The following is a 57,671-nucleotide window of genomic DNA, read 5'->3' on the forward strand; positions in this document are numbered from 1 at the left end:
TCTTTTTACATAACCAATCTTTACGGGTGTTTTCATTACACTAAAATTTTAGTGTATCGCTATTTCAGGACGGGACAAGATTTAAAAGAAAAACGCCAAGTGATATGCTTGACGTTTTTTATTAATAAATTGTCCCGTACTGAAATAGCAATACCCTACCTAGTATAATGGAACCATGTGTAAAACATAATATACCAAGTGTACTAAAAAAGACTATATACTTTTTTTAGGTTCAATATTGGTTAATATATTTAACTCTGAAAATTGTTTGTATATAATTTGCTTTTCTTCAATAGTAAATTTTTTATCCTGAAACCAATCTATAGCTTTTATTTTTTCATTTTCAATTTGAGCTTCTCGTATAGCTTTTAAAGAAACTACATGCCAATGTGTAGCATAATCTCTATAAACAGAAAAGCCAATATCTTCCATTATATAAGACATTTTTGGATCATTTTTTAAACGTATTCCATTTTTTAAAATAGCAAGGGTTTTCGTTGTCTTTTCAACTACGGAAAAAGTATATCTTGCCAGGTCTTCAAAACCATCTCTTTTAACATTATATACTTTATCTCCTATTTTAAGTTTTTCCATAATCTATTTAATAAACAGCATTCAAAAATAAAATGTACTACTCATTCTAGCCATTATTTTCATTTAATTTTATAAACAAAATAGTATGCACATAATTAATTTATAAACTACAAAATATCAATCAATTATATTTATTTTATTATAATTTCAATTATTTTATTAAAATAAATGCACTTTTGCATTCTAATAAAATTAGGAATGTCTTTAGAGAGAGAAATAAATAAAAGGTCTGGCAGCAACTGTGAATTATGTAGTTCATCTGAAAATTTACAAGTTTATGCAATTACACCTCAAAAATTAGGGAATATTAATGATAATATTCATGCTTGTTCTACATGTATAACACAAATAGAAGATTCTGCAGTTACAGATGCAAATCACTGGAGGTGTTTAAATGACAGTATGTGGAGTGAAGTTTCTGGAGTAAAAATTATTGCATGGAGAATGCTCTCAAGATTAAAAAAAGAAGGCTGGCCGCAAGACTTATTAGATATGATGTATTTAGAGGAAGAAGAGCTTAATTGGGCACAAGCAACAGGTGAAGGAGAAGATCCAGAAGACAAAGTTATTCACAGAGATAGTAATGGTGTTGTTATTAACGCAGGGGATAGTGTTGTTCTTATTAAAGATTTACCTGTAAAAGGATCTAGTATGGTTGCTAAAAGAGGCACTGCAGTTCGTAGAGTTTCTTTAGATCATGAAAATGCTGAATTTATTGAAGGAAAAGTAAATGGCATACAAATTGTTATAATTACAAAATATGTAAAAAAGATATAAGTTGTAATATCTTTTTATTGTAATCGTTTAATAATATACTAACTAAGATCAATTTATATGTTTAGTTTTTTTGAAAAGAAAAAATATTTAATAGACCATTTAAATGGCTTTACAGACATACATAATCATATTTTACCAGGGATTGACGATGGAGCAAAAACAGTAAAAGATTCTATAGAACTTATTAAAGGGTTTTCTGAATTTGGTGTTACTGATTTTATTGCAACACCGCATATAATGTATAATTATTATCCAAACAATCGTGAAAGTATTTCTAAATCTCACGCAGAATTAAAGAATGGACTTATCTATAATAATATTAAAGATGTTTCTATTTCTATTTCTGCTGAACATATGATAGATTCTAATTTTGAAACTATTTTATTAAATAATGATATAATGCCTATAGAAAAAAACTATCTTTTAGTAGAAATGTCTTATTTGCAACCATCTATAAATTTTGAAAATGCTATTCAAAAAATTAAAGAAAAATCTTTATTTCCAATACTTGCACACCCGGAACGTTATGTGTACTTACACTCTAAATTTAACACTTATAACAAGTATAAAAACCAAGGAATTAAGTTTCAACTTAATTTACTTTCTTTAAGCAATTACTATGGTAAAGAAGTGCAACAAGCAGCATACAAACTTTTAAACGAAGATTTATTTGATTATGCTGGATCAGACATTCACAACATGCGACAATTAAAAAAATTAAAAGAAATAAAAATTTCAAATAAACAATTATATAAAATACTACCTATTATAAATAAAACAACACAAAGTTTTTATTAAATAAAAAGTCCTCTAAATAAGTTTTTATTTAGAGGACTTTTTTTATTGATTTTTTAGATTAGAATTTCCACCATTTTTTCACACTCTTCCCATAACCATATCCGTATTTTCCGCCATAGCCTAGGTTTGCTTCTTTTACATCATTAACTATAAAAGATAACCCATCTAATTTACCTTCTTCTTTTAGTTTTAAAGGAAATTCTAAAACTTTAGTTTCTGTAACACCAGCTCTTGTAACATATAATATATGATCTGCATAATCTGTAAGCAATAGAGTGTCTGTAACAACCATTAAAGGAGCAGTATCTACAATTACATAATCATATTTTAAAGAAACTTCTTCTAATAGGTTTTTCATTTTATCTTTCATTAATAACTCCGCAGGATTTGGAGGTATTTTTCCAGAATAAATTACATCAATAGTACTTGTGTGTACTAACATTGGATTAATTATATCTTTAGAGGATAAAGAATCGTCATAAAGAAATTCTGTTAAACCAGCGTCTTTATTTCTACTAGGCTTTCCTAATTTATCTACATCTTTAGTATTACTAAAAAATGTATATAATTTTGGATTTCTAATATCTGCACCAATTAATAACACTTTTTTATTGGTACTTGCCAAAATCATTGTAAGATTAGAGGAAAGAAAAGTTTTTCCTTCTCCTGGCACACTAGAAGTTACAAAAATCACATTGTTTTTTTCAGATTTCTTTGAATTTATAAGATAGTCTAAATTAGTACGCAATATTCGTAAAGATTCACTTAAAACTGACCTGTCTTCTTTTTTAACTAAAAACTCATCTTTTTTAGAAAGTTTAGGCAGCTCTGCTAAAACTGGCACACCTTTTACTAATTTCTCTAAACCTGTTTTACTATGAATTTTGTTATCTAATAATTCTTGCACATAAATTATAGAAAATGGTATTAAGATTCCTAAAACTAAGCCTGCAAAATAAATTAATGGTATTTTAGGACTAACAGGTAAGGTTCCTGCTTGATAACCATAATCTATAACTTTAGACTTGGGAGAACTTGACGCTGCTGTAATTTGAGATTCTTCTCTTTTTTGTAATAGATATAAATAAAGAGATTCTGTAGTTTGTTGTTGTCTTGTAATATCCCTTAACTGTCTTTCATTTTTAGGTGCTGAGTAAATTTTAGAATTAATTCTAGACATTTGACCAGACAAACTATTAACCTGTAAACCTAGATTACGTTCCATTCCAGATAAACTAGATTTCATACTTTCTTTTAATCCATTTAACTGCTGGTCTAAATTTACAATAATCGGATTTTGTTCGTTAGAACTCTTTAACAATCTATTTCTTTCTAAAATAAGTTCATTATATTTTGCAGTAGTATTTGCAATAGTAGGATCTGAAAGACCAACATTAGAAGGTAAAACCTCATAACCACTCTCTCCAGATACATAATCTTTCATAGAAGACGCTATATTTAATTGGGTACGTGCATTCTCTAATTCTTGTCTGTTAGCAGCACCTACATTTAGTGCTATACTAGCTTCATTCGCAATATCTGTTACCCCTTTACTTGTTTTAAAATCTTGTGCAGATTGATCCACTGATGTTAAGTTTGTAGATATTTTTGTAATACGATCATTAATAAACTTAGCTGTTTTGTCTGCTATTAATTGTTTATCTGCAAGAGCATTTTTATTGTAATTATTAATTAATGAGTTTAAAATATCTACCCCTCTAGAGCTTATAGGATCCGATAACGAAATATTTATAATATTGGATAATTCTGTAGCTGGTTCAATAATTATTTTTGCTTGATACCCTTCTGCCACTGCAAAAACTGGACTTACATTTACTCTTATCTTATTTCCTTTATGTTTTTCAAAATAAGGTAAGTTAGGTGTTATAACTATGTCTCCAATTTCTGTAGATATATTTTTTCCAAAAGAATATGTTTTTACAGGACTATCCTCTTCAATAGTATACCCAAAAGTGGTATTCGATGATAGCTCAATAAAAAATTCGAAACCAGAAGAATATATAACAGAGTCAGACTCAATAAAATTTATATTAAAAGGTCTATTATTATATAGCTCAGTACTTTTTACATTTCCTAAATGAGTAACATTTACATTTAATTTTAATTCTTTAACAACATCAATAAAATTGGATCTAGAATTTAAAATTTCAATTTCATCTTCAATTTTATTTTTACCTCCAACACCTAGCATACTTAAATCACTAAATGCGGATAATTCTGAAGATGCGCCTTTTTCTTCTATAACCTGAATCTTTGCTTTTGCTTCATATTCTGGTGTTGCATATCTAATCTTTAAAAAAGCTAGTGTTAAACAAATAATAGCAGAAAGTAAAAACCACTTCCACTTTTTAGTATATGTTCCAATTAATTCTTTTAAATCTAATGTTTCTGATGAAAACTCTTGAGAACTCATTCTTATTATTAAGGTTTATAATATTTGACAATTAACTAGAATTATCTTGTAAGAATTAAAACTGTAGAAGTTATTAATAAAGAAGCTATAGAAACCGCAATAGAAGCCCTATTATCCAAAGCAGAAGAAGTAACCGCAGATTTATTAGGCTCTACATAAACAACATCATTTTGTGTAAGGTAATACACTGGAGAGTTTAAAGCTTCCTTTTTAGTTAAATCAACTCTTGTATAAACTTTAGTTCCGTTAAAATCTCTTATTACCAAAACATTATCCCTCATACCTTTTATTGTTAAGTCATTTGCTAAACCTAATGCTTCAAGTATAGTTATTTGTTCTCCTGCTACCGGATAAGTTCCTGGTCTATTAACCTCTCCTAATACAGTAACTGAAAAGTTTTGCAACCTTATATTAACTATTGGATTTTTTAAGTATAAACTTAATTTGTCTTTAATTAATTCTTTTGTTTCCTCTGGAGATAAACCAACTATTTTTATAGATCCTAATACTGGAAAATCTATTTCTCCATTTTTATCAATTATATAGTCTAATTGTTGCGGTAGCCCTCCTCCACTTTCTTCTCTACCTTTAAATAAATTAAAAGGAAGACTTGCTTCTGGGTTTAAGGTAGATACGTTTATACTAACAACATCATCAATTTTAAATTTATTGGTATGTGAATTATCACTAACAATAGTTTCGTAGTCACTAGCATTTTGAAAATATACTACATCTTTTTTGGATCCACATGATCCAAAAAACAATACTACTGCAACTAATAAAATAGGAGCTAAAAAATTCTTAATTGTCATAATTAAAGTGTTTATTTATAATTTTACAAGGTTAATCAAAATTTATGATTGTACAATTTTTAATGTGGACTTATCTGATTTTTCGTTTTTATTCTTTTCATCTAATTCACATAATTCTGAGTTATTAGAAACATATTCAGGAACTATTTTTTTCATTAATTTAACAGTATTACCATTAAAAAACATATTTGTAATACATAGTTCATCAATACGAGAACGAACATCTACATAGTTTAAGTCTCTAACTTTACTAATTTTTATTTTTTTATGATAGGTTGGCAAAGTATTTTCCCCATTAGCTAATAACTCTTCATATAATTTTTCTCCAGGTCTAAGCCCTGTAATTTTTATATCAATATCATCTGGGTAGTTTAACCCAGATAGTTTTATCATGTTTTTAGCTAAGTCAAAAATCTTAACAGATTCTCCCATATCAAAAATAAATATCTCTCCTCCTTCTCCCATTGCACCTGCTTCTAATACAAGTTGAGAAGCTTCCGGAATGGTCATAAAAAATCTGGTAACATCTTTATGCGTTAAAGTTAAAGGCCCTCCTTTTTCAATTTGTTTTCTAAATAAAGGAATTACAGAACCATTAGAGCCTAAAACATTTCCAAACCTAGTAGTTATAAATTTAGTTTTCTTTTGTTGCTGCATACAACTTATATACATTTCTGCAATACGCTTACTTGCTCCCATTACATTAGTTGGGTTTACGGCTTTATCTGTTGATACAAACACAAATTTTTCTACATTATGAGCAATAGATAAATCTGCTACCGTTTTTGTTCCTGCAATATTAATTTTTATTGCCTCATAAGAATTATACTCCATTAAAGGAACATGTTTATAGGCCGCAGCATGAAAAACCATATTAGGTTTATGTTCGTCAAAAATATTGTTTAGTCTATTTTTATCTCTAACATCACTAACAATTGGCACAAAATTATGAAATCCGTTTTGTTTTAATTCTTGTTGCAAGTCGTACAAAGCAGATTCTGCTTGATCTATAATTATCAAAGATTTGTAATCGTAAGTACATATTTGTCTTACAATTTCACTTCCTATAGAGCCTGCGCCTCCTGTAACTAAAACGGTTTTACCTTTTAGTTCATTTTCAATTTTACTGTTTTTAATCGAAATAGGTGCTCTATCTAATAAATCCTCTATCTGTACTTGTTTAATTTGAGAAACTTTTAGTTCTCCATTTATCCAATCATCAACTGGAGGTACAATTTTTACTTGCACAGGAAAATCTACTAAACCTTCTACTAGTTTTCGTAATTTTTTTGATTTAATATTTTGCATAGAAAAAATTACCTCATTGATATTTTTTTCTAGTATAAAATTCTCTGTTAACTCTTTTTCATTATAAACTTTAACCCCATTTATATGCTTACCAGATTTTTTGTCATCTTTATCTACATAACCAACAACCCTTATAATTCCTTTAGAACTACTTGTTAATGCATTATGAGTTAATATACCTGATTCGCCTGCTCCATAAATTATAACATTTTTTGTTACTTTTAAATTCCTAATCATTAAATTGGTATACAAGGATTTAAAAATAAATCTTGACGCTGTTAAACCAATAAAGCTTAGTAAACTGTGTATAATAATAATAGAAAGTGGAATAGTAAAGTTATTTAAAATTGAAACTTCTCTATTTAGTAATACCATTGATATCATTAATATACTAGCCAAGCATATAGCATTAAAAATATTATATATATCGCGTACACCTGTATGCCTTACTACACCTTTATAAGACCCTATAAAAAGAAAAGAAATAAGCGCTATAATTGTAACAATTGGTAATTGCACTAATAGTTTATTAATCTCAAAATCAAAAGAAAGATTAAAACGTATACAATATGCTAAAACAAATGCTATACTAACAGTTAGTACATCTATAACTAAAACTACCCATTTAGATGCAAATTTTGTAACACTATTACTTAAAATATTTTGTATCATTTTATTTGTTTTTTGATTACACTAACCACTCTAGCTAAATCTTTTTTAGTTAAATTAGACCCACTTGGTAAACAAAGTCCCCTTTCAAATAGGGTATTAGATGTACCATTGGTATAGCTTGGGTTATTAATAAAAATTGGTTGTAAATGCATTGGTTTCCACAATGGCCTAGATTCTATATTTACTTTTAAAAGTGCTAATCTAATTTTCTCTCTTATTTCAAATGATGGAGTTAAAATGCAACTTAACCATCTATTTGAAAAATAGTTTTCTGGCTCATCTAAGAATTCTATTTCGCTAAATTTTTGTAAGTTTTCATAATAAAATTGATAATTAGCTCTTCTGGAAGCTACGCGACTATCTAGCACTTGCATTTGTCCTCGTCCTATTCCTGCTAGTATATTACTCATCCTATAATTAAATCCAATACTGGAATGCTCATAATGTGGCTCATTATCTCTTGCTTGTGTTGCTAAGAAAACAGCTTTTTCTTTAATATTACTTTTCTTTGTAATTAATGCTCCTCCTCCAGATGTTGTAATAATTTTGTTCCCGTTAAAAGAAAATATTCCAATATCTCCAAAACTACCACACTTTACACCATAAAAAGAACTTCCTAAAGCTTCAGCACTATCTTCTACAATTGGGATATTAAATTCTTTAGCAACTTCATTTATTTCTCTCACCTTATATGGCATGCCGTACAAATGAACAGCGACAATTGCTTTTGGCTTTTTTCCTTTTAATATTCTATCTTCTATTGCTTCTCTTAATAATATTGGAGATATATTCCAAGTATCCTCTTCGCTATCAATAAAAACAGGAGTAGCTCCTAAATAAATAATAGGGTTTGCCGATGCAGAAAAAGTAAAACTTTGACATAAAACTTCGTCTCCCAAAGAAACCCCTAAAATTTGTAACGCTAAGTGTATTGCTGCTGTTCCTGAACTTAATGCAGCAACATGTACATTGTTATTTATATATTGTTGTATTGAATTTTCAAACTCGTTTACATTAGGCCCTAACGGAGCCACCCAATTTGTATCGAATGCTTCTTTTACATAATACTGCTCTGTATCTCCTATGTGTGGAGATGAAAGCCAAATTTTCTCTTCTTTTAAACTCATTATTATAGAAGTAATGTTTTTAGTTTAAGTCTAACTCAAAAATTAAACAATTATTATAAAAAACAAAATTACCATGATTTTAAATAACAAAAGACTAGAACCACCATAAATCGTTAAATATTCTTAAAAAATCGGTTAAGGGTATTGTAAGAAAAAGTTAACCTATTTTTAAACCCTTTAACTATCTTATAATTAACAAAGCTGTATTAAATTAATGATTTTATTAATTATATCATAAAAAGCTTATAGTTAATATGCTAAAAGCTTTATTTTCTACTAAAGAACACTATATTTTAGTTGGAAATAAAGATTAATAAGTAACAAATTTTAAATTTTCTATTTAAACAAAATTCAGAAGTACATAGTAACCCTACAAGGCTAAATTTTAACCCTTTAACGGAAAAACCTTACAACATAAATAATATTAATAGATAAAATTAAAACTTTACTTTCATATTTATAATTTTACAAAAATTAAAAGCTAATTATACTATAATATTTTGTCTAATTTGGAATTTACAAATAATGTAATATTTAATAAATTTTAAACTAATTCTAATAAACAATAATACTACATTAAGCTCGTTAATCTTTTTAATTAGAGAATATAAATTAAACAAACTATAAACAAAAGCTCTTAGAAGAGAAAATTTGGGAAAATACTCCTAAAATTAAAACAACAAATAATGAATTTAACAGTAATTGGAACTGGCTATGTTGGCCTTGTAAGTGGAACGTGTTTTGCAGAAATGGGTAACACTGTAACTTGTATAGATGTTGACAAAAAGAAAATAGAAAATTTAGAAAAAGGAATTATTCCCATTTACGAACCAGGTTTAGAATCTATGGTTGTTCGTAATTACGAAAATAAAACATTACGTTTTAGCACTAAATTATCTGAAAATTTAGAAAAATGTGATGTTGCTTTTATTGCTGTTGGAACCCCCATGGGTGATGATGGGTCTGCCGATTTACAATATGTTTTACAAGTGGCTAAAGAAATTGGCCAAAACATGAGCCACAGCTTAATTGTTGTAGATAAATCTACAGTACCAGTTGGAACTGCAGATAAGGTTAGAGAAACTATTAAAACAGAATTAGATAAGAGAAATTTAGATTTATCTTTTGATGTGGTTTCTAATCCTGAATTCCTAAAAGAAGGAGACGCTATCAATGACTTTATGAGACCAGACAGAGTTGTTATTGGCTCTGATAATGAAGAAGCTACTGAAAAAATGAAAGTTTTATACTCTGCATTCTTTAGAAGTAGTGCTGACCGTGTAATTACAATGGATGTTCGTTCTGCTGAAATGACAAAGTATGTTGCCAATGCAATGTTAGCAACAAAAATTTCATTTATGAATGAGATTTCAAATATTTGTGAATTAGTTGGAGCAGATGTTAATAAAGTACGTATCGGCATAGGTTCTGATAGCAGAATTGGATATAGTTTTATATACCCTGGTAGCGGCTATGGTGGTTCTTGTTTCCCTAAAGATGTTAAGGCATTAAAGAAAACTGCAGAGGAACATGGTTACACTGCTAAATTAATTACTTCTGTAGAAGATGTTAATGACAAGCAAAAATTAGTTATTGCTAAAAAAGTAATTTCAAGATTTGGAGAAGATTTAACTGGAAAAACATTCTCTGTTTGGGGATTATCATTCAAACCAGAAACAGATGACATGAGAGAAGCTCCTGCTATCTATATCATTAAAGAACTTGTTAAAAGAGGTGCAAAAATAAACGCGTACGATCCAAAAGCAATGGATGAAGCACAACACTTCTATTTAAAAGATGTATCTGGAATTACGTATATGAACTCTAAATACGAAACTTTAAAAAACGCAGATGCAATGATTCTTTTAACAGAATGGAAAGAATTTAGATCTCCAGATTTTGATGAATTATTGGTACAATTAAATAATCCTATTATATTTGACGGAAGAAACCAGTATAACGATATTCGTATGAAAAAACTTGGTTTTGAATATTTCCAAATAGGTAAAAAATAAAAATCTGAAAAATATAAAAATTGGTATTATTGGCCTTGGTTATGTAGGATTACCTTTAGCTAGGTTGTTTGCCGAAAAATATCCTGTAGTTGGTTTTGATACCAATGAAAAAAGAATAAAAGAATTACAGGACGGCACCGACAAAACCTTAGAAGTAGCAGATAGTGTATTACAAGCTGTACTTCAAAAAAATCCAAAAATGGAGAAAGGTCTTTATTGTTCCAGTACTAGTAAACATTTAGAAGATTGCAATTATTATATTGTTACTGTACCTACACCAGTAGACCGTAACAATAGACCTATATTAACACCACTTCATAAATCCAGCGAAACCGTTGGCAAAGTATTAAAAAAAGGAAACACGGTGATTTACGAATCTACCGTGTATCCTGGTGTTACAGAAGATGAATGTGTTCCTGTATTAGAAAAAATTAGTGGCTTAAAATACAATCAAGATTTTTATGTAGGTTACTCTCCGGAACGTATAAACCCGGGAGATAAACAGCATACAGTAGAAAAAATACTAAAAGTTACTTCTGGCTCTACTCCTGAAGTAGCGCAACAAATTGACACATTATATAAATCGGTAATTACGGCCGGAACTTTCTTAGCAACATCAATAAAGGTAGCTGAAGCCTCAAAAGTCATAGAAAATTCGCAAAGAGATATTAATATCGCTTTTGTAAATGAACTTGCTAAAATATTCAATCTAATGGATATTGATACACAAGATGTTTTAGAAGCAGCTGGCACTAAATGGAATTTCTTACCTTTTAAACCCGGATTAGTTGGTGGCCATTGTATTGGCGTAGACCCTTATTATTTAGCACAAAAAGCCCAAGAGTATGGATATCATCCTGGAATAATTTTGGAAGGTAGACGTATGAATGATGGTATGGGTAGTTATGTAGCATCTGAAATAATAAAGTTAATGGTACAAAATAATTTAAAAGTAAATGGAAGTAATATTTTAATTCTTGGGATTACTTTTAAAGAAAATTGCCCAGATGTAAGAAATACCCAGTCTGTTATTGTTATTAAAAACTTAAAGAGTTATAATGCAAACATATTTGTTTATGACCCATGGCCTTCTATTGAAGAAGTAGAAAAAGAGCATCAAATTACGATTACAAACAAATTACCTAAAGAAAAATATGATGCCGTAATATTAACTGTTGCTCATAATGAATTTCTTTCCCTAGACATAAGGTCTATGTTAAATGAAAATGGGGTTATCTATGACGTAAAAGGAATTCTTCCAATAAAAGTAGACGGAAGATTATAACTTTAAACCCTATTATAGTATAACTTTAGATATATTACTTAAATTGTTCAGCAAGCTTATTTGTAAACACAATTGCACCTTTTTTAGATAAATGGTGCATATCTGCCCAATACAGTCTATTCTTCAAAAAAGTATACGATTCCAAAACATATATCTTTTTTGCATCTGAATGTAGTGGAATAAAAAATGGATTTTCGCTTTTCTCTATAGAAACAACGTCAGATACTACTGGCATATATAATTGCGAAAAAGGCACGTTATTTTCTTCACAAATTTCCTTTGCCTTATTTACAAAGTTCTCTTGAGACTTCCAATTACTAACCCAGTTATTTCTTTGGTAATATTCTCTTGTAACTTTTCTTTTAAAAGTCTTTATTGTATTTAAAAAAATATTTCCAGTTTTCTCTTTCTTATACAAGTAATTTGTTTTGTGTAAATTATATCCCTCATCTTCGAAACGTAATTTTTTAACTATATTTTTCTCATTAAAAATAGTTTCTTTAAAAGGTTCGTTTTCATATTCAATACCATAAACACTACTATATAAATTTAATTCTTGATTATTTTCTGTAATAAAAAATATATACTCTAAAGCTAATTTAGTACGTTTAAATAAATAATTAACAAAACTAATATTTATTGCCTGGCCATCACCTACTAAAGTAGAAGGTTTATACAGAAGTGGAGCTAATTTATGTAAATTCTTAAATCCTGTTTTACCCTTTAAAAAGAACACTTCTTTAGGCTGTAATGGTACAATTTTTTTTAGAAAAAACAGGCTTAAATCGTTACCATTGTGCCGTACAGCAAAATTAAAAGATTTAATTTTTTTTGTATTCAAAACAGAGTCCGAAAGGCCATTTAAAACGTATGATGAACCAAAAAATATGTTACTACCCTTTATTTCTTCTTTATAATTTTTAATTTTACTTAAATTCCAACCAACTTTATCATAAGCAGTATCTTTAGTTCTGTTAATTAAAAAATCATCAGAAAATTCTATTTCGCTCAGTAATAAACAAATACTAAATAAAAAAAGAGTAAAAGCTAATATTTTTAAAAGAAAACTCTTCATATCTATTAAAATTGAAAATATATAAAATCTTGTTCATTGCTAACATTACCAATAATGCAAAGCAGCAAAATCATATAAAAAGACCATTTAAGCCATATATTATTTTTAGCAAAAGTCTCTTGTATAGCATATTGGTTACTTTTTCCTTGCCATTCTAGTATTAGAAAAAAGATTAGGTATATAAAAGTTATTATTGGAAAAATCTGTGGTTTTTCAAACAATGTTTCATTAAAAATTCCTTTAATATAACTAAGAGCATGTGTTAAATTATTTGCTCTAAAAAATATCCAAGACAACATTGTTAAAAGAAAAGTTAGGAACATTCCTCTAAATTCTAAAAAAGAAGGTATTAATTTATCTCCTGCAATAATTCCCATATTACTTCTATTTTTTTTCAAAAGTAGTAGCGGTAAAAAATACAAAGCATTTAGAGCTCCCCATACTATAAATGTCCAGTTTGCACCATGCCAAAAACCACTCACTAAAAATATTATAAATGTATTTCTTACTTTCATACCTGTACCACCTTTGCTACCTCCTAGTGGTATATATAAATAATCTCTAAACCAAGTAGAAAGAGAAATATGCCATCTTCGCCAAAACTCTGCTATATCTCTTGAAAAATAAGGAAATGCAAAGTTTTGCATTAAATTAAAACCAAAGAGCCTAGAAACTCCAATGGCTATATCTGAATAACCGCTAAAGTCTCCATAAATTTGAAATGTAAAAAATAAAGCTCCTAACACAAGAGTAACTCCATTATAAGACTCCGAATTATTGAAAATTAAGTTTGCATATTCTGCACACTGATCCGCTATTACAATTTTTTTAAATAGCCCCCATAAAATTTGTCGCATTCCATCTAAAGCCTGTCCTTTATTGAAAACTCTATTCTTATAAAATTGAGGTAATAAATTAGAAGCTCTTTCTATAGGCCCAGCAACTAATTGCGGAAAAAAGCTAACAAAAGTAGCAAACGATATAAAATCTTTAGCAGGTTCTAAGTTTTTTTTATATACATCAATTGTATAACTTAAAGTCTGAAAAGTATAAAAACTGATACCCACTGGTAAAATAATATGCAATGGTTCTGCTGTAAAATTACCTCCAAAAAAAGTAAATGCCGCTATAAAATTATCTAGAAAAAAATTATAATATTTAAAAAAGCCTAAAAATCCTAAATTAACCCCTAAACTTGTAAATAATAAAACTTTTCTTTTTAGTAAGCTATTTTCTTTAGCCAATAAAACACCTATAGAGTAATCTAATATTGTACTAAATAAAATTAATGACAAAAAACGCCAGTCCCACCAGCCGTAAAATACATAACTAGCTATTAACATTAATATATTTTGGCTTTTTAGTTTTTTAAAAACAAACCAATATAAAATAAATACCAATGGTAAAAATATGGCAAAATCAATTGAGTTAAATAACATTAAAAATCACTTATTTAGAATATTTATTTAAATAATTACAATTTAAAAACATGCATTTTTTTTTACAAACTTACTTTTTAAATAGCAACACGACTACTATAAACGTACTTTTTAGCATTTATGATATATCTATTAAACTATTTTAAAAATAATTGTTACCAAGATATTACATACTACAAGACCTACTTACTTTTTATTTAATAATAAAATTATATTTAAAAGCAAGCACTCGTTATATTTTCATTTAACTTAACGACACTAAACTTCTATTTAGCGAAATAATTTGCCTATATATATACAATTCTTGAATTTTGCTCGTTTGAACATGTAAATAATATATAAAACCTTAACTAAATGAAAAAAGCTCTAATTACAGGAGTTACTGGCCAAGATGGTGCTTACTTAAGTGAATTTCTATTAAAAAAAGGATATGAAGTTCATGGATTAAAACGAAGATCTTCTATCTTTAATACCGATAGAATTGATCATTTATATCAAGATCCTCATATTGAAAATAGAAACTTTATTTTACACTATGGCGATATGACGGATAGTACTAACCTTATTAGGCTAATACAAGAAATTAAGCCAGATGAAATTTACAACTTGGCAGCAATGAGTCATGTACATGTATCTTTTGAAGTACCAGAATATACAGGTAATGCAGATGGTTTAGGTACTCTTAGAATTTTAGACGCTGTTCGTTTATTAGGTTTAACAGAAAAAACACGTATTTACCAAGCATCCACTTCAGAGTTGTATGGTAAAGTACAAGAAGTTCCACAAAGCGAAACTACACCATTTTATCCCCGTAGTCCATATGCAGTTGCAAAAATGTATGCTTACTGGATTACTGTAAACTATAGAGAAGCTTATGGTATGTATGCTTGTAATGGTATCTTATTTAATCATGAATCCCCTATTAGAGGAGAAACTTTTGTAACTCGTAAAATTACAAGAGCTACTTCTAGAATTGCATTAGGGTTACAAGATAAAATATACCTAGGAAATTTAGATGCACAAAGAGATTGGGGACATGCTAAAGATTATGTTCGTATGATGTGGATGATTTTACAAGCTGATGAAGCTGAAGATTGGGTAATTGCTACTGGAAAAACTACGCCTGTTAGAGATTTTGTACGTATGTCTTTTGCAGAAGTAGGTATAGAATTAGAATTTAAAGGAGAAGGGGTTAATGAAAAAGGATACATTAAAGCTTGTAACAACCCTGAATATCAATTAGAAATAGGCAAAGAAGTTTTAGCTGTAGACCCTAAATACTTTAGACCAACTGAGGTTGACTTATTAATTGGTGATGCTTCTAAAGCAAACAACAAATTAGGATGGACTCCTGAATTTGAACTTAAAGATCTTGTAAAAGATATGATGCAAAGTGATGTAACTCTAATGAAAAAAGATCAGTATTTACAATCTGGTGGTTACAAAACTTTAAACTATTTTGAATAGAAAGAATGAATAAAAATTCTAAAATTTATGTCGCTGGTCACCGTGGTTTGGTGGGCAGCGCCATTGTTAATAACCTATATCAAAAAGGTTACAATAATATCTTAACCAAAACGCATAAAGAGCTAGACCTTACAAACAGTACTGCAGTACAAGAGTTTTTTGCTAAAGAAAAACCTGAATATGTTTTTTTAGCAGCTGCTAAAGTTGGCGGAATAGTAGCGAATAACATCTATAGAGCAGATTTTATTTATGCTAACTTAATGATTCAGAATAACGTAATTCATGAAAGTTATGTACATGGGGTAAAAAAATTATTATTTCTTGGAAGTACTTGTATTTACCCCAAAAACTGCCCGCAACCAATGAGAGAAGAGTATCTATTAACAGATACTCTAGAATATACTAATGAGCCCTATGCTATTGCTAAAATAGCTGGCATTAAAACATGCGAAAGTTATAATTTACAATATAACACCAATTTTATATCTGTAATGCCAACCAACTTGTATGGTCCTAACGATAATTTTAATTTAGAAAAATCTCATGTATTACCGGCTTTAATACGTAAAATTCATTTAGGTAAAGCTTTAGAAAACAACGATTGGGATACTATAAAAAAAGATTTAAATAAATTACCTATTGAGGAGGTTAGCGGAAATAGCTCTGAAGAAAATATTATTAAGATTCTTGAAAAGTATGGTATTTTTAAGCTTAACACTAAAGTTCATGTAGAAATTTGGGGAAGCGGAAAACCAATGCGAGAGTTTTTATGGTCTGAAGACATGGCTGATGCCTGCGTATTTATTACTGAAAATAGAGACTTTAAAGATACTTTCACAAACACAAAAGATATAAGAAACACGCATATTAATATTGGAACTGGAATAGATATTTCTATAGCAGATTTAGCCAACCTAATTAAAAAAGAAATTAATTTTCAAGGAAGTTTTAAATTTAATACTGATAAACCAGATGGTACTTTGAGAAAACTTACCGATGTAACTAAACTAAATGAATTAGGTTGGAAACATAAAATCAATTTAAATGACGGTATAAAAAAAATGTACCAATGGTATCTCTCTTAAAAGATTATTCAACATTAACATTTGAAACATTTAATGTATGAAACTAGGAGATAAAATATTTTCTGGAGCTATTTGGAGTTTAGTTGAAAGACTTTCTACTCAAATAGTTCAATTTGTATTAGGGATTTTTCTTGCCAGATTATTATCTCCTAAAGATTTTGGGCTTATTGGGCTACTTATAGTTTTTATTACTATTTCACAAGTATTTGTAGATAGTGGTTTTACTAAAGCTTTAATTCAAAAAAAAGACAGAAATAAAAATGATATCTCTACTGTTTTTATTTTTAATCTAATAATTAGTATTGTATGTTATATTATTTTATGGTTTATTGCTCCATTTATTGCTGATTTTTACGAAACCCCAATACTAATTTCTTTATTAAGAGTTTTATCAATTTCATTAGTAATTAATGCTATTTTTACAGTACCAGCCACTCTTGTTACTATAGACTTAAATTTTAAATTATTTGCTAAAGCAAATTTAATTGCTGTAATAATATCAGGACTTACAGCAATTTATTTAGCATATAACGATTTTGGAGTTTGGTCTTTAGTATATCAAACATTAATTAAAGCTACAATAATTGGAATTTTATTATTGTTTTGGACAAAGTGGAAACCTTTGTTATTTTTTTCTAAAACTTCATTTAAAAAACTTTTTTCTTACGGTTCAAAATTATTATTAGGTTCGCTAATGAACACTACAGTTAGTAATGTAGCTTCATTATTCATAGCAAAAATTATTAGCACTAAAGAACTTGGGTATTATGCGCAAGGCACACAATTTACTGATTTAATTTTCAAAACAGTTAATGCAGTAGTAGACAAAGTTTTACTTCCATCTTTATCACAAATTCAAGATCAAAAAGAGGTTTTAATAAAATATTCAAAAAATATTATAAAAATGGTATCCATTTTTATTACACCTATTTTCTTTATTTTGATTATAATTGCTGAGCCTCTTATAAAAGTATTACTAACTGAAAAATGGTTGCCTGTTGTTCCAATAATGCAACTTTTTGCTTTAGCAAGGCTTATTACTATAATATGCGGCATTAATGTTAATTTATTATATGTGCTAGGAAGAACAGATTTAGCTTTAAAACAACAATTTTACAAAATTCCTATAAGACTGGCACTTTTGGCAGCATCCATAAAATTTGGTATTATTTACGTTGCATTAGCAGAATTAATTGCAACAACTATCCATTATTTTTACGACTCTTATTATCCTGGAAAAATAATGCAATATGGAGCAAAAAGTCAGATAAAAGATTTATCAAAGATTTTTTTTATAAATATTTTAATTGGCATTATTTCGTTTATAATTATGTCATACATTCCTAGTAGTATTTTAAAAATGTTAGTTACCCCTATTATTTATGTTACATTATATTTTACGGCAAACTTATATTTAAAAATCCCAGAATTTTTAGACCCTTTCAATAAGTTGAAAAAAATAATACTAAAGAAATAAAACAATCAACAAAAATGACTGTAACATTTTTTTCAAATTTTTTTAATCATCATCAAAAACCTTTTAGTGATGAGATGTTTAAACTATTAGGAAATAACTACACCTTTGTAGCAACAGAGACTATGCCCAATAGTTTTAGTAAGTCAGGTTATAAAAAATACGATGAAGCCTATTTACTATCTTCTTATACAAATAAAGAAAATTACGAAAAAGCTATTACATTAGGTATAAAGTCTGATGTAGTAATAATAGGTGCTGCTTCCTTAATTTATATTAAGGATAGAGTAAAAGAAAATAAAATAACTTTTAGATATGCAGAACGTCTTTTTAAAAAAAGTAAGCTGCAAAAATTTAATCCTAGAGCTATACTTCATCAATACAAAAACCATACGTCATTTAGAAATAAAAAAGTATACATGTTATGTGCGAGTGCATATACTGCTAATGATTTAAATTGGCTAAGAGCATATCCCAACAAAATGTATAAATGGGGTTATTTTACAAAAACTCCTGAATTAGATATTAAACAAATCTTAAAGAAGAAAAGAGATAAAAAATTTTCTATTATATGTGTTTCTAGATTAATCGATTGGAAACATATAGAAATGGCTGTTGAAATAGGAAAATTTCTAAAAGAAAAGAATTATAATTTTGAAATAAATATAGTTGGATCTGGAGAAATGAAAAGTGCGTTAGATGAAATGATATCTAATTATAAACTTAATAATCATATACATTTATTAGGCAACATAGCAAATGATGATGTTCTTACATTGATGCAAAAATCTCATGCCTTTTTCTTCCCAAGTGATAGAAATGAAGGTTGGGGAGCAGTAGCAAATGAAGCCATGGCAAATGGATGCACATTAGTTGCTAGTCATGAAATTGGTGCTATACCCTATCTAATAGAACCAAATAAAAACGGGTTAATATTTAAATCTCAAAATAATGAAGATGCTTTTAAACAAATGGAAAAGCTTTTGAATAACCCTGACTTAGGAGAGAATTTAGCTTTAAATGCATATGAAACTATAACTAGAATATGGTCTCCTAAAAAAGCTGCTGAAAACTTTATAGAATTATACAATTCTATTTCTAAAAACAAAAATAACCCAATTAAAATTGGACCATGTAGCTCTGCTATATCTACAGAGAATAACTGGTATTTAAAATAATAATATGAAAGTACTTTGGATTACAAACTCAATTCTACCCGAATTGGCTAAAGCTTTAAAAATTAAACATGCTCCTTTTGAAGGTTGGTTAATATTTTTATCTAACCAGCTTGCTATAAATGGAATAGATTTAACCATTGCTACAACCAAAAAAAATGTAGAACCTTTTTTCTTTAAAGGAAAGAACATTAAATATTACCTTTTAAATAGTAAAAAAAAGAAAGGGGTTTACGATAAATCATTAGAGCCGCAATGGAAAGATATTATTAATCAAGTTAAACCAGATATAATACATTTACAAGGATCTGAAAATTCTCATGCTCTAGCTTTAATTAATACACACCCAAATGAAAAATATTTATTATCTATTCAAGGTTTAATTTCTGTGTATGCTAGGTATTATAAAGCTGGATTATCCAATAAGGATATTTTAAAAAACCTAACTCTACGTTTTTTATTAAGAGGAGATTCTATTTTTTCTGAGCAAAAAGAATTTTACAAAAGAGGAGAACTAATTGAAAAAAAATACTTTAGGAAGATAAATAATTTTTTAGGAAGAACAGCTTGGGACAAAGCACACACTAAATATTTAAACAGAAATTCTAATTATTTTCATTGTGGAGAAATACTACGCCCCTCTTTTTATACAGAAGAAGCCTGGAGTTTTAATAACTGTGAAGAATATTCTATATTCTTAAGTCAAGGAAATTACCCTTTAAAAGGGTTTCATCAGGTATTAAAAGCAGTTGCTTTAATAAAAAATGATTTCCCTAAAATAAAAATTTACTTTGCAGGAAGAGACACTCTACTACTCAACAAAACATTCAAAAAAAGAATAAGACAAAAAAATTATAGTAAATATTTAAGCAAATTAATTAAAGATTTACAATTGTCTGACAATGTAAAATATCTTGGAATGTTAAATGAGTCTGAAATGATAAGTGCTTATAAAAAAGCAAATGTCTTTATATGTCCATCAAGTATTGAAAATAGTCCAAATTCACTTGCTGAAGCACAAATTTTAGGTGTACCATGTATTTCTTCTAATGTAGGAGGTGTATCAGATATGATTGAAGATAAAGAAACTGGTTTATTATATAGATTTGAAGAATTTGAAGAACTTGCTGAACATATTTCATATATATTTACCAATTCTAGCAAAGCATTATCTATAGCAAAAAAAGGAAGAGAAGCAGCTTTAAAAAGACATGACAAAACAACTATAACTAATGATTTATTAAAAATTTACAAAAGCATTTAAAAAACTCTTTTTATTAGAAAATCAAAAAAGTACCCAGTTAATAACTTTAATAATGAATAACAATCCCAATTATATAAAAAAAATAGGAGTTCATATTTTTCTCTTAATGCTTTATTTAATAAACCCATTTGACAAAGGTTTTCTTGCTGGATATTTAATTATTCTTTTAATATATATTAATCCAAAGTTTATCTTAAAAAATATAGATTCAACTTTCTTTTCTCTTATATTATTTTCTCTAGTTTATGCTGGATTCTATCTTTTCGACATGAAACAAGGTGTACAATGGTTATTAATATACGCTCTATTTCCTAGTAGTATTTATTTATTAGGTAAAAAAGTAACCCCCTATATAAAAAAACCTATGCATTTATTTTATATAATATTTACATTAGGTTTCTTATACTCATTAACAGGTCTAATTTCTGTAGGCTTTAATTTACTAGAAGGTGGGTTTGTACAATTAGGTCGTTCAATACCAGATTTTTGGACAGGTAAAGAGAAATTAGCTACGGCAATGGGAGCCTTTTTTATTTTTAATATGGCCATACCTGGTTTATTAATTGTAGGCAAAAAAAAATTACCTCTATTTTTTAAACTAGTTACATTTGGAATCTTTATTGCATCTTTATTGTGTGTGTTCCGTTTAGGAAGTAGAACTCAAATAAGTTTAGTAGTATTATCTATACTAATTGCTATTGTATATTTATTAAAAAGTCAGAATACGATTAGTAATATAAAATTATTGTTGGGAATAGTGACAATTACACTTTTAGCATATAATTATTTAAGTATTGATCTTGATGCCGATTATTTATCTTCGTTAGGTGAACGTTTACAAAGTAGTGACAACGCAAGCAGTGCCGGAGGTAGAACCCAAAGATGGGAGAAATCAATAATTAACTTATACAAAAAACCTCTGGGATGGGATGTTAGAGAATTTGGATATTCTCATAATATGTGGTTTGATGCAGCTAGAAATGGTTCTATTATTTCGTTTATTTTACTATTAATCTTTAGTATACAATCTTTTAAAAATATTAAACAAGCAATAAACTTAAACAAACAAAATACACTTTTTAATGCTACTATTTTAATATACAACATTGTTATATTCTCACAATTATTTGTAGAACCTGCCTTAGAATCTTTATTTATACTCTTTGCATTTTTCTGTTTTATACAAGGAGTTATTAACGCATATATAACATTAGAAGAAAAGAAAAAATTAACTAGTAATATTAATATTTAAAAAATATTAATAGCCTAATAAATATCTAGATTTTTTTCCAAGTATTTTTTTCGCAATAAAACAAAGTAAAACATTTACAAATATTAATAGCAATACATACACAATAGAAAGTGGTATTTTCAATAATTCCACAGTATAAGTATCTGCAATAAAATATATTTTTTTCAAATGTCTATCTACAAAGGCATGTGTAAAATACAAAGCAAAACTACAATTAGCAATTAGATTTAAAAACGGAACTTTATTGGAACTTATATTTTTAAATATATTTAAAAATATAAAAGTAATACTCATTTTTTGTATGTAAACTAAAGATTCTCGGGGACTAAATAAATTATAATAGTTTAGATCATGATTTACATATAATAATATAATAGAAGAAACTATTGCTGTAGCATAAATATAATTCTTGTATTGTTTAATAAGGCCTATAAAATAGTCATAATTTATGCTTGAATACATACCAATTAAATACGCAGGTAAAAAGTATACAAATTGCCAGAATGTAATTGATATACTTGTTCTTGTTCCTAAAATTGGAAGTAAAAAAAGTATAGGGATATATTTTATAAAAGATTCTTTTTTTATTTTAAGAAAAAAAGGAGAAATTAAAAAAACTAAAATAATAAAAGGTATATACCAAAATTGAAAAGAAGCAGTCCCTTTTATTAATTTATCCACTAGACGTAAAAGATATTCATTAAAAGATAAAGAAGTTTTTACACCAATAAAATCTTCCATAAGAATAAAGCAAATACTTATAAATAAATAAGGAAGCACCACATTTTTAAACTTACCTAAATAGTAAGTATAGGTGCTAAACTTTTTGCTTAAGTAATGAAATAAAAAACCAGAAATAAATAAAAAATATATAGTACTACCATGAAAAAGCATGTCTCTTGTAGTATCCACAAAATTAGAACCCAATTCATATGAACTATTTGGAGGAAAACGCCATGTATGTATTAAAATAATATTTAATATTGCAAAAGCTCTAAAATAATGAAAAGACCAAAGAAATTTTTTTTTCGTCAAACTATTTTTATTAATATTAATTAGAATTTCAAAATATAGTTCTAACTTCTATAGATTATTTAATCTTCATAAAACAAAGTGCTCTTTTCTTTGTATGTACAGAGTCAAAACAAACCACATCTCCTTTATTATTCATTCTAGGATGCAAATCACAAGCCCAGTGTTTATATAGTTTAGATTGGTATTTTTTAAACGAATTTAAACTAGCTAAAAAAGTAGTTTCATTAGTTGCAACATCTACCTTATATAAATTTGCCATACGGTATTTATCTGGGTAAGTATCTGTCACAAAAGAAGCTTCATTTATAAAACTCTGGTGTCCATCTGAATTTAATTTTGGATAAGCTACTTTTTGATACTCTTGTAAGGTAGGTTCTTTAAATAATACATGACAATCTACTTCCCCTACTCTACAGTATGCAATTATTTGGTTTTTAGAATTCCAGACATAATGCGAAACCATATCATTAGTTGGCGAAATATGACACGTTTTAAGTTCTAAATCATATGTAAATAATCTTGAGTGCCTATTTGAAGTATCATCTTTATCTACCCAACGGTGTAAACATGAAATATACCTGCCATCTGGAGAAAATAAAGAATGCGTTACATAATGGTGACAATTCTCGTATTCCGACGTCATTTCTCCTGTTTCAGAAAGTTCCTTTAAACTAATTAAAAGCTCTTTAGTTCCATTTTCTAAATCTCCTAAGAAAAGTCCTGTTTGTTCAGGCATTTTCTCTTCATTAAAATGGTCTACCTCAGAATAAGGAGCATAACCGTATCCGGGCATATATTTTTCTAAACGTCCGTAATTAAATGTAGATGCGTATTTACCATCTTTTGAGGTAGAATCTATTGGATAAGAAATTGTTTTTGTCTCTTTAGTATTTAAATCAAATATTCTAGACACTAAAACATCTCCATCAGAGTCATTATACATTACTTTATTTTGCCCTAACCATTGCAGTCTACAACCTTTATGATAATTCCATGCATAAGAAGTACCTATAGTTACAAAATTTGTAGCTTTTCCTTCTGCAAATTTAAAATAACCTACCTCTAAACCATCTTCCTTGTTTGGCATTCTAAAAGGAATTAATAATTTATGCGCCAAAACTAAATTATCTTCAGAATTAAAAGGGGTCAGGTCATGAAAACCATAAAAAAAGCCTTCTTTAACATCTATTGGATAAATAGAATAGTCTTTCTTATTTGGTAATAAATCAAAAAAGGACTGGTAAGTATTTCTTATAGTTGCTTTTAAACGTGCATTACTCTTTACTGCATCGTATACTATTTTTTCTAATTTATTCATTATTGGTATAAATACGCTTATAAATTTCTATTATTTTTCTCCATCTAAATTGCTCTGCAACTTCTTGGTATTGGTTATAATGTTCTTTTTCTTCTATAATTTTAATTATTCCTTCGCTAATAGAAGTTGTACTTTGAGGATTTACACCTACACCTATTTTATAGTTTTTTAAAAAACCGTCGATTCCTTCTCCTATAGAATATAGCACCGGAACCCCTTGAGAAATAGCTTCTATATATACAAGGCCAAATAACTCATGTACAGAAGGCATCACAAAAACATCGGATTTTTTATAAAGTTCTATTAGTTTATTTTTATCATAAATTTTCCCTTTATAATCTAACCATTCAATTTGTTTTATTTGCTCTTCAAATTTGGTAAAATAATCGGGTTCTAATGCGTTTGCACCTCCTACAATAGTTAATTTGTATTTTGGTTGCTCTTGTTTTTTGTTAAGTAGGCTAACGGCATCAATAAGGTTAAAAATATTTTTTCTATTCATAATTTGCCCCACATAAAACAAATTATAAACTTCTTTGGTATTAGTAATGCTTAATGGTGTTTCTACTTTAGAATCTAACCAAATATCATCTATACCATTTGGAATAATAGTGGTTTTATCTGTTATTGACGAAATAAAAGAAGAAGACATCATACTAAAAAATTTATCTCTATAAGTCTCCGAAATAAAAATTATTTTTTCTGCATTTAATAGTACTTTCTTTGCTAAACTTCGCCTATTATACATGTATTTATATTGTAATCCAATATCTGTAGACCTTATGGCTACAATATATTTAATACCGTATTTTTTGTGTAGTTTATATGCAATGGCTCCATCTGTAAATAGATTATGCGCGTGTATAAAATTACAGTTCTCATGTAATTTATCCGCAATTAAATCTTTTGTAAGAGTTTTTATTTTAGAAAAATAATTGAACTTATGGTTTGGAGTAATAAGTTTTTTAAATGTTAATTCTGTATTCTTAAAAGGTATTACATTTTCAGGATTCCTATCCGTTTTTATTGGAATGTATACTTTTTGCGTATACTCTTCATCTAAATAAGAATAAATCTGAGAATATAAATGATTATCTATATAATAAGAATTAATATGTAAGAGATTCATTAAATGGATATTAAAAATATATAAAAGTTATAACGCAACAATTAAATATTTATTTAATTCCAAATGATTTTTTTAACACTTAAAATAGAATAAAAAAGTTTGTTTTTTAAACTTAATAAAACCTATTTTATAACAAAAAATATTAATTCTTAACTATATAATTTATAGAGCTAGGAACTTCGCTATTATAAAAAGTACATTTTTCGAATGTAGTATTAGCATTAAGTTGGTAACCATTATCATTCTTATAACTATGGTCAACTATATTTAATATATTGTTTAAACTACAATTTTTAAAACTAAAACCACTATTAGACCTAGAAATAACGAATAAACTTGGGGCACCTGTAAAGTTACAATTCTCAAAAAAGTTATTTTGAGACAAATCATCTTTATCATTCCACCAACCTAACTCAATAGCCGCATGGCTCTTATTGTAAATACTTACGTTTTTAAAACTATTTTGCTGCCCAGCATGTTCAGGGTAAGGATTTTTACCACTATCTAAAAAACCTACACCTACAGCTCCATTTTCAGATTTTACATTTTCAATTAAATTATTTTCTGCTCCATCCATAACAATAATAGCTCCTCCTTTAAACAAACCGTAAGAGTTATCTCCCGTTACAGTAATATCATGAGCATAACATTCCGTAGCTCCATCAAAATGAATATCTGTACCATAAACTATACTTTTTTCCATTATATTTTTATTAGACAACTGGTTAAAGCATATTCCATGCCCACTATGGTTACTACTTATTAATCTTTTAGCTCTTACATTGGTAAACAAATTATTTTTTCCTGTAGTATGAAAATAATAATCTTGTGGATTACCATTATCAATATCACTTGTAGACTCGTTATTAGCAACCAAAGTATTTTGAGATACATTTATTGTAAACCCTCTAAAAGTCATATTGTAAGCAGCACAATTTTTTATCACATTATTTTGAGGCATTGCATTACCATAATCATCTCCCCATATAAGAAAAGCAGTACCTTGTAAATCACTATTACTTCCTCCTTGCCCTTCAATATCTGAAAACCAACCTAAATTTGCTACAGTAATATTTTCAAAAACAGAAGAGTCAACATTCCTCATTGAAAAGCCTCTTCTATAATATTGTATTTGCATATTTCTAAAAACGAAACCTTCTTCACCTCCATCATTATAGAATAAGGACTCATTGTCAATATATTTTGGAGCTTTACTAGTGTCCCCAGAAAAAGTAGGCATCAACGAAGCGTCTAATTGGTGAGTACCATCCGCAGCCTGAGGTCTTTTTTTATAATCCTCCCAAGATACAGTTGAAAACTCAGAAGCATTAATATCGCCAGGAGTATCTTTATAACCTATCCAATAACAAGGGCGAGATGGGTTACAATCAAGATTAGACAAATCATAATGTGCACCGCCCTTAGCGCTTGAAAAACCACCATACTCTCCTGACTTTATGTAAAAAACATCTCCTGATTGAACAAAATCTTTTCTAAACGCGGTATTAATATCTATAGGGCTAGATTCTTTTAAACCTGTATTACTAGATTTACCATCCACAGAAACATAAAACACTCTGTTTGGATTACTTGGTATTAAAGGAATATTATTACCTACACTAATTTTAAAAGGAGCTAAATTATCATTAGACTCTGGCTCATTAACAATAGGTTCTGCATCATTTGAGGAATCTAACTGAGGTTCTGGAGCAATTTGTGGAGTATCTTCAACTAAAGATGAAGTATCTGTATCCTCTAAGCCGCTATTATCCGAAATCATTACATCATAAATTTCAAGAAATATATTACTTGTTTCATCTGACAAAACAGATTCTATTAATAAATCAGAATCTTTAGCACAAGAGGTTAAACACAAAGAAGAAGAAATTGTAGAAATAAAAACAAACAATAGCATCATATTGTTTTTGTTTAATTTGTGGGGTAAATTCATTGTCGTAGGTAGTTTAATTATAGTTAATTTATCAAAGATTTGGTTTTACAAAGCTAACTATCCATTTTTATTTAATAGATTAATTACCTAAATTTTCGATGAAATGCACTTTTTTAAGTAATTCCCTTTGTAAAATTCTAAAACTATGTACGCTAATCATTTAAAATTGGATTAAGAAAATTAAAAATTAACACTGCATTAACATTTAAAAAAAATGCAGCTTGCTTTTTAACTAAACTAACATAGTCTTTACCTATTATTTAAAATAGCATCCTTTTGTTTTTAGTAATTTTGATTTTTTATAAGCATACTAATAATAAATATGTATTTAAGCTGTTATAACAACAATAAATGAATACCTATTTTTAATAATAAAATATGACTATTGCCGTACTTTTAACCTGCCATAATAGAAAGGTCAAAACAATAAATTGTTTAAACAATCTTTACAGAGCTTATACAAAGTCAAATTCTTCAATAGAATTTGACATATATCTTACAGATGATGGCTCTACAGATGGTACTGCTGAGGAAGTTAAAAAACAATTTCCAAAGACAACTATTTTAAAAAGCGACGGTTCTTTATTCTGGGCAAAAGGCATGAATAATTCATGGAAAGAAGCTTTAAAAAAGAATTATGATGGATACTTATTATTAAATGATGATACTAATGTATATGACAATGTATTTTCTCAAATAATAGAAACTAATACTTTCTGTATAGAAACATTTAAGCAATCTGGTGTTTATGTTGGGACTACAATAGACCCAGTAAAAAAGAAACTATCCTATGGCGGATCTGTACTTTTAAATAAATTTCTATACACATTTAAAAAGTTAAAACCTAGTGGAACACCACAACAATGTGATTTAGGAAATGCCAATATTATGTTTGTTTCTAATACTGTTGTTGAAAAAGTAGGAATTTTATCTAAAGGATATATACATGGTGTTGCAGATTATGATTACACTTTAACATGTATAAAAAACAAAATACCTGTTCTTATTACTCCAGACTTTTGCGGAGAATGTGTAAATGACCACAAAGGCTTGTATCATAACTTTCATTTAAAAACTTTTAGAGAAAGAATTAAGCACTTGTACAACCCAACAGGAATTGCATTTAAATCCAGATTACTTTTTATGAGAAAATTTTTCCCTTACCGATATCCTATTTTTTATTTAATGGGATGGTTTAAAGTTTTGTTCCCTAAATTTTATATGAATCAATTCACAAAAAGATAAACCACTATTTTCTCTAAACCCAAGTAAAAAAAACATATGAAAATTCTTTACATACACCAATACTTTACTACTCCAGATAAACCAGGGGGTACCAGAAGTTATTGGATAGCTCGCGAATTAATTAAAAACGGACATGAAGTTACCATGCTAACTGCTAATGGTAATATAAAAAATAAAGTTGAGTATAGTGAAGTTGTTGGCATTAAAGTAATTTCTTTAAAAGTATCTTATGATAACTCAATGGGCATTTTTAAACGCCTTCAGTCTTTCGTAAGTTTTATGTGGCTTAGTACCAAAATTGCTTATAAACAAAAAGATATAAATTTAGTTATTGCAACTTCTACCCCACTAACAATTGGGTTTCCTGCTTTAATTTTAAAGAAATTTAAGAAAACACCATATCTTTTTGAAGTAAGAGACTTATGGCCAGAGGTCCCTATACAAATGGGAGCAATAAAAAATAAGTTAGTAATAAACATTTTAAAATGGTTCGAAAAAACTATTTATAAAAATGCAAAACATGTTGTTGCTTTATCTCCAGGTATGGAAAAAGGAGTTTTAGATACCGGAATTCCTCAAAGTAAAGTAAACATGATTCCTAATATGGCTAAAATAGACCAATTTTGGTCTAGAGACATTAATTTAGAAATAGCCAAAGAATATAATATAAATACAAGTACTTTCAAGATAGTTTATTTTGGAGCATTAGGTAAAGCTAACGCTATAGAATATATATTAGATTCTGCTAAACTACTAAAACAAGAAAAAGATATTGAGTTCTTAATTTTAGGTGGTGGTGCAATGGAAACTTTAATAAAAGAAACCGTTAAAAAAGATAATTTAACAAACGTAAAATTTTTAGGTAATTTTAAAATGGCTGTTACTTCTGAAATTGTAAATATGTGCCAAGTTTCATTAGTAACTTTTGATAATTTACCAATACTAGCAACAAATTCTCCTAACAAACTTTTTGATTCTTTATCTGCTGGAAAGCCAATTATTGTTAACTCCCCTGGCTGGACTAAAAAGCTTGCAGAAGACAATAATTGTGGTGTTTTTGTAGACCCTACATCTCCAGAAGATTTTAAACAAAAAATAATTCAATTAAAAAATTCTCCGGAAAAACTAGTTGTAATGGGAAAAAACTCTAGACAACTTGCTGAAACCAAGTACGACAAATCTATTTTATGTAAAGAGTTTCTAGATACTGTAAATAATATTGACTTAACATAATTACCTAATGGTATATAAATTATTTAAAGCTATAGTAGATTTTTTTGTTGCCTTAATAGCATTATTAATACTTTCGCCTGTATTTATTAGTATTACCATATTCCTATACTTTGCTAATCAAGGAAAACCTTTTTTCTATCAAGAAAGACCTGGTAAAAACGGAAAAGTTTTTAAAATAATAAAATACAAATCTATGAACGACAAAAAGGATGAATCTGGTAAACTACTACCAGATTTTAAAAGACTTACTACTGTCGGTAAATTTGTTAGAAAGTATTCTTTAGATGAAATTCCTCAATTACTAAATGTACTAAAAGGAGATATGAGTATTGTTGGGCCTAGACCTCTATTAGTATCGTATTTGCCACTTTACAATGAAAATCAAAGAAAAAGACACAATGTAAAACCAGGTATTACTGGGCTTGCACAAGTAAACGGAAGAAATGCTTTGTCTTGGGATCAAAAATTTAAGTACGATATAAAGTATGTTGAAAATATTAGTTTTATGCTTGACGTAAAAATATTACTTAAAACCGTGAAAAAAGTATTTATTTCAGACGGTATAAATGCTAATGACAATACAACTATGAAAGAGTTTACTGGTAATTAAAATTATTAAAAACAACTAAACGTTTTATTTTACATTTTATAGATAAATATAACTTTATAATAGAAAATATTTTAATTTTAATCTCCCCTTAGAACTGAATCCTAAAATTTCTTCAAAATGCTGTGTTAATCAATGAAAGTTACATCAACAACCCTTAGAAAAAACTCCAATATAAATACTATATTTTGCGATTTTTTTGACACCTTAATACATAGAAACGTGCATCCAAACTATGTATATAAATTATGGAGTAAATATTTAATTCAAGAATTAGGCCTTAATATTAATATTAATGATTTATATAAGACAAGGTTACAATCTTTAGCTTATATAAGTAACAAACAACAGATTAGAAAAGTTGAAGTTTTATATAAAGATGTTATAGCAGAAGTATATAACAGATTTATAAATAATAATATTTTTCCAAACAAAATTTCATTCGAAACATTCCTTAAGTTAAGTAGTGAAGCTGATTATATTGCCGAAATAAGTGTACAGTTTACAAACAAAAATCTAATAGAGGAATTAAGAGAATTAAAAAGTCAAGGAAAAAATATTTATTTAGTTTCTGACTTTTATTTATCTAAAACAATATTTATGAAAATCTTAAAATATCATTCTATTGATGATATTTTTAATGATGTTTTTATTTCTTGTGCTGTAGGGCATAGTAAGGAAAACGGTTCTATATATAAATATGTACTAGATAAAACTAATTGTACTTCAGAATCTGTATTAATGATAGGAGACAATAAAAAAAGTGATGTTATAAATGCCTCTAAGTATCATATTAAAAGTATTTACCTAAAACACAGTAAACATAAGCGAAGAAACAAGCTTAATGCTATTGGAAACGATAAAAATGATTTTAATCTTATTTTAAAAGATATTGAAAAAACATGTAAAAAAAGTGATTTCCCTTATAGTCAATACATTATTTTCTTTACTATTTTTATTGAAAGATTATATAAAGAAGCCAGTAAGAAGCAAATAAAAAATATATTTTTCTTAGCAAGAGAAGGTCATTATTTAAAAAAAATGTTTGATTATTACCAAGCAAATAACTCTCTTTTTGAGAGCCAAAAAATAAATACCCATTACTTTAAAATATCAAGGCAATCTGCAATGCAATTTGCTCTAAAAAAATTAGATGAAGAGAAATTTAAATACTTAGAAGAAAGGTACGGAAATATGTCTTTAAGGATGTTTTTAGAAAACTTTCTATTCCCAGATTCTAAAATAGCGGAAATTGTAGAAGAGACTAAGCTAGATGAAAATGAAATTATAAAACAGTTTGTAACTTCTGAATCTATGACAGTTTTAAGAAGTAGTAATTGCTTTAAAAAATATTACGAAGAAAATAGAGTTGCTCAAAAAGAATATTTTAATGGCTATTTTAACTCTTTTGATGTAGATATTAAAAAAGAAGGTATAACGTTAGTAGATGTTGGTTGGGGAGGCAGTATGCAGCAATGGCTTAACGAATACTTTGACAAAACCGTAAGTGTTACTGGCTATTATATAGGTTTAAAAAAAATATATGATATTACAGACCAAACAAAAAGGTTTGGAATTAACTTTTCTATATACCCAAATGAGTCTTACACGGATACTTTATTAATGGCTAACTCCCAATTATATGAGCAATTACTTTCTGCTCCACATGGTAGTACCCTAGGGTATACCTCTAAGGAAAATGACTATACTATTGAGTATCATCAAGAAAATGAAAAATATGTTTATGACAATTATTTTTCAGCCACTCAAGACTACATGTTTTCTATATATAAATTATTTTTAGAAAAACTCAAACCTATTACGTATGAGGATACTATTGTTCAAAAAAATATGACAGACTTAACAATTAGAACAGGATTATTCTCTAGAAATAAAGATTTAAAGTTTCTAAAAGATGTAACACAAGGTTTCTTCCAAAATATTGGAAACACTGAGGTAGGTATTGTTTACAAAACAGAAAAAATAGGAATGTCAAAAGCACAACTAATAAAAACCTTTTTTTTGTACCCAGAAAAAACGTTCCGATATTTAGTAAAGTTAAAACCAATGTTATACAACACAAAAAGTAAAGTAGTAGCTTGGTTATTTACCCCTTTTGTTAATGGTGTTTATTATTATATTAAATTTAATAAATACATAAGAGATTCGTTTTTTAATAAAGAACTTATATAACAAAACAATATTTTAAAAGATAGTAATGTTATATAGTATCTTAAATAGTAATTTAGTCATTAAAACTAATAAATGAACATTCTAGTAACATCTGCAGGAAGACGAGTATCTTTAGTTAGAGCATTTCAAAAAGAATTAAAATATTTATACCCAACTGCTAAAGTTTTTGCAGCAGATGCTAACCCAAAGGAATCTGCAGCATGCCACGCTGCTGATAGTTTTTTTTTAGTTCCAAGATTATCTGAGGATAATTATATTGAACACTTAATTGCTAAATGTAAAGAGCACCATATAAAACTTATTATACCAACTATAGATACTGAATTACTTTTGCTTGCAAAAGAAGAAGATAAATTTATAAAGAACAATATTACAGTTCTTATTTCTTCCGCTTCATTTATTCAAAAATGCAGAGATAAAAGATCTATTCATGACTTTTTTAAATCTAAAAAAATAAATATAGCAGAAGAATATAGTAAAACAGACTATAAATTACCATTATTTATTAAGCCTTATGATGGTAGCAGAAGTATAGACACGTATTTAATTAATACAAAAGAAGACTTTACAGATTATCATTTTGAAAACGATAAATTAATGTTTCTTGAATATGTAGACCACAAACTACATGACGAATTTACATGTGATTTATATTATGACAAAAAAAATACTCTAAAATGTATTGTACCTAGAAAAAGAGTTGAAGTAAGAGATGGAGAAGTTAATAAAGGAGTAACTGCAAATAACGAACTAGTTTCCTACATAAAAGAAAGACTAAATCATATAGATGGTGCTATAGGTTGTTTAACTGCTCAGTTTTTCTTACACAAAACTAATGGTAGCATTTATGGTATTGAAATAAACCCAAGATTTGGTGGTGGGTACCCATTATCCTATTTAGCTGGTGCAAACTTTCCAAAATGGATAATTCAAGAATATTTTCAAGATATAAAAATTGAAGAAAACTTTAACTGTTGGGAAGATCAGTTAATGATGTTGAGATATGATGACGAAATTTTAGTACATGGATATAAAGGTTGATAAAAACACTGTAGTTGTGTTTGATTTAGATGACACGCTATATAACGAAATTGACTATCTAAAATCTGCTTATATTTTTATAGCTAAAAAATTAGACTCCAATAATTGGAAACAACTTTATAGCTTTATGTTTTCTTTATACAGGAATAAAGAAAATGTTTTTGATATTATTTCAGAAAAATATTCCATATCAAAAATAGAATTAATTGAAAGCTACAGAAATCATAAACCAAACATCACTTTATTTGATGGAGTCTTAAATGTTTTTAAAGCCATAATTAACAAAGGCGCCAAAATTGGGATTATTACAGATGGCAGAAATATTGCCCAAACCAATAAAATTGAAGCCTTAAAAATAAAGCAATTTATAGATTTTATATGCATTTCTGAAAACATAGGTACAGAAAAACCTAGTGAAAATAATTTTAAATTTATAGAAGATAATTTACCAGCCAAAAAGTATTATTACTTAGGAGACAACCTTAAAAAAGATTTTATTGCTCCAAATACATTAGGATGGAAAACTATAGCTCTAATAGATAATGGTTTAAATATTCATTCCAACTCTTTCAAGTATTTAACCCCCCCCCATTTACCAGATAATTTTATACTATCCATTAAAGAGTTAAACGTAGTATAAAAAAACTCTTTTAATTCATTTATTAATTACTTAAAATAAATTAATTGTCAATAGAGATTATTACATATAAGAAAGAATGGGATGCACTGGTTACGCAATTCGAAAATTCCGATTTTTATCATACTTTCGATTATCATGAGTTATCAAAAAAAGAAGATGAAACTCCGATAATAATAAAGTATGTAGAAAATAATACTCTAATTGCTATACCTTTATTAGTACGCAAAATTAAAGACACTCCTTATTCAGATGCAACTTCTGTATATGGCTATGCAGGTCCTTTATCTTTAAATATTCCTCATGATTTTGACAATACAAATTTCAGAAAGGAGTTTCATGAATTATTAGCACTACAAAATATTATTTCTATATTTTCTAGACTTAATCCATTTATATTACACCAAAAAAAGATTTTAAACAACTTGGGTGAAATATGCTACTCTGGTAAAATTATATTTATAGATACCTCGCAAGAGTTAGATGTTCAAAAGGCACAGTACAAAAGAAGATATAAAACCTATATAAATAAATCTAGAAAATTATGTGCAGTCCAAACTGCTAAGAGTAAAGAAGAAATAAAAGAGTTTATAAATATATACAATGAAAACATGGTTAGGGTTCATGCCAAAAACAACTACTTTTTTACCGAAGAATATTTTTTTGACTTTATAAAATCTAACTCTTTTAAAACTGAAATTTTATTAGCAAAATGTACTGAAACCAATGCATTTATAGCTGGAGCTATGTTTGTTAAAAAAAATAATATAGTACAATATCATTTATCCGGAACCAAAAATAATTGCTTACAGTTAAATGCTATTAAATTACTTATAGATGAGATGAGGATAGCTTCTACAATGCAAGGTTATGATTTTTACAATCTTGGTGGAGGGGTTAACAGCAAGAATGATAATCTTTTTTATTTCAAATCTGGTTTTTCTGAAACTACTAAAGATTTTACCCTTTGGAAATATATTGTTAATTCAGAAATTTACAATGAATTGGTATTTAAAATAAAACAAACAAAAGCAAATGAAACTTCTTTAAATACTAATGAATACTTTCCAAGTTATAGATCATAAATACTGTAAATAACAATTAACTTACTATGAAAAGTAACCCTTTTTTAACGGATACATTTAAAGAAACTTGGGTTAAACATTTTAATTCTCAAAAAAAGGTTTATCATTTTCCTGAATTTAATTATGTCAATTTTGTAGAAAGTAAAAAAGGGATATCTACCATTTATAGCAATGTTGGAAAAACACATACTAAAGGAATTTATTATACTGTAAACAAACAAAATACTACTCCTAACAACAACAATGTACTTTTAATTTATGATGTTCCAAAATATTATAATATAGACGTACAAAATTCATTAAAAGTAATTTCCTCTAGACAATATCCTGGCTTTTTAATTCATCTTTCAGAACATAAAGATCTAAATTCCTATTTACTTTCTAAGTTTAAAAAAAGTAGTAGATATAAGCTTAAAAAGTATAAAAAAAGATTAGAAAGTTGTTTTAACATATCAACTAAGTCCTATTTTGGAGAAATAGAAAAAAATGAATATGACTATATTTTTGATTGTTTTAGAAAATTACTTGAGAAAAGATTTGAGGATAAGCAAACCGTAAACAACAATTTAGACACAAAAGAATGGAATTTTTATTTTGAAGTAGCTTACCAACTAATTTTAGAAAAAAAAGCCTGTTTATTTGTAATTTATAATAATGAAAAACCCATTACTATAACTTTAAATTACGTTTCTGATTCTATAATTTATGACGCCATAACTGTTTTTGATATTGATTATTCAAAATTTCATTTAGGGTCTGTTAACATAATGAACTTAATTGAATGGGGAATTACAAAGGGATATAAAACGTTAGATTTTTCTAAGGGTTACTTTGATTATAAAACAAGATGGGCAGATTTAGAATATGATTTTGAATATCATATATATTACAATCCAAAATCATTAATAGCTACTTGTGTAGCTAAAACTCTAAAATATAAGTTAGACTTAAAACAATTTCTTAGAGAGCATAAAGTAAATGATAAGTTGCATGAAATAACTTATAAATTAAAAAACAGACAAGAGAAAAAAGAAGTAAATTATGAGCTTATTTTACTAGAAAATAATTCTTCAAAAGAATATAACTCACTTGTAAATATAAATAATACGCAAAATCAAATTTTAATTCCTGCTATTTATGATTTTCTTTATCTTACTCTTGAAAACATAAACGCTATTTCTGTATATAACACAAAAAACGAACCTAATAAATATCTAATTAAAGGCCAAAATAAAAGTGCAGAAATAAAAATTAACATCTAATTAAACGTAAAGTGAAAAACCACCCATACAATTCTTATATTTTTAAAGAAAAATGGATTAATCATTTTACAACCCCTGAAAATGTTACTGAATTTAATTATTTATTAGGCCCTAGTTTTTTAAAGAAAAAAAATAGTGAAACTTATTATAATACTACAAGTAGTTTTACTCTTCAAAATTATTACAAAATAAATAGGGCTTCGTCTTCTGAAGGGTTAAAAGGAAAAACTATATTAATATTTAATGTTCCTGATTATTTTAAAATAAACACAAATACAGCCTCTACAAATTTAAAAATTGTACCCGTTAGAGAATATATTGGCTATTTAATAGATTTAGATAAGGTAGATTCTTTTAAATCTTATTTATCATCAAGGTTTAATTCTAAAAAAAAGTCGCAAATAAAAGGGTATTCTAAAAAATTAGAAAAAAATTTTAATATTAAATATAACATGTACTTTGGCGAAATAACCAAAGAAAAATATGATTATATAATGGAATGTTTTTATGACCTTTCTATAAAAAGTTTTAAGAAAAAAGGACTTAAAAACAGAAAGCTAATTCCTAAAAATTTTAACTTCACAAAAGATATAATTTATAACTTAATTGTTAAAAAACAAGCTTGTATTTTTGTTGTTTACAAAGATGCTAAACCTATTGGTATTTCTGTAAATTATAACTCTAACAATATACTTTTTGGAGACTCAACAGTATATGACACTTTATATTCTAAATATAATGTAGGAACCATTATGCTTATGAAACAATTAGAATGGTGCTTTAGCAATAGAATAAGTACTTTTGATTTTTCTAAAGGATACTTTCCTTATAAAAAAACATGGTGTAATACTTCTTATCATTTTGAGCATCATATTTTATATGACACAAGTTCTTTTAAAGCTACATTAACAGCTTATAAAAACATATATTTCCTTAAAATAAAACAGTTCCTTAGAGAACATCCTCTAAGGAACTATTTAAAAAAAATAAAAAAACACCTTTTATTAAGAAAAGTATAAATACTTTCTTTTATGTTCTTATAAATTAAAACTCCAAAACAATAAACTCCGATCTTCTGTTAATCTTATGCTTACTTTCTGGACAATAAACACCATCTCCACAATCATTTAACAACTTTTCTTCGCCATACGCTTTTGTAATAAGTCTTGAAGAGTCTACACCTTGCTTAATTAAATACTCTTTAGTAGTTTCTACACGTCTTTGAGACAGCTCTTTATTATAGCCCGAAGAACCTCTAGAATCTGTATGCGATGCAATTGTTAAATTTAAATCTGGAGTTTCCTTTAATAAGGCTGCTAAGGACTCTAATACTTTTCTAGAGTTTCTATTAATATAAGAAGAATTTAAACTAAAATACACCAAACCATAATCCTTTATTTCACCTTGTAATTTAGCTATACGTTCTCTTTTAGCCTGTTCTATTTTTTCTTTTTCAAGAGCAGCTAATCTTGCTTGTTCTTTTTCCTTTGCTAATTTTTCTGCCAACAGCATTTCTTCTTTAATTCTATTTGCAGTAGCTATAGAATCATTCACTCGTTGTTTCTCTGTTTCTTGAGCCTCTATTAAGGCTAACTTTTCTTCTCCTTTTTTAGATAAACCCTTCTCTATACCAAATTGATATACAACTCCAACAGAGTGTTGTAAATGGTTAGTTGCTTCGTTAGAACCCATAGTCCACTTTCCTGAAGAATTAAAATCTAAACCTACCTTATCAGAAAACCAGGTTCTAAAACCAACAACAGCATTATAGGTACCCCTACCAACATTATTAGCCTCTGTATATCCTATACCACCACCTACATAAGGATCAAACCAAGCTGTTTCTCCAAACAATTTATTTAAATCATAAGAAACTCGAGCATCAAAGCCTAAATAATCAGTTACATCTGTTACTTTTATCCCATCAACTACTTTACCTTCTTTATATTTGTTGTAAGTTGCTATTGCCTCTATCCCTACACCACTCTTAAAATAACGACCTATACTTAATCTATTTGGAAAAGTTAATCCATTCCACTCTTCTTTAAAATTAAAAAGACCATCTGCAACATCACCAGAATCATCTACAAAATTGTATCCTAAGCCTAGCATCCACGAACTTTTTACAATACTATCTTTCTTTGTTAATTTTAATTCTTCTTGCGCAAAAAATGGTATACTTAAAAACAGCGTAGCAATTAATATATAATGTTTAATATTTTTCATAATTAAGATTTTGGAACTTATTGTCCGTAAAATTATGAAAAGTAAAATGTTAGGTAAAATATAAACTTCTAAAAGCAAGGATATTCGGTAGAAAGATTAACGGTAATAATAATAGATAAAAAAACTACTTTTTAAAAGTTATTTCTTTATCAGAAACAGGTATTTTATAAATTTTAAACGGACTTACAATAGCTTTTTCTTTCTTTTTTTCTTTATTGTAAATTGTTTTTAATTGTATCTCTTCATCCGTTTCTAAAGTTAATTCCAAAGAAGAATTTAAAGTGTTCTTATGTTCTCCCGAACAAACAACAACTAAAGTCTCTTTTTTAAAATCTACATTCGGAACTGGAATTCCTGGTTTTCTGGTCTTATTAATTTTTGAAAAAAAGCTTTTTAAACTTTTTTGATCTTTAATAATAATATTTTCTTTTTTGGTTAATCCACTATAATTATCTTCTAATAATAAAACAATAGAACCTTTTGAGGTTATCATATTTTTCTGTCCTTTACACGATACTACAAATACTAAAATAAGTAATAATAAATTTTTCATAAGAATATTATTTATTTTCGCACCTACCATCATATGCCCTTTGGTAAATAGCTTCATAAAGCGGTAATATATTTAAAATATCAAACTCTTCAGCTACTGCAACAGCATTTTGTTTAAATGTGTTTAACTTATTATCATCACTTAACAACGTTATAGCATTCTCTGCCATTTCAGAAACGTTTCCTACATCACTTAAATAACCGGTAACACCATGTCTATTAACTTCTGGAATACCTCCTGTATTACTAGATATTACAGGGACTTTATTTATCATAGCCTCAAGTGCAGCTAAACCAAAACTTTCTGTTTCTGACGGTAATAAAAACAGATCCGAAAAACAAAGAATTTTATCAATCTCATTACTATTACCAAGAAAAATTACTTTATTAGTAATACCATATTCTTCACATAAAGCCTCTGCTTTTACTCTTTCTGGCCCTTCACCTACCATTATTAGTTTAGAAGGAACTTCTTTTTGTACTTTATTAAAAATATGAATTACATCTGGAATTCTTTTTACCTTTCTAAAATTACTAATATGAGTAATAATTTTTTCTCCTTCTTCTGCCATAGCAGTACGTTGGCAATCTGTAAAGGAGGGTTTATATTTTGTTTTGTCTATAAAATTAGGAACTACTTCTATTTCTCCTTTAATATTAAAAAGTTCTAAAGTACTCTTTTTAAGATTTTCCGAAACAGAAGTCACTACATCAGATTTATTAATACTAAAAGTAACCGCTGGCTTGTAAAAAGGGTGCTTACCAACCAATGTAATATCTGTACCATGTAAGGTTGTTATCATTGGTAAGCAAAGCCCTTCTTCTTCTAACATTTTCTTTGCCATATACCCAGCATAGGCATGCGGAATCGCATAATGCACATGTAACAACTCTATTCCAAAAAGTTTTACAGTATCTACTAATTTACTAGATAATGCTAATTCATAAGGTTGGTATTGAAATAAAGGATATTCAGGAACATTTACCTCATGAAAATGGATATTGTTACTTAAAAGCTCTAACCGAACTGGCTGTCTATAAGTTACAAAATGTATTTCGTGTCCTCTATTTGCTAACGCTATACCTAATTCTGTTGCTACAACACCACTACCACCAAAGGTTGGGTAACATACTATTGCTATCTTCATTTTACAAAGCTACCTTTTAATTTATAATAGCATCATAAATTAACTTTTGAATCCTTGTTCTTAACCCAGATTTAACTAAAAGTGTATTAGATGCTGTAGGATATGTTCTATTAGAAAGAAACACATAAACTATTTCTTCTTCGGGATCTGCCCAAGTATAAGTACCTGTAAAACCACTATGTCCAAAACTTTTACGAGATACACAACCGCAGGTAGGTCCACTCTTTTCCAATTGGGGTTTATCAAAACCCACTCCCCTTCTAACATTTTTGTCACAAAAATAACAAGTGTTAAATTTTTTCACTGTTCTAGAGTCTAAATACCTATCTCCTCCATAATAGCCATTTTGCAAATACATTTGCATAATCTTTGCTACATCATTTGCATTACTAAAAAGACCTGCATGTCCTCCTACTCCACCTTGCATAGCTGCTCCCATATCATGTACATAACCCTGCACGGTTTGGTATCTATAATACGTATCTTCTTCTGATGGTACTATTTCTTTTTTAGAATGGTTTTCTAATGGATTATAACCCGTTTGGAAAGCTCCTATGGGTTTATATATAAAATCTGATGCTAATTCATCTAAACCTTTATTATAAGTATCTTCTATATATTTTTTCATTACATAATAAGAAACATCACTATAACGGTATCTATTAGATTTTAAATCTTGTCTTCCTATTCTGTTATAAATTGAATCTTTGTATGCATCCGTTAAGTATAAATTATCGGCTACTTTTATAGAAAAACCAGGTAATTTTTGTTCTCTATAAAACTCTTTAGATGGTTTTCTTTTTTTATCTAATGTACTTACGTAAAATGCTATCCATGCTGGTAATCTTCCGTAATGCGAAAGTGCTTTTAAAACGGTTACATTTTTTATTTCTGTATCTGCGTATGCTGGTATTAATTCTTGAAAGGTATTATTCAATTTTATTTTACCCTCTTGCTCCATTTTCATTACCATAGGCAATGTTGCTAATATTTTAGTCACGGAAGCCAAATCATAAATATGATTTGGGGTAATTTTTTCGTTAGATTTATAAGTAGGTTTCCCATACCCTTTATTAAATATAACCTTCCCTTTTCTTGCAATTAAAACCTGAGCACCAGGAAACATTAAAGAATCTAAGCCATTTTGGACTAATTTATCTACTTCTGCTAATTTAGAAGAACTAAGTCCTACTCTCTCCGGAATACTATAACCCAACCTCTTTAAAGACTTTAATTCTACACTAGTATTAACTGGCAATGTAGCATTTGCAGAAACTGGTAATTTTCCTTTTGCTGCTATTGCTCCAAATATTACTTGCGCCGTTTTTTCTTGGGCAATTTTACTATTTTGGTATCCTACTATAACACCATCTATAAAACTCAAATCTATATTCAGAAGTGCATATGGTTTTGTAAATACGCTTAATATTACATTAGAACCTCTTTCTTTACTTATCTCTTGGAGAATATTCTTCTCGTTCTTATTTAGCGAATAAGCTTTCCATGGACTCTCATTACTCCTATGATGCCCTATGATTACTAAGTTATACGGTTTTAATTTCTTTTTAAATGTTGCAACATCGTTTCCTTGTATATGAGTAACTTTTGCATATTTATTAAGTTCGTTTAAAAATGGTTTATGATCTGCGTCTCCAAACTTTACATAAGCTATATTTTTATTTTCAAGTTTTTTAATACCCATTAAATAAAACTTATTCTTAACTACTGTAATGGCATTCTCAATAGCCTCTTCATAAATTAAATCGTCTTCTAATGCATTTAAGTCATTATATAAATTTTTGGTTGCTATTGGTTTGTACTTATGTAAACCAACTTTATATTTTGCCAATAAAATTTTCTTCACAGAATATGCCAATCTGTTTTCAGAAATTCTACCTTTTTTATAAGCTTTTATTAATTTTTCTTTTGCCTTTTGCACTTCAGTTGGCATTAAAAGAATATCATTCCCTGCCATAAATGCAGCCAATTCTACGTCACCATTTTTTCCTTGCGTAGAAACACCTTTCATATTTAAAGCATCCGTAAAAATTAACCCTTTAAATTTTAATTTCTCTTTTAATATTCCAGTTATAATTTGTTCTGATAAAGAAGAAGGTAGATTTTTTTTTATTTCTAATCCAGGCACATTTAAATGCGCAACCATTACACTACTTAATCCTGATTTTATAAGCTGTTTGTATGGATAAAGCTCCACACTATCTAATCTTTCTTTCGTAAAATTTATAGTAGGTAGTGTTAAATGAGAATCTACAGAGGTATCTCCGTGTCCTGGAAAATGTTTACCGCTAGAAAGAACACCAGCACTTTCCATTCCCTGCATAAAAGCAATACCTTTTGCTGCAACATTAAATTTATCTTCCCCAAAAGAACGATTTCCTATTATAGGGTTTTTAGGATTGGTATTAATATCTATATCTGGCGCAAAATTAATATGCACGCCTATACGCTTAGCGTGCTTTCCTATTTGTCTACCAACTTTTTCTACTACAGCATTATCCTTAATTGCTCCTAGTGTCATATTCCAAGGGAATGCGTAGGTAGAATCTAAACGCATTGCTAAACCCCACTCTGCATCCATACCTACTAATAATGGTAAGTCTGAATACGATTGAAATTTATTTGTAAGTTTTGCTTGTTGTACTGGTCCTCCTTTTGAAAATATTACACCTCCAATTTTTTCAGTTTTAATTAAGGTTTTTATTTTTTCTATACTTGCTTTATTTTGATTAGAAGCTATACTAACCATAAAGAGTTGCCCTAGTTTTTCTTCTAGTGACATCTTCTCGTAGGTAAGATTTACCCACCTTTGCTGTGCCATACTATCTCTAGCCACTAAAGGATTAGATTGTCCTTGTGCATTTAAGAAGTAAAAAAATAAAAGAAAAATGGTTAGATTAAAACGCATATAAAATTCGTGTATGAAAATAACTAAAAAGAATTTACATTATTGCATTTTATTCTTTTTAAAAAGTAGTTTTAAATAATAAAGCAAGTACTATACCAAAAGGATATTACATAAACCTACTATGCCAACTTTCTGATGCAGGCACTTCCCAATGTTCTAAATACTCCCCTTTATTTGTAACTAAATTATTAAACACAATTGTTTTTAAAGAAACTGCTTTCTCTTTTGCCATTTTCTTAAAATCTATAAGAGGTTTATATGCTACATATTCTCCTTGTTTATAAGATACATTCATTTTATCTAATAAAAGCACATCATACTTTTTCTCTAGTTGCATAATAAAATGCACAGAGGCATCTATAGAGCAACCTGTAGCAGCATTTAAAGATTGATCTAAAGCTAAAATTATAAATCTATTATACTTAATTTCAAACCCTGCTTTTAAATCACTTCCATGTGCTGTCCAATCTGAAATAAAAGTTTTAAAATCTTTATTTATATCTGCTAATTCTTGCTCAGAAAAAGACCTACTGCATTGGTAAATCCAAACTCTAGAGGAATTAGGTAATTCTTTAAAATCTACTAACATTTTTTAATTTAATATTATAGTTCTTCTGCAGTTGCTATAATTTCAGCAATATCCATTACTTTAACTGTGTCTTCTTTTTCTTTATTTTTTACCCCATCTGTCATCATAGTTATACAATAAGGACAGCCTGTTGCTATAATGTTTGGTTTTGTGCTAAGTGCATCTTCTGTTCTTAGTACATTAATGTCTTTATCTCCTTTTTCTGGCTCTTTAAACATTTGCGCTCCACCAGCTCCACAACATAATGCAGTTTGCTTATGCCTTTTCATTTCAACAATATCTGCATCTGTATTTTTAAGAACTTCTCTTGGTGCATTGTACTCATTATTTGCTCTTCCTAAATAACAAGGGTCATGAAATGTAATGCGTTTTCCTTTATAAAGGCTTCCGCTAACATTTAATTTTTCGGAATTTATTAAATCCTGAATAAATTGGGTATGGTGTACAACTTCATAATTACCTCCTAGGCCTGGATATTCATTCTTTAAACAATTATAAGAATGAGGGTCACAGGTTACTATTTTTTTAATTCCATATCCGTTTAAAACTTCAATATTCATTAATGCTTGCATTTGAAAAAGGAACTCGTTGCCTGCTCGTTTAGCAACATCACCAGTACAACTTTCTTCTGTTCCTAAAACAGCAAAATCTACATTGGCTTTATTTAATATCTTAACAAAAGCTCTTGTTATCTTCTTAGCTCTATCATCAAAACTACCAGCAGAACCTACCCAAAACAATATTTCAGGTTGTTTGCCCTCTGCCATACATTGCCCCATTGTAGGAACCCTTAGTTTATCATTACTCATAAAATCAATGTTTTATATAAATACTCCAGTTTTCTTTAACACTTATAAAGTACTTAAAGAAAATATGTTTTAAATTTTTACGCTACAACTACCTATTATTCCTCTACCCAATTTAACCTGTCCATCTGGTTATATGGCCAAGGTGCTCCATTATTTTCTATATTAGACATCATATTATTTAATTCTACTGGAGCGGCACTTTGTTCCATTACTAAATAACGACGCATGTCCTGGATAATTGATAATGGACTAATACTTACTGGGCATTCTTCTACACAAGCATTACAAGTAGTACATGCCCATAGCTCCTCATTAGTTATATAATCTCCCAAGAGTTGTTTTCCATCATCTACAAAAACTCCTTTATTAGCATCTATATTTTTACCTACTTCCTCTAGACGATCACGAGTATCCATCATAATTTTACGAGGAGATAATTTTTTTCCAGTTAAATTTGCAGGACAAGAAGAGGTACACCTACCACATTCTGTACAGGTATAAGCATTTAATAATTGCACCCAACTTAAATCTTTAACATCAGACGCTCCAAATTTTTCTGGAACCGAGGCATCTTCTGTTGGTGCAGCAAAAGGGTCTGCACTTGGATCCATCATTAATTTTACCTCTTTAGTTATAGCTTCTAAATTATTTAACTTCCCTTTTGGTTCAACGCTTCCGTAATACGTATTAGGAAATGCTAGTAAAATATGTAAATGCTTAGAATAGTATAAATAATTTAAGAAACATAAAATTCCGATGATGTGTAACCACCATGCGGTTCTCTCTAATATTATTAAAGATGAGATAGACATATCTGAAAATAAAGAGGCTATAAACTGGCTTGCAGGAAAAGCTCCAGCTTTTGTATAATGCGGAGCGTCTAATAATTGAAGCTGGTAGTCTGCAGCATTCATAGTCAAGAATAAAGTCATTAATACCAATTCTATGTATAGTATTATATTTCCATCATTCTTAGGCCATCCTTTCATTTCTGGGTTTATAAAACGTTTTATTCTAATAACATTTCTTCTAATCCAAAAAATAACAACAGCTACAATTACCAATACAGCTAAAATCTCAAAAGAGCCAATTAAAAGATTGTATACACTCCCTAATAATGCAAATATTCTATGGGTACCAAAAAGACCATCTATAATTATTTCTAAAACTTCAAGATTAATTATTATAAAACCTACATAAACAATAATATGAAGAAAACCAGCAACAGGCCTTACTACCATTTTAGTTTGACCAAGGGCAATTTTGGCCATATTTTTCCACCGTTGAGATTTATTATCACTTACATCTACATCTCTTCCTAGTTTTATATTTCTAGAGAGACGCAATACGTTTTTAGTAAAAAATCCAATTCCCGCAACTAAAACGATTGCGAATAAAATATTTGAAAGATATTCCATAAAAAATGTTAGTTATTCTATATTTTCCGCAGGGTCTTCCTCCGGAACGGTGTATTCTTTTTGTTTTTTTCCAAATACAGATACATTTACATATCGTTTTGGATTTAATCTAAAGTCTTGAAGTAATAAATCTAATTCTTTAGATGCACTATTGAGGTTCGTGTACAATTCCTCGTTATTCATTAATTTTCCTAAAGTCCCATCTCCCTTATCTATTTTCGCCATTAGCTTATCTAAATTAGCAACTGTAGATTCCAAATTAGAAAGAGTTCTCCCTAAGCCAGCATTATTTATAGAATCTGTAATGCTTGTTAGGTTAGAGGTTAGAGACTCAAAGTTTGTTAAAGATTCATTTAACTTATCCTCGTTATTTTTTAAAATATTATTTAAGACAGATGCACTGCCATTTAAACTAACCATAAGATCGCTTAAACCAGCGATAGCGGTTTGTAAATCTTTCTTAGTTTTTTTATCTAGAACTTTATTAACGTTTAACAAAACAGAATCTGCATCTGTTACCGCAGATTCAAATTTCTTAAATAATGGTGTTAATTTTTGCTGCGCAAGTTCTGTTAACCCTGGCCTTGTTTCTGTTGTTAAAGTATCGCCTGTTTTGGCAATAGGAGCATCATCAAAAACCGGAATTATTTGTAATCCTTTACCTCCTATTATACCCGTATCATAAAGTTCTGCTCTACTATTCCTAGAAAAACTAAAGTCTTTATTAACCGTAAAGGTTACTAATAAATTACCCATCCCGTCTTTAAATTGAATGTCATTTACTGTCCCCACTGAAAAACCGTTAATAGAAACTGGAGTTCCCGGCTGCAAACCTCCAACATGAGGGTAAATTGCATAAAGCTTATTGTTATTATCAAAAAGTGGTGTAGACTTTAAATAACTAAACCCCATTATAAATAAAAGTATACCTCCTATAACAATTATTCCTGTTTTAATTTCTCTAGATAATTTCAAACGAATGGATTTTGGGTTCCTAACAAAATTAAAAATATTTTTTTGATGTCAGCTATTTTTATTCAGATATGTAAACAAGTGCTTTTTCTAAAGGAATACGAACACCGTCTTTATAAGCCACTATATAAGAGGTTGTATACCCTTTTAAGTCTGCATTTTTCTTTAATAATTTTACTTTCTGATAAGATTCTGTATTCCCATACATATATCTAAACAAATTTTTAACTGGTTCTTTTGATAAATCATTTAAGCCGTTAAAATTTTCTGCTTCTAAAGCTATATTTTTTCCGCTAGCAAGCAGTTGTACTTTAAAAACAATATTATAATTCTTTTTAACTACTGGTTTAGGGGTTTCTATTTCTTTTTTAACCTCTGGCATTTCTTTTTCTTCTACTTGTGTTCTTACTCCAGATGATGACCTAATAACTTCTTTAGCTGGTTTAATAACCTCTTTTTCTTTTACTTCTACAACTTCGTCCTTTTTTACAAAAATAGGCTCTTTTTTAATTTCTACTTCAGGTACCTCCTTTTCTATAACTCTTTTCGGTTCCTCTTTTATTTTTTCTTCTATAACAGGTACAGGGGTGTTATCTACAGGGGAAGATATAGTTGTATTATTCTGCGAAATTTTAGAAGGCACCTCTTCCTTATACTTTATAATTGCAGAAGCTATAGCAGTTCCTATTTTAGATTGTCCTTGCTTAGAATTAAGGTAAGCCCCTTCCTCTTTATTTGTTAAAAAACCAGTTTCTACTAAAACACTTGGCATAAAAGTTTGATGTAGCACTATAAAACCAGCCTGTTTTACTTTACGATCATTTCTTTTTAATTTAACAGAGAAATTTTCTTGCATAATTTTTGCTAACGCAATACTCTGATCTAAAAATTCTTCTTGCATTATAGTTAACCCTATTACTGACTCTGGAGAATTAATATCGTAATTAGCATATCTAGTCTCGTAATTATCTTCCAAATAAATTACAGAGTTTTCCTTTTTAGCTATTTCAAAATTTTGTTTGTTAGCATGTAACCCTAAAACAAAAGTTCCAGCACCATGAGCATCAGAGGTATGAGAATCGCAATGAACCGATACAAAAAGATCTGCATTTGCCTTATTAGCAATCTCTCCACGAACAAATAAATCTATAAAAGTATCATCCTTTCTAGTGTAAATTACTTTAACATCTTTATTCTGCTCTAAAATTGCCCCTACCTTTAAAACAATATTTAATGCAATATTTTTTTCTAAATACCCATTTCCTAAATTACCAGGATCATGACCTCCATGCCCCGCATCTAAAACTACAATAAATGGGTCTTCTTGCTGTAAAACCTCAGTAGACAAGGCATAAGAAGAAAAAGAAACCCCTAAAAAAGCTATTAGTAAAAGAAAAAATAATTTAAATTTCATATTTGTATTCTAATTAATAGTTCCTAATAAGGTTAAATTTATTGTAATACCATACAAAAGGAACAAAAAATATATGTATGTTTGAACTCCAAAAGTCGAGCCAAACCTTTTACAAAAATAGGATATATAGCCTTGCAATCAAATAAACATTATTTACTTTTCTTTTTCTTGCTAGTTGCAAGCCTAATTTCTTTGCATGCGCAAGAGGATAAAGTCATTACTTTACCTATTAAAGCCGAAGCAGATTCTATTACCGCTCCACTCTTTCCTATACCAGTAGAAAGAGATAGCATTGAAAGAGACTCTATACTCCAAGACAGCCTAAATAAAAAGCCTGCTCTTTTGTTAGATAAAATTACTTACAAAGCAAAAGACTATGTAAAACTTAGCCAAAAAGACCAAAAAATATATTTATATAACGAAGCAGAAATCTATTATCAAGATACAGAACTTAAAGCTGGTGTTATAATAATGGATTATATAAAAAATGAAGTATATGCTGGTAGATTAAAAGATTCTTTAGGAAATTATACCCAAACTCCATTTTTTAAACAAGGTACTAATGAGGTGGTTCCTGACTCAATTCGGTTTAATTTTGACACTCAAAAAGCACTAATTTGGAATTCTAGAACAGAACAACAAGCTGCTGCTGGATCACTAGGTAGTGATGCTATGAAAGTTTATGCTAATATTACAAAAAAAGAAAACGATTCGGTTTATTTTCTAAGCGAAGGAAAACTAACTACTTCTGCAGATACCATTAATCCTGATTATTACATTCGTATTAGAAAAGCCAAATTTGTACCAAAGAAAAAAGTAATAGCAGGTTTTAGTAATTTATACATTGCTGATGTTCCTACCCCTATTGCATTGCCTTTTGCCTATTTCCCTTTAACTGTAGGGCGATCTGCAGGTATTATGATGCCAACTTTTGGTAACGACCCTAATACTGGTTATTTTTTACAAGATTTAGGCTATTATGTTCCTATTGGAGAAGTAGCAGATATTACTTTTAATGGTAGTTTTTACACCAATGGAAGTTATGGTGTAAGAACCCAATCTGTTTATGCAAAAAGATACAAATACCGTGGTAATGTAAATATTAGGTACGAAAACCAAGTAACTAGCCAAAAAGGGTTTGATGATTATAGTAGAAGTTCAAATTATAACATCCAAATTTCTCATTCTCAAGACACAAAATCTAGTCCAAATTCTAGGTTTTCTGCCTCTGTAAATCTTGGTAGTAGTAATTACTATAGAAATTCACTACAACAACAAAACTTACCAAACACGCAAAATAATAATTTATCATCCTCTATATCCTATTCTAAGACTTTCCCTGCATATCCTTCTGTAAATATGAGTTTATCGGCTACGCACAGTCAAAACACAAATACAGAAGTTATTAATATGACACTACCAACCTTACAAGCAAGTATGGAGCGTATTTTTCCTTTTGCAAAAAGAGATGGTATAAAAAAAGGGATTATTCAAAATATAAATTTTCAATACAATCTTAACGCAAGAAATACTATTGTTACAGATGATGATGGTTTTTTTAAAAGTGAAATGTTTGACAATGCTAAGGTTGGGGCACAACATTCTATTCCAATTAGCACAAACTTTAAAGTTGCAAAATTTTTTAGTGTAAGTCTTGGTGGTAGGTATGAAGATGTTTGGGCTCTTAAAACATTAGATAAGAGTTATGATTTTGAGAATGAAGTGGTAGTAACAGATACTATTAGTGGTTTTGATCGCTTTAATAAGTATAGTTTAAGTGCCAGCATAGGAACTACTCTTTATGGAACTTTTAACTTTGGAGAAGACAAAAAAATACAAGCCATACGCCATGTTATGCGACCATCTTTAAGCTACGGCTACGCCCCTTCTTTTGAGCAATTTTATGATGAATATATTGGCCCAGACGGTGCTGTACAGTTTACCAGATTTGAGAACTCTCAATTTGGTCGTCCTAGTTTAGGACAATCTAATAGTTTAAGTTTTTCTTTAGCAAATACCTTAGAAGCAAAAGTAACCGATAAAGATTCTACTGCAACTGAAGCTAAAAAAGTACCAATCTTAAGTAATTTTAATATATCTACAGGATATAATTTTGAGTCAGACTCCTTAAGATTAAGCCCTCTAAGTGTAAATGGGGGAACCAATATTCTAGACAACAAAATGTCTATTAACTTTTCTGCAGGTTTGGACCCTTATGCTATTGATAATGCTGGAAGACGCTTTAATAAGTTTAATATAGATAATGGAGGTAGCTTATTACGTTTAACTAGAGCTAATGTAAATGTATCCTACTCAATTGATAGTAAAACATTTGGAAAGAAAGAAGATGAAGAGGAAGAAGACGAACCAGACCCTTTTGACTATGTAGCTTCTAGTGGTGGTAGAACTGATGACCTTTTTGGAAAAGGGGATGATTTTAATGATGAAAGATACCGTGAAGATGACGATGATAAAAGAGATGGTGATGATGTTGACAACCCTATTTTTGGAACAAAAATACCATGGAACTTTCGTTTGGCTTACTCTGCCAATTACGCCAATACAGCAAGACAAAATGAATTTAGTAGCCACTCTTTAATGTTCTCTGGAGATATAGAATTATCTCCGAGATGGAAGGTTGGGGGCTCTTCTGGTTACGATTTTAAAAATAACGGATTTACCCTTACACAATTACGGTTTGAGAGAGATTTAAAAAGTTTTACCTTACGTTTTAACTGGACGCCATTTGGCCAATACAAGAGGTGGTATTTCTTCATTGGTATAAAGAGTTCTATTCTTAAAGACCTTAAATGGGAAAATAGAAGTCAACGAGTTAGGTAATAATTTTAAAAAAATAAATCATGAAAAAAATAATAACAACTGCTAAAGCTCCTGCTCCTATAGGACCATACAATCAAGCAATATTAAGCGGAAACACATTATATATTTCTGGACAAATACCAATAAACGCTTCTACAGGAAAACTAGTAGAAGGCAATATAAAAGAAGAAACTAAACAATCTATGGAAAACTTAAAAGCGATACTTGAAGAAGCAGGTATGACTTTTGAACACGTAGTTAAGTCTTCTATTTTCCTTAGCGATATGAACCAATTTACAGATGTAAATGAAGTATATGGCACTTATTTTAATCCAGAAACAGCACCAGCTAGAGAAACCGTAGAGGTTGCAAATTTACCTAAATTTGTAAATGTCGAAATTTCTATGATTGCAGTAAAATAAACTACTCTATAAAGTTTGTCTGTGAAATTCTACCAAACCATCAATTGGTTTTTGACGTATTACACCTACGATTAAATCGTTTCTTTCTAAAACAGTTTTTAATTCTTCTCTTAAAAAGTATGCAACACTACCAACAAAGTTAATTGGTACTTTTGTAGCTAACTCAAATTGCATTACGTAGTTATTTATAAATTGCTGAAAACCTTTATCTATAACTCCTTTACAATATGGATGCTCTTTATTCTCAATTAAAAAACGAGCAAATTTAGCTAAATAGGTATTTGGGTTAGGCTGTTTGTATAAATTATCCTTAATAACATCGGCCTCTAAATCATATTCTTTACTAAACTTAATTCCTAAATCTGCAGGCATTTTATGAAAATAATAATCTCTTATTAATTTTCTTCCAAAAAAGTTTCCACTACCATCATCCATAGGAATGTAACCAAGAGAGGTAACTTTTTGAAATAATTGATGCCCATCAAAATAACTACAATTAGAACCTGTACCCAGAATACAAACTATTCCTTGATCACCAATTTTTGTTGTAGCATAAATAGCAGCATAGGTATCCTCTTTAACATCTGCTTTTGCATTAGGAAAGTAATCTGCAAAAATTTCTTTTAAAAATTTACGCATACGGTCTGTACCACAACCTGCTCCATAAAAGAACAAATGAGTTACAGCTTCCTTGTTTTTTGAAAGTTCAAAGTTATTTGCTAACCTATCCTCTATAACATCTCTTGTTAAAACTTCTGGACTTAATCCTAAAGTTTGTGTAAAGAAAAGTTTTTCTCCTTTTTCATCTAAAGCTATCCAATCCGATTTTGTAGCTCCACTATCAACAATTAATATCATATTATAAACTTTTAAAAAACAATCCTAAAAACAAGATATAAACCTTGTTTTTAGGAAAAAATTGTACCAATAATTTATATACTTATAAACTAGCTACGTGTTGTGCTAAATCTACTAATTTATTAGAATAACCAGCTTCATTATCATACCAAGATATGATTTTAAAGAACGTTGAGCTTAACTCAATTCCTGCTCCAGCATCAAAAACACTTGTTTGTGCTTCTCCTACGAAATCTTGAGAAACTACATCTTCTTCAGTATATCCTAAAACACCATTTAAAGCACCTTCAGAAGCAGCTTTAAAAACCTTTTTAATTTCTTCGTAAGAAGTTTCTTTTTTAACTCTTACCGTTAAATCTACTACAGAAACATCTGGTGTTGGAACTCTAAAAGCCATACCAGTTAATTTTCCGTTTAATTCTGGAATAACTTTACCTACCGCTTTTGCTGCACCTGTAGAAGAAGGAATAATGTTTGCAATTGCAGATCTACCTAATCTATAATTTTTTCTAGAAGGAGAATCTACAACATATTGCGTTGAAGTACTTGCGTGAATAGTAGTCATTAATGCTTCTTCTATACCAAAGTTATCATTTAAAACTTTAGCAACTGGAGCTAAACAGTTCGTTGTACAAGATGCATTAGACACAATTAAATCTGACGCTTTAGCCTCAGTATGGTTAACTCCCATTACAAACATTGGAGCATCTGCAGAAGGTGCAGAAATAACCACTTTTTTAGCACCACCATCAATGTGTAATTGCGCTTTTTCTAAAGTTGTAAAAATACCAGTACACTCCGCAACAACTTCTGCACCAGCAGCGTCCCATCCAATACTCTTTGGATCTCTTTCTGCTGTAATTCTTACCGTTTTTCCGTTTACAACTAGGTTACCATCTTTTACTTCAACAGTACCATCAAATTTTCCGTGAACAGAATCATACTTTAATAAGTATGCTAAGTGTTCTACATCTAATAAATCGTTTATAGCAACTACATCTACATCTCCTCTTTTTACAGTGGTTCTGAAAACTAATCTACCTATTCTACCGAATCCGTTAATTCCTATTTTTAAATTTGACATGTTTCTACTTTATATTAATTAATTTATGTTGTCATTATATCTGATACTCTAATAAGCTCTTTATCTATTTTAGTATGGCCTTTAATTGCCATTTCTAATGGAGTAAGTATTAGTTGATTGTCTTGAATACCAACCATTAAACTAGTTTTCCCTTCTAACAAAGCTTCTACCGCCTTTACTCCCATTCTACTAGCCAACACTCTGTCATAACAAGAAGGCGAGCCTCCTCTTTGCATGTGTCCTAATACAGAAACACGTACATCATATATTGGTAAATGCTTTTCTACATATTCTTTAAGTTCAAAAACATTTTTACCTGTTTTATCCCCTTCTGCAACTATTACAATACTTGAAGATTTACCAGACTCTTTACTTCTTTTTAAAGATTCTACTAAACGTTCTAACCCTAAATCTTCTTCTGGAATTAAAATTTCTTCAGCACCTGCTCCTACTCCTGCATTTAAAGCTATATGACCAACATCTCTTCCCATTACTTCCACAAAGAATAATCGGTTGTGAGAACTTGCTGTATCTCTAATTTTATCAATAACTTCTACAACGGTATTTAAAGCGGTATCAAAACCTAAAGTAAATGTGGTTCCAAAAATATCATTATCAATAGTACCAGGAATTCCTATTACAGGAAAATCATATTCTTGGTTAAAAACCATAGCTCCTGTAAAACTACCATCACCACCAATTACAACAAAAGCATCAATTCCTTCTGCTTTTAATTGTTGATGTGCAGCACTTCTTCCTTCTTTAGTTCTAAAATCCATGCATCTAGCACTTTTAAGAACTGTACCTCCTTTATTTATAATATTGTTTACACTACGAGCATCCATAGGTTTAAAGTCTCCTTCAATCATCCCTTGATATCCTCTATAGATTCCTACGCAATTAATTTTATGATATGCGCAAGTACGAACAACTGATCGTATTGCTGCGTTCATTCCTGGAGAATCTCCTCCAGATGTAAGAACGCCTATTTTTTGAATTTTTGTGCTCATTCTAATCTTATATATGCACGAAATTAGCAAACTTAATTTAATAAATTACGGCTTGTAAGCATTAATTTTCAAGAGGATACGGGCTATAACGTTTTCGTATTGAAAATAATTTCTATTCTCAAAAAATATAACTAAAAACTGAAGTTAATTTATCGCAAAATTGGATTTTCGGGCGTCTTTTTATAGAATCTTATTAGACTATCTTTTCCCATAATTGAAGTTGGAGCTACTTCTTTTTCTTCTTTAATTTTATCTTTTCCTAAAATTTTCCGAATAAGTTCTTTAAAATTATTGAAATCTACTTCATAAGATAAACCCACCCCTTGAGTATAGCCTTGGCGATCTGCTAAAAACTCTTGAATTTCATTTTCTCTATTAAAAAACTTAACACTTAAAGTTCCTTCTTCATTAAGCAACAATTGTATTTCTACATCTCCTGCTACTACGGTTTCACTAGAACCACCTACAGGAACTCCAAACTTACCATTAATTAATACTCGGTCACTAATTTTTGTGGATACTGTTAAGCCAATTCTATCATCTGTTTCTATATCTGCGCTTTTATCTATGATGCCCTGTTCATACGATAAGCCAAGATTAAACTTATCACTATCACCGCTCAGAACCTGATTTAATAATCCTGATGCTGATTGCAACAAATTCCCAGTAACTGCTTGTTGGTTAATTCCAGATTGATCATTAACAAAAGAGCCTTGCGCTAATAAAAACAAGGCATTTTTTTCTTCTACGGTTGGATCTTGCAATCTATATTCCAATTCGGATTGGATAATAGAATTTGTACTTGGAAATTCTATTTCAAAATCTATTTTAGGACTTTCTAATTCTTCAGACAACTTAATAACTACATCTGTAGGTATTCTTCTAGTTGCTGTACCTGCATTATCTAACAAAGGCGCTGGGTTAGCAGTTAAAGAATAAACGGCTTCCATATTTAATTGTGCTGCTAAAGGATCCCTCTCCCAATTAATTGTTCCTCCTGGCTTTACAATAAATGTTTTATCTATTATACCTCCAAACTTATAATGATACTGGCCTGTAACAACAACAAAATCCCCAAACATTTCAAACTTACCTCTGGTATTAATTTGCATTAATATGGTACCTGCTCCTGTACCTTTTAAAGAACTCTTTGTTTTTTGATCGGTTACTATTTCTACTTCTGCATCTGGAGTTATATCTAAATCAAATTTTAGCTCTAATCCTTGATAATCTTTTAAAACTTTCTCATCCGCAGCATCTCTTCCTTTATTTTTACTAACAAAATTAATAAAAGAGTAATCTCCTAAGCTAGCAACATCACTTAATGGAATTTTTAACGAAGTACCCTTAGCCGTTGCACCTATTACATCAATATTTAATGCTGTAGTTGGCCCATAAATACGTCCTGTTCCATTTAAATATCCTGTCCCATAAAAGAGCTGATCTTCATCAAACTCTTTATCTAAAATTAAGAAACGGTTATTATTTGTATCCACATCTAAATCTAAAACCCAGTTATCAAAATATCTATGCGATATTGTACCATCTATTGTTGCTTGGGTTTCCGCTTTTATATCGGTTAAATTTATATTCTCAAAATCAAAAGTTTGTTCATATAAGCGCACTTTAGAGTTTGGTGCAAAAGAATAATCTACATTTAAAAAAGGAATACTTATACCAGCATCATCTAAAGACAGTAAGCCATTAATTTCTGGATTATTTGCAGGACCTGTAATACGTGCACTACCATTTAAATTTCCGCGTATGTTCCCAATAACACCTTCTCCTAAAGGGCTAAAGGGCTGTAATTTAAAATTACCAAAATTTACTAAAAGGTTTGCCTCTGGCATTTTCCCTGTATTTAGAACATTGCCAACCACTCCTAACTTTTCTATTCCATTTTCTGTAAGCTGAGAATTAACCGAAAAATCTGTTAAATCTCTATTACCAACAATACCTATAGACAGGTCTCCCAAAGGAAGCTTATTAATACTAAAATCTGAAATAGTTAAATTAGAAGATGGCAAATAAATATCATCCTTTTGTAATATATTTAAGATACCATTTACCTGTCCGTTTAATTTAAGGCTATCAATAGCTGGTGTTATTTTGTCTAATGAAACTATTTTAAACTGCAGTTCTAAGTCTTTATAAGTAGAATCTGCTAATTGCCCTTTTAAACGTATTTGCTCTTCTTTACTGTTATTCATTACAATTTCTTGAATTGTAATACTATCTAATGTTCTATTAAGAATTACTTTATTTTTAGCATCTCCAGCTTTATTCAAAACCCAAGTATTACCTTTAAAACTAATATCTGAAGTCTTTAAACCTATTACAGATTTATTTTCTTTATTAAAAGTGTGGTAAAAATTTAAATTATACGTATCGTTATACTCACTCCCTCCTTTAAATTCTGTTCTAAAGAATAAAGTATCTTTTAATGTGGTGTTTATTAAATTAAAGTCCTTAACATCATAATAGGGAGTAGACAAATCGCCTACAGAAACATAGGTATTATACAAAGGGTTTTTATTATCTATTTTTAACTCTATCCCATCTGCCTCATTACCAAAGGCTACTATACTAGGTGATTTAAAGTTTAGTTTTAAATCGCCATCATCTGCATTTATT

At 28.9% G+C, this 57,671-nt stretch carries 45 protein-coding genes (1 of these 45 running past the window's edge); 21 read left to right on the plus strand and 24 right to left on the minus strand.

Features of this window, described 5'->3' with window-relative positions:
- Nucleotides 1-213 precede the first annotated feature (213 nt).
- On the minus strand, nt 214-594 hold the full coding sequence (locus Q0820_RS13845; RefSeq protein WP_298488359.1) for a pyruvate kinase: 381 nt from the start codon (nt 592-594) through the stop codon (nt 214-216).
- Nucleotides 595-792: 198 nt separating this feature from the next.
- Here Q0820_RS13845 and Q0820_RS13850 point away from each other — a divergent pair, with 198 nt between their 5' ends.
- Nucleotides 793-1,371, plus strand: a complete 579-nt coding sequence (locus Q0820_RS13850) for an alkylphosphonate utilization protein (protein WP_298488360.1) — start codon at nt 793-795, stop codon at nt 1,369-1,371.
- Between the two features lie 57 nt (nt 1,372-1,428).
- The gene (locus Q0820_RS13855; RefSeq protein WP_298488362.1) at nt 1,429-2,169 is read left to right on the plus strand and encodes a CpsB/CapC family capsule biosynthesis tyrosine phosphatase; all 741 of its coding nucleotides are present in this window, start codon (nt 1,429-1,431) and stop codon (nt 2,167-2,169) included.
- 58 nt (nt 2,170-2,227) lie between these two features.
- Here the strand turns inward: Q0820_RS13855 and Q0820_RS13860 are convergent, their stop codons facing one another.
- The 4 genes from Q0820_RS13860 to Q0820_RS13875 are packed head-to-tail and all read right to left on the minus strand — an operon-like array spanning nt 2,228 to nt 8,522.
- The gene (locus Q0820_RS13860; protein ID WP_298488364.1) at nt 2,228-4,603 is read right to left on the minus strand and encodes a tyrosine-protein kinase family protein; all 2,376 of its coding nucleotides are present in this window, start codon (nt 4,601-4,603) and stop codon (nt 2,228-2,230) included.
- 41 nt (nt 4,604-4,644) lie between these two features.
- A complete protein-coding gene (locus tag Q0820_RS13865; RefSeq protein WP_298488366.1) occupies nt 4,645-5,415 on the minus strand; it encodes a polysaccharide biosynthesis/export family protein in 771 nt (256 codons plus the stop codon).
- Nucleotides 5,416-5,457: 42 nt separating this feature from the next.
- A complete protein-coding gene (locus tag Q0820_RS13870; RefSeq protein ID WP_298488368.1) occupies nt 5,458-7,395 on the minus strand; it encodes a nucleoside-diphosphate sugar epimerase/dehydratase in 1,938 nt (645 codons plus the stop codon).
- A complete protein-coding gene (locus Q0820_RS13875; RefSeq protein WP_298488370.1) occupies nt 7,392-8,522 on the minus strand; it encodes a DegT/DnrJ/EryC1/StrS family aminotransferase in 1,131 nt (376 codons plus the stop codon). Before Q0820_RS13875 ends, Q0820_RS13870 begins: the two co-directional genes overlap by 4 nt.
- Nucleotides 8,523-9,208: 686 nt before the next feature.
- On the opposite strand from Q0820_RS13875, the gene Q0820_RS13880 reads away from it, so the two are divergent.
- Together Q0820_RS13880 and Q0820_RS13885 are read left to right on the plus strand one after the other, a co-directional pair.
- Nucleotides 9,209-10,537, plus strand: a complete 1,329-nt coding sequence (locus Q0820_RS13880) for a UDP-glucose/GDP-mannose dehydrogenase family protein (RefSeq protein ID WP_298488372.1) — start codon at nt 9,209-9,211, stop codon at nt 10,535-10,537.
- A gap of 4 nt (nt 10,538-10,541) precedes the next feature.
- On the plus strand, nt 10,542-11,822 hold the full coding sequence (locus tag Q0820_RS13885) for a nucleotide sugar dehydrogenase (protein ID WP_298488636.1): 1,281 nt from the start codon (nt 10,542-10,544) through the stop codon (nt 11,820-11,822).
- 34 nt (nt 11,823-11,856) lie between these two features.
- On the opposite strand, the gene Q0820_RS13890 is transcribed toward Q0820_RS13885, so the two are convergent.
- Together Q0820_RS13890 and Q0820_RS13895 are read right to left on the minus strand one after the other, a co-directional pair.
- Nucleotides 11,857-12,897, minus strand: coding sequence for a hypothetical protein (locus tag Q0820_RS13890; RefSeq protein WP_298488375.1), 1,041 nt, complete (start codon nt 12,895-12,897; stop codon nt 11,857-11,859).
- 5 nt (nt 12,898-12,902) lie between these two features.
- A complete protein-coding gene (locus Q0820_RS13895) occupies nt 12,903-14,336 on the minus strand; it encodes an MBOAT family O-acyltransferase (RefSeq protein WP_298488377.1) in 1,434 nt (477 codons plus the stop codon).
- A gap of 354 nt (nt 14,337-14,690) precedes the next feature.
- Here Q0820_RS13895 and gmd point away from each other — a divergent pair, with 354 nt between their 5' ends.
- From gmd to Q0820_RS13925, 6 genes are read left to right on the plus strand one after another with little or no spacing between them, the layout of a single operon-like run.
- Nucleotides 14,691-15,803 carry a GDP-mannose 4,6-dehydratase gene (gmd, locus tag Q0820_RS13900; RefSeq protein WP_298488379.1) on the plus strand — a complete coding sequence of 371 codons (1,113 nt, stop codon included), beginning with the start codon at nt 14,691-14,693 and terminating at the stop codon, nt 15,801-15,803.
- Between the two features lie 5 nt (nt 15,804-15,808).
- Nucleotides 15,809-16,888, plus strand: coding sequence for a GDP-L-fucose synthase (locus Q0820_RS13905; RefSeq protein ID WP_298488381.1), 1,080 nt, complete (start codon nt 15,809-15,811; stop codon nt 16,886-16,888).
- Between the two features lie 37 nt (nt 16,889-16,925).
- Nucleotides 16,926-18,365, plus strand: coding sequence for a lipopolysaccharide biosynthesis protein (locus tag Q0820_RS13910; protein ID WP_298488382.1), 1,440 nt, complete (start codon nt 16,926-16,928; stop codon nt 18,363-18,365).
- A 14-nt stretch (nt 18,366-18,379) separates the two neighbouring features.
- Nucleotides 18,380-19,540, plus strand: coding sequence for a glycosyltransferase family 4 protein (locus Q0820_RS13915; protein ID WP_298488383.1), 1,161 nt, complete (start codon nt 18,380-18,382; stop codon nt 19,538-19,540).
- Between the two features lie 4 nt (nt 19,541-19,544).
- Nucleotides 19,545-20,801, plus strand: a complete 1,257-nt coding sequence (locus Q0820_RS13920) for a glycosyltransferase family 4 protein (RefSeq protein WP_298488384.1) — start codon at nt 19,545-19,547, stop codon at nt 20,799-20,801.
- Nucleotides 20,802-20,853: 52 nt separating this feature from the next.
- A complete protein-coding gene (locus Q0820_RS13925; RefSeq protein WP_298488386.1) occupies nt 20,854-22,053 on the plus strand; it encodes a hypothetical protein in 1,200 nt (399 codons plus the stop codon).
- A 6-nt stretch (nt 22,054-22,059) separates the two neighbouring features.
- On the opposite strand, the gene Q0820_RS13930 is transcribed toward Q0820_RS13925, so the two are convergent.
- The 4 genes from Q0820_RS13930 to Q0820_RS13945 form a co-directional block, all read right to left on the minus strand.
- Nucleotides 22,060-23,088: an acyltransferase gene (locus Q0820_RS13930; protein WP_298488387.1), complete on the minus strand. Its 1,029-nt coding sequence runs from the start codon at nt 23,086-23,088 to the stop codon at nt 22,060-22,062.
- Nucleotides 23,089-23,143: 55 nt separating this feature from the next.
- Complete coding sequence (locus tag Q0820_RS13935; RefSeq protein WP_298488389.1) at nt 23,144-24,406, minus strand: hypothetical protein; 1,263 nt, start codon at nt 24,404-24,406, stop codon at nt 23,144-23,146.
- Nucleotides 24,399-25,535, minus strand: a complete 1,137-nt coding sequence (locus tag Q0820_RS13940) for a glycosyltransferase family 4 protein (RefSeq protein ID WP_298488391.1) — start codon at nt 25,533-25,535, stop codon at nt 24,399-24,401. The genes Q0820_RS13935 and Q0820_RS13940 overlap by 8 nt, the downstream gene beginning before the upstream one ends.
- Before the next feature lie 142 nt (nt 25,536-25,677).
- Nucleotides 25,678-27,486, minus strand: coding sequence for a hypothetical protein (locus Q0820_RS13945; protein WP_298488393.1), 1,809 nt, complete (start codon nt 27,484-27,486; stop codon nt 25,678-25,680).
- 378 nt (nt 27,487-27,864) lie between these two features.
- On the opposite strand from Q0820_RS13945, the gene Q0820_RS13950 reads away from it, so the two are divergent.
- The 9 genes from Q0820_RS13950 (at nt 27,865) to Q0820_RS13990 (ending at nt 37,808) form a co-directional block, all read left to right on the plus strand.
- A complete protein-coding gene (locus Q0820_RS13950) occupies nt 27,865-28,731 on the plus strand; it encodes a glycosyltransferase (RefSeq protein ID WP_298488395.1) in 867 nt (288 codons plus the stop codon).
- Nucleotides 28,732-28,767: 36 nt separating this feature from the next.
- A complete protein-coding gene (locus Q0820_RS13955; RefSeq protein ID WP_298488396.1) occupies nt 28,768-29,964 on the plus strand; it encodes a glycosyltransferase family 4 protein in 1,197 nt (398 codons plus the stop codon).
- A 7-nt stretch (nt 29,965-29,971) separates the two neighbouring features.
- Entirely contained in the window at nt 29,972-30,574 is a 603-nt protein-coding gene (locus Q0820_RS13960; protein ID WP_298488398.1) for a sugar transferase, read from the plus strand.
- A gap of 132 nt (nt 30,575-30,706) precedes the next feature.
- Nucleotides 30,707-32,764, plus strand: coding sequence for an HAD family hydrolase (locus tag Q0820_RS13965; protein ID WP_298488400.1), 2,058 nt, complete (start codon nt 30,707-30,709; stop codon nt 32,762-32,764).
- A gap of 72 nt (nt 32,765-32,836) precedes the next feature.
- Nucleotides 32,837-33,805, plus strand: a complete 969-nt coding sequence (locus tag Q0820_RS13970) for an ATP-grasp domain-containing protein (RefSeq protein WP_298488402.1) — start codon at nt 32,837-32,839, stop codon at nt 33,803-33,805.
- On the plus strand, nt 33,789-34,445 hold the full coding sequence (locus tag Q0820_RS13975; protein ID WP_298488404.1) for an HAD family hydrolase: 657 nt from the start codon (nt 33,789-33,791) through the stop codon (nt 34,443-34,445). Before Q0820_RS13970 ends, Q0820_RS13975 begins: the two co-directional genes overlap by 17 nt.
- Nucleotides 34,446-34,489: 44 nt before the next feature.
- Entirely contained in the window at nt 34,490-35,527 is a 1,038-nt protein-coding gene (locus tag Q0820_RS13980) for a peptidoglycan bridge formation glycyltransferase FemA/FemB family protein (RefSeq protein WP_298488406.1), read from the plus strand.
- A gap of 26 nt (nt 35,528-35,553) precedes the next feature.
- The gene (locus tag Q0820_RS13985; RefSeq protein WP_298488408.1) at nt 35,554-36,789 is read left to right on the plus strand and encodes a GNAT family N-acetyltransferase; all 1,236 of its coding nucleotides are present in this window, start codon (nt 35,554-35,556) and stop codon (nt 36,787-36,789) included.
- An 11-nt stretch (nt 36,790-36,800) separates the two neighbouring features.
- A complete protein-coding gene (locus Q0820_RS13990; RefSeq protein WP_298488410.1) occupies nt 36,801-37,808 on the plus strand; it encodes a GNAT family N-acetyltransferase in 1,008 nt (335 codons plus the stop codon).
- Nucleotides 37,809-37,833: 25 nt separating this feature from the next.
- Here the strand turns inward: Q0820_RS13990 and Q0820_RS13995 are convergent, their stop codons facing one another.
- The 9 genes from Q0820_RS13995 to Q0820_RS14035 all read right to left on the minus strand — a co-directional run bounded on the left by Q0820_RS13995 (nt 37,834) and on the right by Q0820_RS14035 (nt 48,843).
- A complete protein-coding gene (locus tag Q0820_RS13995) occupies nt 37,834-39,015 on the minus strand; it encodes an OmpA family protein (RefSeq protein WP_298488411.1) in 1,182 nt (393 codons plus the stop codon).
- A 124-nt stretch (nt 39,016-39,139) separates the two neighbouring features.
- Complete coding sequence (locus Q0820_RS14000) at nt 39,140-39,568, minus strand: hypothetical protein (protein ID WP_298488412.1); 429 nt, start codon at nt 39,566-39,568, stop codon at nt 39,140-39,142.
- Between the two features lie 7 nt (nt 39,569-39,575).
- Nucleotides 39,576-40,715 carry an N-acetyl-alpha-D-glucosaminyl L-malate synthase BshA gene (gene bshA / locus Q0820_RS14005; protein ID WP_298488414.1) on the minus strand — a complete coding sequence of 380 codons (1,140 nt, stop codon included), beginning with the start codon at nt 40,713-40,715 and terminating at the stop codon, nt 39,576-39,578.
- 16 nt (nt 40,716-40,731) lie between these two features.
- Nucleotides 40,732-43,641 carry a glycoside hydrolase family 3 N-terminal domain-containing protein gene (locus Q0820_RS14010; RefSeq protein ID WP_298488416.1) on the minus strand — a complete coding sequence of 970 codons (2,910 nt, stop codon included), beginning with the start codon at nt 43,639-43,641 and terminating at the stop codon, nt 40,732-40,734.
- A 106-nt stretch (nt 43,642-43,747) separates the two neighbouring features.
- Nucleotides 43,748-44,230 carry an ABC transporter ATPase gene (locus tag Q0820_RS14015; protein ID WP_298488418.1) on the minus strand — a complete coding sequence of 161 codons (483 nt, stop codon included), beginning with the start codon at nt 44,228-44,230 and terminating at the stop codon, nt 43,748-43,750.
- A 14-nt stretch (nt 44,231-44,244) separates the two neighbouring features.
- Entirely contained in the window at nt 44,245-45,039 is a 795-nt protein-coding gene (locus Q0820_RS14020; protein WP_298488420.1) for a (Fe-S)-binding protein, read from the minus strand.
- Nucleotides 45,040-45,134: 95 nt separating this feature from the next.
- Complete coding sequence (locus Q0820_RS14025) at nt 45,135-46,457, minus strand: (Fe-S)-binding protein (RefSeq protein WP_298488423.1); 1,323 nt, start codon at nt 46,455-46,457, stop codon at nt 45,135-45,137.
- Nucleotides 46,458-46,469: 12 nt separating this feature from the next.
- Nucleotides 46,470-47,432 (minus strand): MlaD family protein, encoded by a 963-nt coding sequence (locus Q0820_RS14030; RefSeq protein ID WP_298488425.1) that lies wholly within the window; start codon nt 47,430-47,432, stop codon nt 46,470-46,472.
- A 58-nt stretch (nt 47,433-47,490) separates the two neighbouring features.
- Entirely contained in the window at nt 47,491-48,843 is a 1,353-nt protein-coding gene (locus Q0820_RS14035) for an N-acetylmuramoyl-L-alanine amidase (RefSeq protein WP_298488426.1), read from the minus strand.
- A gap of 132 nt (nt 48,844-48,975) precedes the next feature.
- Between Q0820_RS14035 and Q0820_RS14040 the strand changes: the two genes are divergently transcribed.
- Nucleotides 48,976-51,684 (plus strand): putative LPS assembly protein LptD, encoded by a 2,709-nt coding sequence (locus Q0820_RS14040; RefSeq protein ID WP_298488427.1) that lies wholly within the window; start codon nt 48,976-48,978, stop codon nt 51,682-51,684.
- Nucleotides 51,685-51,704: 20 nt separating this feature from the next.
- Nucleotides 51,705-52,085 (plus strand): RidA family protein, encoded by a 381-nt coding sequence (locus tag Q0820_RS14045; protein WP_298488429.1) that lies wholly within the window; start codon nt 51,705-51,707, stop codon nt 52,083-52,085.
- Nucleotides 52,086-52,091: 6 nt separating this feature from the next.
- Here Q0820_RS14045 and Q0820_RS14050 read toward each other — a convergent pair whose 3' ends face one another.
- From Q0820_RS14050 to Q0820_RS14065, 4 genes are all read right to left on the minus strand, one after another.
- Nucleotides 52,092-52,943, minus strand: coding sequence for an N-acetylglucosamine kinase (locus Q0820_RS14050; protein WP_298488431.1), 852 nt, complete (start codon nt 52,941-52,943; stop codon nt 52,092-52,094).
- A gap of 82 nt (nt 52,944-53,025) precedes the next feature.
- Nucleotides 53,026-54,027 carry a type I glyceraldehyde-3-phosphate dehydrogenase gene (gene gap / locus Q0820_RS14055; protein ID WP_298488433.1) on the minus strand — a complete coding sequence of 334 codons (1,002 nt, stop codon included), beginning with the start codon at nt 54,025-54,027 and terminating at the stop codon, nt 53,026-53,028.
- A gap of 23 nt (nt 54,028-54,050) precedes the next feature.
- On the minus strand, nt 54,051-55,037 hold the full coding sequence (pfkA, locus tag Q0820_RS14060) for a 6-phosphofructokinase (RefSeq protein WP_298488435.1): 987 nt from the start codon (nt 55,035-55,037) through the stop codon (nt 54,051-54,053).
- A 149-nt stretch (nt 55,038-55,186) separates the two neighbouring features.
- Nucleotides 55,187-57,671 carry the 3' portion of a translocation/assembly module TamB domain-containing protein gene (locus Q0820_RS14065; protein WP_298488437.1) on the minus strand. 1,907 nt of this gene lie beyond the right edge of the window, so 2,485 of the gene's 4,392 nt are visible here — the last part of the coding sequence; its start codon lies off the right edge, out of view — the gene reads right to left on this strand; the stop codon is at nt 55,187-55,189.

Source organism: uncultured Maribacter sp. (assembly GCF_947495965.1).
Classification (GTDB): Bacteria; Bacteroidota; Bacteroidia; order Flavobacteriales; family Flavobacteriaceae; genus Maribacter_B.

Bases quoted from the DNA above. Each gene is read 5' to 3' on its own strand.
- gap (WP_298488433.1), bottom strand. From the start codon at position 54,027: ATGTCAAATTTAAAAATAGGAATTAACGGATTCGGTAGAATAGGTAGA.
- Q0820_RS14010 (WP_298488416.1), bottom strand. From the start codon at position 43,641: ATGCGTTTTAATCTAACCATTTTTCTTTTATTTTTTTACTTCTTAAAT.
- Q0820_RS13935 (WP_298488389.1), bottom strand. From the start codon at position 24,406: ATGAATAAATTAGAAAAAATAGTATACGATGCAGTAAAGAGTAATGCA.
- Q0820_RS14025 (WP_298488423.1), bottom strand. From the start codon at position 46,457: ATGGAATATCTTTCAAATATTTTATTCGCAATCGTTTTAGTTGCGGGA.
- Q0820_RS13985 (WP_298488408.1), top strand. From the start codon at position 35,554: ATGAAAAGTAACCCTTTTTTAACGGATACATTTAAAGAAACTTGGGTT.
- Q0820_RS14020 (WP_298488420.1), bottom strand. From the start codon at position 45,039: ATGAGTAATGATAAACTAAGGGTTCCTACAATGGGGCAATGTATGGCA.
- Q0820_RS13905 (WP_298488381.1), top strand. From the start codon at position 15,809: ATGAATAAAAATTCTAAAATTTATGTCGCTGGTCACCGTGGTTTGGTG.
- Q0820_RS13875 (WP_298488370.1), bottom strand. From the start codon at position 8,522: ATGAGTTTAAAAGAAGAGAAAATTTGGCTTTCATCTCCACACATAGGA.
- Q0820_RS13945 (WP_298488393.1), bottom strand. From the start codon at position 27,486: ATGAATTTACCCCACAAATTAAACAAAAACAATATGATGCTATTGTTT.
- Q0820_RS13960 (WP_298488398.1), top strand. From the start codon at position 29,972: ATGGTATATAAATTATTTAAAGCTATAGTAGATTTTTTTGTTGCCTTA.
- Q0820_RS13890 (WP_298488375.1), bottom strand. From the start codon at position 12,897: ATGAAGAGTTTTCTTTTAAAAATATTAGCTTTTACTCTTTTTTTATTT.
- Q0820_RS14035 (WP_298488426.1), bottom strand. From the start codon at position 48,843: ATGAAATTTAAATTATTTTTTCTTTTACTAATAGCTTTTTTAGGGGTT.
- Q0820_RS13870 (WP_298488368.1), bottom strand. From the start codon at position 7,395: ATGATACAAAATATTTTAAGTAATAGTGTTACAAAATTTGCATCTAAA.
- Q0820_RS13965 (WP_298488400.1), top strand. From the start codon at position 30,707: ATGAAAGTTACATCAACAACCCTTAGAAAAAACTCCAATATAAATACT.
- pfkA (WP_298488435.1), bottom strand. From the start codon at position 55,037: ATGAGCACAAAAATTCAAAAAATAGGCGTTCTTACATCTGGAGGAGAT.
- Q0820_RS14050 (WP_298488431.1), bottom strand. From the start codon at position 52,943: ATGATATTAATTGTTGATAGTGGAGCTACAAAATCGGATTGGATAGCT.
- Q0820_RS14045 (WP_298488429.1), top strand. From the start codon at position 51,705: ATGAAAAAAATAATAACAACTGCTAAAGCTCCTGCTCCTATAGGACCA.
- Q0820_RS14000 (WP_298488412.1), bottom strand. From the start codon at position 39,568: ATGAAAAATTTATTATTACTTATTTTAGTATTTGTAGTATCGTGTAAA.
- Q0820_RS13975 (WP_298488404.1), top strand. From the start codon at position 33,789: ATGGATATAAAGGTTGATAAAAACACTGTAGTTGTGTTTGATTTAGAT.
- Q0820_RS13950 (WP_298488395.1), top strand. From the start codon at position 27,865: ATGACTATTGCCGTACTTTTAACCTGCCATAATAGAAAGGTCAAAACA.
- Q0820_RS13925 (WP_298488386.1), top strand. From the start codon at position 20,854: ATGAATAACAATCCCAATTATATAAAAAAAATAGGAGTTCATATTTTT.
- Q0820_RS13915 (WP_298488383.1), top strand. From the start codon at position 18,380: ATGACTGTAACATTTTTTTCAAATTTTTTTAATCATCATCAAAAACCT.
- Q0820_RS13880 (WP_298488372.1), top strand. From the start codon at position 9,209: ATGAATTTAACAGTAATTGGAACTGGCTATGTTGGCCTTGTAAGTGGA.
- Q0820_RS13940 (WP_298488391.1), bottom strand. From the start codon at position 25,535: ATGAATCTCTTACATATTAATTCTTATTATATAGATAATCATTTATAT.
- Q0820_RS13860 (WP_298488364.1), bottom strand. From the start codon at position 4,603: ATGAGTTCTCAAGAGTTTTCATCAGAAACATTAGATTTAAAAGAATTA.
- Q0820_RS13850 (WP_298488360.1), top strand. From the start codon at position 793: ATGTCTTTAGAGAGAGAAATAAATAAAAGGTCTGGCAGCAACTGTGAA.
- Q0820_RS13970 (WP_298488402.1), top strand. From the start codon at position 32,837: ATGAACATTCTAGTAACATCTGCAGGAAGACGAGTATCTTTAGTTAGA.
- Q0820_RS14015 (WP_298488418.1), bottom strand. From the start codon at position 44,230: ATGTTAGTAGATTTTAAAGAATTACCTAATTCCTCTAGAGTTTGGATT.
- Q0820_RS13895 (WP_298488377.1), bottom strand. From the start codon at position 14,336: ATGTTATTTAACTCAATTGATTTTGCCATATTTTTACCATTGGTATTT.
- Q0820_RS13995 (WP_298488411.1), bottom strand. From the start codon at position 39,015: ATGAAAAATATTAAACATTATATATTAATTGCTACGCTGTTTTTAAGT.
- Q0820_RS13920 (WP_298488384.1), top strand. From the start codon at position 19,545: ATGAAAGTACTTTGGATTACAAACTCAATTCTACCCGAATTGGCTAAA.
- Q0820_RS13865 (WP_298488366.1), bottom strand. From the start codon at position 5,415: ATGACAATTAAGAATTTTTTAGCTCCTATTTTATTAGTTGCAGTAGTA.
- bshA (WP_298488414.1), bottom strand. From the start codon at position 40,715: ATGAAGATAGCAATAGTATGTTACCCAACCTTTGGTGGTAGTGGTGTT.
- Q0820_RS13845 (WP_298488359.1), bottom strand. From the start codon at position 594: ATGGAAAAACTTAAAATAGGAGATAAAGTATATAATGTTAAAAGAGAT.
- Q0820_RS13910 (WP_298488382.1), top strand. From the start codon at position 16,926: ATGAAACTAGGAGATAAAATATTTTCTGGAGCTATTTGGAGTTTAGTT.
- Q0820_RS13855 (WP_298488362.1), top strand. From the start codon at position 1,429: ATGTTTAGTTTTTTTGAAAAGAAAAAATATTTAATAGACCATTTAAAT.
- gmd (WP_298488379.1), top strand. From the start codon at position 14,691: ATGAAAAAAGCTCTAATTACAGGAGTTACTGGCCAAGATGGTGCTTAC.
- Q0820_RS13955 (WP_298488396.1), top strand. From the start codon at position 28,768: ATGAAAATTCTTTACATACACCAATACTTTACTACTCCAGATAAACCA.